Source organism: Thalassospira sp. NFXS8, from assembly GCF_040148805.1.
In the GTDB taxonomy this organism is placed as follows: Bacteria; Pseudomonadota; Alphaproteobacteria; order Rhodospirillales; family Thalassospiraceae; genus Thalassospira.
The window spans coordinates 1,268,775-1,326,445 of record NZ_JAGEMF010000002.1 but is presented as its reverse complement, the minus strand read 5'-3'; the positions used below and the strand labels follow the sequence as shown (position 1 = coordinate 1,326,445).

Below are 57,671 nucleotides of genomic sequence, written 5' to 3'. Positions count from 1 at the left end.
ATCGAACCGCGGGTCTGTTCGCTGGCGCGATAACAGTTCCAACGCGCTGGCCAAATTAATCCGATGTTCAATGTCAAAGGTTTCGCCGGCTTCTTCCAGCAAGGTTTTCACCAGAAATGCATCACCGGGATTATCCTCGACCAGCAATATGCGAAAACGGTTCTCGTTCATCTGTTCTGGCACCCAACCAACGAATATGCACAACCGGCACCCCGGTTTGCCAATAACAAAAGACCTGCCCGGTCAAACCGGCGGCAGGCCATATTAATTCATTTTAATTTTCTTGCCACAAAAGACAACTCAACCCAACCGGGTAGAACCACACATACAACAACACCATCGTCAAAAATCCACGACCCGGTTTCAGGTTTATTTAGCCCCAAAACACCCCGGATATCGATGATCGGACCAGATCATGTTTCCGCACGATCCTGTGCGGAAACAACAATATTGATCATGGCATTAAGTCTGCCTGGCGGATGGTGCCCCAATGGAGCCCCAACGGATGCGATAAAACTTCCAGCCGGGCATTATCCTTCAACCCTAGCAGGCTTTGACATCAATCACCAGACGCCCGCGCACTTCGCCTTTCAGGATTTTTTCGCCGTAAGGTAGAATATCGGCGAGTGCTACGATCTGTGTGGCTTCGGTTAACCGCTCCTTTGGCAGGTCGGTTACCAGTCGCTGCCATGCACGTACCCGCTTTTCATAGGGGCACAGAACCGAATCAATCCCGATCAGGCGAACACCGCGTAATAAAAACGGAATAACAGTGGCAGGCAAATCCGCCCCCCCGGCCAAGCCACATGCAGCGACAGCCCCGTGATATTTCATTTCAGCCAATATATGTGCCAATGTTGTGCTGCCAACACTGTCAATCGCGCCCTGCCAGCGTTCGCTTAACAATGGACGCGAAGAGGGCTCTGCCAGTTCGGCACGATCAACAACACCACTGGCCCCAAGATGTTTTAAATAATCGCTATTTTCCGGTCGCCCGGTCGAAGCCACAACCCGGTATCCCAAATGGGCAAGAATGGAAATTGCAACCGAGCCAACACCTCCTGCTGCGCCGGTTACCAGTATTTCGCCATCCTGTTGTGGTGAAATACCCTGTTCTTCAAGGGCCATGACCGCCAGCATCGATGTAAAGCCAGCTGTGCCAATTGCCATTGCCTGTGCTGTGGTCAATCCCTCGGGTAAAGGCACCAGCCAGTCGGCCTTGACCCGCGCCATTTGCGCATAACCACCCCAATGGCTTTCACCGACCCGCCACCCCGTCAGGATCACCTGGTCACCTGCTGAATATCGATCATCGGACGATTCAACAACTTCACCGGCAAAATCCACACCGGGAATATGCGGATACTGCCGCACCAACCGCCCCAATCCGTTAAGGATCATGCCGTCCTTATAGTTCAGGGTGCTGTGGGAAACACGGATCAGAACCTCACCCTCAGGCAAGTCATCAACCGATAATGTTCGAAATTCCGGGGTGACTTTTTTGCCGTCATCTGACGCATTTAACATCAAGGCACGAAAATCGCTGCTCATTGTCGCCTCCCGGAATGAATAACCAATCGGGCAAGGTAGGAAGCATGAACAAGGTTTGTCAAACACGAACCCCGTCAATACGACTTGTTACTAAGACACCGATGAAACCGGCACAACAGATGCAGCCCGCACCGCGATCCCGTCGCACATACTGCGGTAAAATGACAAAATTTAAAAATCAGACGGGTAAAGAATGGATATTGCGAGGGCAAAGCACGCTGAACGTCACGGAAGATTAGTCTTTTTTCATGTCGTTTTGAACAACAGGTGGCAAAACCCTCCAGGAAAACCAGCCCAGCAACGGTACAATCACCAAATCGTCAATCCAGCCCGCACCGACAATAAAATCCGGTATCAAATCAACGGGACTGACCAGATAAACCAACCCGGCCAATAACAGGGCTTTGCTACGCATCGGCACATCCCGACGCACCAACCCTTTAATCAGATTTGGAACAATTGCTAATCCGCTTCGCGCCAAAATCGGCCCCTGTTGTTAAACCTGATCTGGCAAAACACCACCACAAAACCGCGAACCAGGCTTTCTGCACGGATCTTTTATTTAACCTGAAAATCGGCCTTCACAAGATCTGACGACATTGACAGGGCCGTTTCTGTGCCATCCTGCTGCGCACGGCGTACCACCATCATCTCACAACCCGCAAGACACGCCTGCGTCGAACTTCTGTGCAGCTTGTCAAAGTTATACATGCTAACGCCGCTGGCGTGTGCCATCGACGGTGCCAAATTCGGGTCTTGCATCATATTGCTGGCTGCCAGCAGGGAAACAGTAGCGGCAAAAACCAGAATGCCGCCCAAGGCGAAATGCTCTATCCACGACATTATTGTATCCTCCGGCCACGTTCTTTAACAAAACATTACCAGATAAACATTTGGGAATTAGAAAGGTTCCCAAACAGATGCCACATAGGTTTTATTTTAAAAACAACACCCTGGATCGCAATACCTACGCCTATACAATCATATCCCTACGGATAAGAATGCATTATTTTCCCGGAAAAAATCTATACGACACACCTTCATCACCTTCCTTTGGTGACACATTCCTATTTGGGAATAAGGTTGATAAAAGCCTGCGCCGCATCTTCCCAGCCCCAATTGCGCTGCCGTGACAGGGCGGCCTTATGCTGCTGCAACCACAAACTGTCATCATTCAAAAGTTCTGCGGTCCGTGCCGCAAAAATATCGTCCGTACTGGCAACAAACCCTGTTTCACCATCGACGATACGCTCCGCAACGCAGCCAACATCCTGAATAACACAAGGAATGCCCATTGCCTGCGCTTCGCCCAGGGCCAGGCAAAATGTTTCGCCCACGTCTCCGCGATAAGGCATCACACGTGCGGCCTGCATTTCATCAAGCAACCGGGCCTTTGGCACCGGGCCGCGCAACACAACACCGCGATCCGCCAACGTTGCCGCATGGTCCAGAATTTTCTTCATCACCATTGCCTTGCGGTCGCCCGCGGCACCATATGTTTGTGGCCCGGCAAACACGTGCAATTCCGCATCGGGTGCCAGCGGGTGAATTTTTTCTGCCCACAAATCCACTAGCCAATCAAGTGATCGCAACGGGTTGGATGTGAAGATTGCCCGTTTGGGGCGTATGTCGTCCTTCACGTCGGCATGAAGAAACCGGTTTTCGATACCGCACGGTATGATCACTTTTTCACCAGATGGCACCCACCCGGGCATTGTTGCCATATGATGCTGTCCTGAAAAAACAATTGCCGGGCGCTTAACCAGAAGGCGGCGAAAAAAACGCCATTTTTTTAGAAATCCGGCCGGGTTATGAATCCAGAAAACCGTCCGTCGCGCCCCTGGCATTCTGGTAATCAGCTTGTCGCCACGATTGGCGATATACAAATCTGCCGTTGCCGGAAAATCATGGTCCAGCGGCTGCCAGTTGACACCATTACGATGATGCGGCGCATCGCATCGATTACATATCGTCACGTCATGGCCAAGGGCCGCCATACTTTCGGCAAGTGAAATAACCGCTGTTTCCGCCCCGCCAAGTGCCTTTTGATCCAGCGTATAGGCGTCGAACTTTATGCCGTCATCGGCCAGTACAATTTTCGCCATGTCGTTATTTGTCCTCGTACCTGGCCTTAAGATAGGAAATCATGGGAAACAGTGCGGCGCAAATCGCCACCAAAAACCCCATTCCCCCTTCCCTGTATCCTTTGCGTCGGACATAACATTTAAAAAACCGCGAAAACATACGGCGCAAATTATTTGAAAAACTGCCGATATTTCCACTCTCTCGCAAATCGGCGGCACGGGCTGTGCTATAACTGTCTAACCGGCGAATCATATCGGAAATATTGCGATCAACGTAATGACGCACCCGATATTTCAACTCAAAGCCTTTGCGACCCTGGAATTTAACGGCCGGATGAACCCGTTGAGGCCCCCAATGTTTCGCCCCCCGGCGAAACAACCCGGCATAGCCCGGCTTGCCAAAGGACGCGCCCCAGCCATATCGCACCAAACGATCCCCGATATAATTATCCACCAGCAACTGGTGATAATCATAGTTGGTAGTGGCAATTACCTGACGAATTTCATCAGCCAGTTCCGCCGAAACATGTTCGTCGGCATCCACTTCCAATATCCAGTCACCGCTGGCCTGGGCCAGGGCAAAATTGCGCCGTTCACCTTCGATATGCCAGCTTCCGGCAAATGTCTTTGCCCCGGCATCAATGGCAATCTGTTCGGTTTGATCATTGCATTTATCGCAAACAACAATGATTTCATCGGCAAAAGCAACATGCGCCAAACACGATGCCAGCCGATCTTCCTCATTATGGGCGACAATAACGGCGGACAATTTTACCGCTGGGGCAGAAATAACGGTTTTGACAGCTTCGGTCTGTACCATGCAATCAGCCCCTTTCCCGGCGCAGCAGTTCGGATGCAGCGGAAATAACCTTTTCAACAGCCAGGTCGTACATTTCGCTATCCCGGGCCCGATAATTCGCTGTTGACCATATTTCGTCGTAACTGCGATCTGTGCTTACATAAGCCGTCATTTCGCCAAACGGGCCATAATTTTCCACCCGCGACGGCCCAAACAGGCCCAATGTTGGTACGGCTGCCGCGGCGGCCATATGCATCAAACCGGAATCATTGCCGACATACAAACTGGCGCGCGCCAAACAGGCCTGTACGGTTAACAACGAATGTTCACCAAACAAAACCGTTCTTTCCGTTTCTGCCACACACTCAATCACCGGCATAGCCGCCTCACGTTCGTTCGGGGCCCCGGCAATCAGCACATGTGCATTGGGCAACACCCCATCGGGTGCACGTAGTTGTTTCACCAGGTCAACAAACCGCTCAACCGGCCACATCTTCCCCGGCCAGTTGGCCGTCGGCCCAATGGCAAGAACCGGGTGGGGTGCCGCTGGCAACAAGGTGTTTGCCCTGGCAATATTATCCGGTCCTACCCAGATATGCGGCTTTAACGGCGGTGTAACACCAATCAGCCGTCCCAGTTGTTCAACCCGATGAATGCTGTCATCGTTGCCTGAAAGAACAATGCGTTTACGCCCGGGCAAGACAAATGCCGTGGCACTGCCGCGCAAATCGATAATCACGTCCCACCAGGTCGTCACCACCGATTTCCATAAACGCCACCAATGCCCGCCGCGTTTTTGCTTGGGCATTGTAATAATACGTTCCAGGTTGGGCACGGCTTCAAATATCGGGGCGGCAACCGGGCCACAGGCCACGGTAATGCGTAATTCGGGGCGAGTTTCAACAAAGTAACGCAAAACCGATGTGGAAAGCACCGCATCGCCCAGCCGGTTTGACGTAATGAACAGCAAACGCACGATTAGATCTTCTCCAGATCAGCGGCAACATTTAGCCATTCGCGCCGCCCGTTTCGCGCCGCTTCCGATTGTGTTGCGAAAAACGCATCATCGCCGAGCATTTGCGCCACCAGGTTACCATAGGCCGCATCATCGGGCACGATATAGCCATTGCGACCATTCTCAATCCGCGCTTCGGCAACCCCGCCAAAGGACACAACCGGTGTCCCGGCAGCCAGGGCATCACATAGCCAGGTCCCCGCATGGTCCCGTGTGGTTTTTGTTGTGCCGTGGTGCATAAACACCCGCGCCGTGGCAATTTTTTCTGCCATTTCATTTTCGGCCAGCGGCATGCACACACGAACACCGTCAGATAATGCATCGCGCACCAAACTCACCAGCACATCGGGCACCGGGCTATCCAGACCGGCCAGTGCATTGGACAGGGCGGCTGAATATATTTCAAACCGGGCATTAGCCGGTTTAACGGGCATTTCTTCACACCACACCCGGATCAACTGGTCGATGCCATCTTTCCAGCCCGCCACACTGATCGCCAGCGGCTCACGGGTATCCACCGCGATATGATCATTCCCTGCTGCAACAAAGGCCGGACACGCCCCCGGTGCAATCATGCGCGGGATAAAACCCAGATCATTATGATAATGCTCGCGCTGGCGGGGGTCGGTAAAAACCAGTCGGGCAAGGCTGCTCAGCAATGCCATACGGGCATCGTTCTGGTCCAGTCGCAACACATCACCGTCATACCACAACCAGCGCAGCCCATCCTCGGCCACGGGACGATCATCAAGCAATAACGGATCGCGCCATGCCAAAATCCGGTCTGGCAACGCATCGCCAAAGGCGGGTGCGCTATCATCAAGCCGGCCCCAGCGAACGCCATTATGCGTAACATACGCGCCGCTGCTGCGCCGTGCGACCACATCATGGCCACGCGCAACAAAGGCTTCTGCCAGGGCAATAAAGCCCCTTTGGCGCGCCCCAAGCGGGCGTGCGATAATATCGTCGGGTTCAAACCCGATAGAACGATCAAGCATTAATATTTTCATAGCTGGGTTTTATCGCGTTGTTTCGGGTTAATGAAGGGTTTTCTATAAAGGCACGGTTAAGGTGATATGCCCCAATCAAGTTTTGAACCTGTCAGAATAGCAGACCCGCAAAACACCTCGGACCTTGCTAAACCATCGCACTTGCCCCACATTCCGGCAATGAATTCCGACATTACGGAGCCACCCTGGAAATGAGTGAAACTTTATACACCCCCCTGCCCAATCGCGCCGTGATCCGCGTTAGTGGTGCAGACCGCATCGATTTTTTACAAGGGCTTGTTTCAAACAACGTCGAAAAAATCAGCCCGGATCACTCGGGCTATGGGGCTTTGCTAACCCCGCAGGGCAAATTCCTGTTTGATTTTTTCATGTATCATCAGGATGACAACAGCTTGCTGATCGACTGCGAAGGCGGGGATCGCGCTGAAAACCTTTTTAAAAAACTGCGCATGTATAAATTACGCGCCAAGGTCGAGCTAACAGACGTTAGTGCCGAATACGACGTGTTTGCGATTTTTGGCGATAACGCCCTGGCGTCCCTTTCCCTGCCGCAACAATCGGGCGCGACGGCGCCCTTTGGCAATGGCATCAAAGCCGTTGATCCGCGTCTGGCGGCTATGGGCGCACGGGTATTGTTACCACACGGCGAGGAATCCACTCTGGCGGGCATCGGTGCAACCCAAAGCACGCCAGACGCCTATCACGCGTTGCGCGTCCGCCTGGGTCTGCCCAATGGCAGCGAGGAGCTTGAGGTCGACAAAGCCATTCTACTGGAAAACGGGTTCGAGGAGTTGAACGGCGTTGATTTCAAGAAAGGCTGCTATATGGGCCAGGAATTAACCGCACGAACCAAATATCGCGGACTGGTGCGTAAACGCCTGCTGCCCATCGAAATTGACGGCCCCACACCGGAAATTGGCAGCATCATCATGAATGATGACCGCGAAGCAGGCACCATCAAAAGCATCCACGGCACGGCCGGGCTGGCGATGATCCGCCTCGAACGCATTTCAGACGGTGCCAGCTTAAAAGCCGGGGATGCAACCATCACCGTCAAAGTACCCGATTGGGTCCAGTTGCCCGCCGCTGAGTAAATTATAGAACCCGCAAAAAACGGCGGCCTTTGCAGGTCGCCGTTTTTGTTATGATGCAAATTTTATTGTTGTTTCGCAGGGCGTTATTTCTTCAAAGCGGCCTGTGCTGCGGCCAATCGCGCAATTGGCACCCGGTAAGGCGAGCAGGAAACATAATCAAGGCCCTGTGCTTCACAGAACGCAATTGATGACGGGTCGCCGCCATGTTCGCCGCAAATGCCCAGTTTGATGTCAGCCCGGGTTTTGCGGCCGCGTTCTGCCGCCAGCGCAATCAACTCGCCCACCCCTTCCTGATCAAGCGATACAAACGGGTCGCCTGCGAAAATGTCCTTGGCGATATAAGTATCAAGGAAGCGCGAAGCATCGTCACGCGACAGACCAAAGGTGGTTTGGGTCAAATCGTTGGTGCCAAAGCTGAAAAATTCGGCTTCCTCGGCAATATCGCCAGCACGAAGGGCCGCACGCGGCAATTCGATCATGGTGCCAACCAGATAAGTCAGCTTCGCCGATTGTTCGGTTTCGACTTCACCGGCAACCTTAATGATCGCGGCCTTCAGGATTTCGAGTTCCTTTTTGCCAACCACCAGCGGAATCATGATTTCGGGAATAACAGGATCACCCCCGTCCTTTGAAACCTCGATTGCAGCTTCAAAAATAGCGCGAGCCTGCATTTCATAGATTTCAGGATAGCTAATACCAAGGCGGCATCCACGATGACCCAGCATCGGGTTTGCTTCGGCCAGATCCAGCAACCGGCGGCGAACAATGCTTTCCGATACGTCCGCAGCCTTGGCGACCTCCGCAATTTCATTGTCGCCATGCGGCAAAAATTCATGAAGGGGCGGGTCGAGCAACCGAATGGTAACCGGCAGGCCCTTCATGATGCGAAACAGGTCGATAAAGTCCTGACGCTGATAAGGCAGAAGTTTGGCCAGCGCGGTGCGACGCCCGGCTTCGGTTTCCGCCAAAATCATTTCGCGCATAGAAATAATACGCGCCGGATCAAAGAACATATGTTCGGTCCGACACAGGCCAATACCTTCGGCACCAAATCCGCGTGCGGTTTCGGCATCGTCCGGGGTTTCGGCATTGGTGCGGACTTTTAAGCGGCGCACATCATCGGCCCATTCCATCAATTGCGAAAAATCGCCTGACAGATCAGGTTTCAGAGTGGCAACCTCGCCCAGCATCACTTCGCCAGTGCCGCCATCAATGGTGATGACGTCGCCTTCTTTCAGCATTACCCCGCCGGCATTCATGGTGCCGCCGCGATAATCAATCTTGATCGCGCCGGCCCCGCAAACACAGGGTTTCCCCATACCGCGGGCAACCACGGCTGCATGGCTGGTCATACCGCCGCGCGCGGTTAGAATGCCTTCAGCCGCGTGCATACCGGCAATATCTTCGGGGCTGGTTTCAATACGCACCAGCACAACCTTGCGGCCCTTGTTATGCGCCCAGTCTTCGGCGACCTCGGCGGAAAACACGATCTGGCCCGAAGCAGCGCCCGGCGATGCCGGAAGCCCCATGCCAATCACCTGCTTTTCCGCATCCGGGTCCAGCGTCGGGTGCAACATCTGGTCAAGCTGGGCCGGGTCAACGCGCATCAGGGCATCGTCACGGCTAATCACACCGTCCTGGCACATTTCAACGGCAATGCGCAAAGCAGCCTTGGCCGTACGTTTACCCGACCGGGTTTGCAGCATGTATAAACGGTTGGATTCCACCGTAAATTCCATGTCCTGCATATCGCGATAATGCGCTTCCAGCTTGTCGCGCACCGCCACCAGATCGGCAAAAACCGCCGGCATAGCTTCTTCCATCGACAGAAGGTCCGATCCCGATTCTTCACGTTCAATTTTGGTCAGCGGGGCTGGGGTGCGAATACCGGCAACCACATCTTCGCCCTGCGCATTGATCAGATATTCGCCGTAAAAACGGTTTTCCCCGGTCGAAGGATTGCGCGAGAAGCAAACACCGGTGGCGCATTCATCGCCCATATTGCCAAAGACCATCGCCTGAACATTCACCGCCGTGCCCCAGCTTGCCGGGATGTTGTGAAGACGGCGATAAGTATTGGCACGCGCGTTCATCCAGCTGCCAAAAACGGCACCAATGGCACCCCACAACTGTTCACGCGGGTCTTGCGGAAACGGGCGGCCCAGTTCTTCGGCAACCTTGGCCTTGAAACCTTTGACAATATCCTGCCAGTCATCGGCCGACATTTCAGTATCAAGGACATAGCCCTTGTCTTCCTTGTGGATCTCAAGGATTTCTTCAAAATTGTAATGATCGACACCCAAAACGACGTCGCCATACATCTGAATGAACCGACGATAGCTGTCATACGCAAAACGGCGATCCCCAGAGACCGCCGCCAAACCTTCTACCGTGTCATCATTAAGGCCCAGATTAAGAACCGTGTCCATCATGCCCGGCATCGAGGCACGCGCGCCCGAACGGACAGAAACCAGCAAGGGGTCGGCACTATTCCCAAATTTGCGCCCGACCAGGTTCTCAACCGCCTTTAAGGCGGTTTCAACTTCATCATTCAAATCCGCCGGATAATTACGGTCGTTGTCATAAAACGCCGTGCAAACCTCGGTTGTGATGGTAAATCCTGGTGGAACCGGAAGCCCGAGATTGGACATTTCGGCAAGGTTTGCCCCCTTGCCCCCCAACAATTCGCGCATATCCGAACGTCCCTCGGCGCTACCGCCACCGAAGCCGTACACCCATTTGGTCATCTTGCCTGTTCCTCATCTGGCATTGGTATTTCAGTCCGCAGCCTTATTCACGATTCGATCTTTGAAAAATCCGCAATGTCATGCAAAGCAGCACGGATCTGCGCAAGAAGCTTCAAACGGTTGGCCCGTTCATCGGCATTGTCGCTATTGACCGTTACTTTTTCAAAGAATGCGTCAACCGGTCCGCGTAACTCTGCAAAACCGGCCATCGCCGCGGCATAGTTCTCGGCCCGCATCAGCGGCAAAGCCTTATGCCGGACGTCGATGAGCGCCTCATACAAACGGCGTTCCTCGTCTTGCGAAAGAAGCGCGACATCCACTGTCGCGTCATAGGAAACATTGTCCTTTTTCTCTTCGATCCGCAAAATATTGGAAGCCCGCTTATAGCCAGCCATAAGGTTGACGCCGCTTTCGCCCGATACAAAATCGGCAAGCGCGTCAACCCGGGCCAGCAGGCGTACAAGATCGTCCTCGCCATCCAGCGCAAATACGGCAGACACCAGATCATGGCGCACGCCCTGTTCACGCAGATGAACTTTCAAACGGTCAGCAAAGAAGGCAAGAAGTTCTTCAACTGCCGCATCCCGGCGAATAGACGCCGGGTATTGGGACACCGCATAGGCAAACAAACGCCGCAACGGTAAACGCAGGCCGTTCTCCAGCACCAGGCGAATAACGCCCAATGCCGCACGACGCAGCGCAAACGGGTCTTTCGACCCGGTAGGTTTTTCATCAATGGTAAAGAAACCCGCCAAAGTGTCGAGTTTCTCGGCCAACGCCACGGCCACCGAAACCGGGGCCGTCGGGCAAGTGTCAGACGGCCCGGCCGGGGCATAATGCTCGGCAATGGCCTGGGCCACTTCGGGTTTTTCGCCGTCATTTTCGGCGTAATATTTCCCCATCAGGCCCTGAAGCTCGGTAAATTCAAACACCATGTTTGACACCAGGTCCGCCTTGGCAATTTCTGCCGCGCGGTCAGCCAGCTTCACGTCACAATCGGGAATGGAGGACGACACTTCACGTGCCAGTCCACGCATGCGCAAAACACGTTCGGCAACCGTGCCAAGTTTGGCATGGAACACAATGGTTTCCAGCTTCGGCAGGCGCGATTCCAGCGTAACCTTGCGGTCCTGATCCCAGAAAAACTTGGCATCATGCAAACGGGCGCGCAAAACGCGTTCGTTCCCGGCAATGATTTGCGCATTGCGGTCCATCGTTACCATATTGGAAATGGTAATAAAGCGGGCCGCCAGCTTGCCACTGCTATCTTCGAGAACAAAATATTTCTGGTGTTCGCGCATCGAGGTTTCCAGAACCTCGCGTGGGACATCCATAAAATGATCGTCAATTTTGCCCATGACCGGCACCGGCCATTCCACCAGCCCGCAAACTTCATCAAGCAAGCCCTGATCATCGACCAGTTTTAGCCCCGCATCACTTGCCAGTTTTTCGCAACCTTCGGCGATCACACGTTTGCGTTGTTCGCGATCCAGCATCACTTTGGCAAAGTTCAGCTTGGCTTTGTATTCACTGGCATTTTTAACCGCGAAAACAGCCGGGGCCAAAAAACGATGGCCACTGGTCACATCGCCTGCCGTCACCACACCGTAGCTTGCCGGGATGACTTCGCCGTCAAACAGGCACAAAATGCGATCAAGCTGGCGCACCCAACGCACCTTGTGATCCGCCCAGCGCATGGATTTCGGCCAGGGCAGCTTGTTCATCGCATCTTCAATGATGTCTTTTAACACGACTGAAGCCGCACGCCCTTTCTGTTCGACAATCGCAAAAAGGAAAACACCTTTGGGTGTTTCGCGCTTTTCACACTGTTCCAGCATCACGCCATTGCCTGCCAAAAAGCCGTTAATCGCCTTTTCCGGCGCATCGGCGCGCGGACCACGGCGCTCTTCGCGCAGGTCAGGCTGTTTATCGGGCAGGCCATCAATAATCAAAGTCAGACGACGCGGGGTGACCAGGCTTTCAACCTTATCGAAGCCAAGATCAGCAGCCTTCAAGCCATCGGTGACCAGTTTTTCAAGGTCAGCACTGGCGCGGGCCTGCATCCGGGCCGGAATTTCTTCGGAAAACAGTTCAAGCAGTAATTCGGCCATGTCTTATGCCTCCTCTTTCAGATGTCCGCGCGAACGAAGCCACGCCTCGCAGCAGGATTTGGACATCTCGCGCACACGGCCGATATAAGCGGCACGTTCGGTAACAGAAATTACACCGCGCGCATCAAGCAGGTTAAAGATATGGCTGGCCTTCATCGCCTGCTCGTAAGCAGGCAGTGCCAATCCGCGTTCAATATTCACCAAACATTCCGCCTGGGCATCCTTGAAATGGCGGAACAGCATTTCGGTATTGGCAACCTCGAAATTATAGGTCGACTGTTCCTTTTCATTTTGCAGGAACACATCGCCATAGGAAACGCCATTACCGTTGTAATCAAGGTCGTAAACATTTTCGACACCCTGAATATACATCGCCAGACGTTCCAGCCCATAGGTCAGCTCGACCGGGACCGGGTCACATTCAAACCCGCCAACCTGCTGGAAATAGGTAAACTGCGTGACTTCCATGCCATCGAGCCACACTTCCCAGCCCAGGCCCCAGGCCCCCAAAGTCGGGCTTTCCCAGTCATCCTCGACAAAGCGGATGTCATGTTCCATCGGGTCGATACCCAGATGCGCCAGCGACCCCAGATACAGATCCTGGGCATTGGGCGGCGAGGGCTTCATCAAAACCTGAAACTGGTAATAATGCTGCAACCGGTTGGGATTTTCCCCATAGCGACCATCGGTCGGGCGGCGCGATGGCTGCACATAGGCAGCATTCCAGCTTTCCGGGCCTAACGCGCGCAAGGTGGTTGCGGTATGAAACGTACCGGCGCCAACTTCAAGGTCATAAGGCTGAAGAATGACACATCCCTGATCAGCCCAATAGCTTTGCAGACGAAGGATAATTTCCTGGAATGATGGAGGACGTTGCGACCCGTCAAGCGCCATTGCGCATACTCTCTGCTTAAAATTGTTATCAAAAGAAATTTTAGTGCGGCAAGCTAACGCCCCGTCCGGCCCCGGTCAAGCAGGCAAAAGCCCTGAGCGGGCCTGAATTTAGCGCTTATTGTACCACCGTGGTAAATTTATACCGTGTCGCAGCATACCTCCTACCTGCAACAACCGGTTGTTCCAAGCGAAGCACGGCCTGTTGAGCGAAAGTCGGAGCTATCAGCAATGGAAAACATGCCGTCCCCGCAACTCAGCCTTTATAAACATGCGCGCTACCTTCTGCGTGATCCATGATACAATAAGTGGTCTTTCCAAATATCAGGAATAACCTAACCCTATGCGCGTTACACTAATCCCAATTTTTTGGATATAGTTGAGAGCATATTCATACCGAAGCTTTGCAACGACCTCTGCTTCAGCAGCTTCCAGCACGAGTTTCTGGTCAACGAATTTTGGAACGATCATCGACATCTTGTTTTGGGATATTAAACCGTTCTTTTCCGCTACAAATGTTCGCCACGTCGCCTTCCCATTTGGGACGATCTCAGATTTCTCAATTTTCTGAAAACCAAGACAAATTACAACTCCAAGTTGATCAACGGGTTCGACAAAACAGAAAAGCCCACTGTTCACATGCTGATCATCGACATCATCCATGTTCTTCACTTCAACAAGCTTTAGTGCAGTAAATGGACGCTGTTCCGAACTCTCCCCGACAAACCCAGTGGTGTTTTGACCAGGCTGTAAATCACAAGCTGGCGTTGCACAAACCCACCAATCGCCACCCCATTTGAATATATGGCCGCTATCTAACTGGTCATCGCCCTTCTTCAACGGTAATGTTGATACATAACTATTGTAGTGAGCACGAGCTTTCTTCGACTCCGCTGATTTCTCGTCTGAAAGATCAAGATTATAAAATCGCGCAAAATCCCCAGACTCCCCCCCATCAGCGAGTCTTATTCGCTCACCAAATCTCGCAACTTCGTCCTCAATGTGAAACGAAATTGCTTCTGACTTGCTGTACACATGGCTTTTAAGTTTCGCTGTTCTAAGACGCTCTGCTTCTGCATCACTTAGTTTAGGATTACCTTTAGAGCAGAAATCCTTATAAAAATGTGCGAATACATGCCTCTTAAGGAGAGTCCGGTCTTCTGCTTCTACACCGATACTACTTAGCTCATGCCGGTACTTGGCAGAAAGAAGACGAGACGGTGTGGGCTGCCATGCCTCCAGTGCTTTTTGTAATTCAGAAAGAAGATCCGTAGGCCCTTTGGAAACAAATGCAACGAAACCGCGAACAGTTCTGAACCACAAACGTTCTGGGTCTCTACTCCATGAAACCCCTTCAAACTCGCCTTCCGAGAAGAGTTTTTTATGCGGTTTCTCAAATTCTTGGACTGCCCAATAAAAGAAATCTTTCAGATCTTTGCCAGCCAAACCAGCTTGTTTTGCCCAAGCACTAACATCGGCCAAATAACCTTCAGCCTTCATAAATGATCGGATAGCATCACCTAAACTAACGTGAGCCCGCCTTAAGGAAAGATAATCGTCCATCGTCATTTTCTCGAAAAGTACTTTACGATCAAACAATCCCTCATCCACAAGCTCGTCTAACTTCTCTTCGAGTTTACTAATACCTGCATCGATGTCTCCATCAAATCTGGACGCACAACTTTGCATCAAAGATAGTAAACAGTCAGAGAATACCTCGTTCAGATCATGTTCACTGGTATGAACGACAATTAAATTGAAATGCTTGTTGGTAAGAACAGACTTTAGAATTTCTCTTGCCTTTAGCCCGCCCAAGCCAGATTCGGCCCCCTCAAGGTTGTAATCCAACACCAACAAATCGGACTGATGCAGATAGTCTGCCAACTCATCCTCGTCGGACTTATGAGTTTCTCCAGACACGGCATCGTGAATATCAATAACAAAGCCGGGTTTATGGCTGCGAAACTGCTTGATAACGTCAAGGGGGCCCGAAGGATTTCTTCGCCATTCTTTCTCACGGGAGCGCACAGCCAGATGTCTAGCTTGCTTGTCCGCGGGGAGCGCTTCGTTAAGAATCTCCTCCCAAGTCGGATACTGATCATCAACAATCAGTACAGATCGAAGTGGCTGTATAAAAGCCTCCTCAACAAGATCTGCATAAGTTGCAATGATATCAGCCATGATTGCCCCTGTTGAAATCAATTACGAAGTTGGCTCCATCCAGGAGCTGTTCATTTTTATTTTTGACATATTGAATAGAGTGTCCACCTGCCAAGAGATTGACGCGACACAGATACAATCCAATACCTCGCCCACCACTCACTTTACGGGTGAAAAACATCTTGAACAGGCTTTCCTGATCAAGAGGATCGATGCCAGGACCATTATCGGAAACCGTTACTTTTTGATCTTGGCTGGAAATCAAAATCTTAGGATTTTCTGTTCGTGAATTGACAAGCCAATAGACGCTGTTATTGACCAGATTCACAAAAACGGGGAGCAAACGCGAAGGTTGCTCAACAATCTCGAACCGTTCAAAATCTGCAGTTACATCAAAGCTAATACCGCGTGATCGAAAGGCTGTATCAAAAAAGCCCCGCAGATATTCACCAATCTCAAACCCCGTGATTTTACGCCGCGTACGCGTACCAGATACTTTCAAAGGAGAAAGAAATTCTAACTGCTGGCTAAGTGCCTCAAAACCGGTTTCAATCAGTTCAGTTCCTGGATTTTCTGCTTGTGTTTTAACCTGCCGCAACCCTTCTCTGATCAGGCGCGCATTAGTGTTCAGTTCATGCCCTAGAATCTCTACAGTGATTCCAAGTTGCGCTATTTGATTAAGATTGTTCAAATCATCGCGCAAAGCAATGTTGTCGGCAATTCCCTGACTTGCGATAAGCTCGATATTGACATTTTCGCTCATCAGTTCGAGCGCTTCCAGATAAGATTGGAAAGTGTCTTCATTTTCCATATCCAGCACGGAATGAATTTCTGACATTCTTTCCAAAGCATCATTTAAATCCAGGCGCCCCAGCCTCACTTGCTCGACCAGCGGGGCCGCAAGACCGTGAAATGCCTTATTCCGCTCATTAAACAAGCTATCGACACGTCTTTGCTCAGACTGCTGGATGTCAGCAATTGACTTGCGCCAGACACGCAGCTTTGCCTGTAACCGACTGGCAAAGCTTTGCATTTGGCGCTCAGCAATTGCCTCTGGCTTCGCCGGTCTAATCCGCTCAAGAGCCTCTGTGTAGGCCTCATTTAAACCCCGGATCAATTCCTGTGCTTCTGAATATAACGACCTAAAGGTTCGATAATCCTCTTCACTTGAACCAAGATTGGCTGGCGCTGCTGTCAATCGGAGATCGCTAAGATTTTTATTTGCTTCATTGAGAGCATCAAGAACACTCTGAAGATCACCCTCATTCTCAATTTGAAGGTCCGACACTTCAACTGAAATATTTTTCTGGAATTCAGCAAGAAGAGGCAAATTTTTCTTAAGCCGACTACTAAATTTTTTCCTGTTTTTTTTCGCAAGTTCTTTGCGTTCTATCTCAGCTTTTTCTGCTCTATTTTTTTCTTGAATTCCTGGTAAAATATCTTTTCGCAAATCCGACGCTGAACCGAAGTAATCACGGGCCACTTGCTTGAGAATATTTATCACCAACGTACGCAGCGCTTTTGCACTGCGATTGTCGATAAACCCTTCTCTACCGGCTTTGTCGCGCAAATTCGGGTTCGCTTCGCGTGAAATAGCAACTCGCCCAAACATTCTGCGCGCGTTCCAAAACTCACGCCCTGCAGAAATACTACGTCTCGTTTCAACCTCGAAGAAATCGTTATCAATCCTGCCATATGGCAAAACGCGCAAACCATTTCGAAAAACAAGAAAACCGGAATATTTCTCCGCCAATTCATTATTTCGTGCATGCTGATCGTCAGTATGCGTTGAACTGACCCGCTCCCTTTCATAGGTCGCAAGATGCAATCCTACCGGCCCCAAATACGTTGTTGGGCCCTTCGGTGGTTTATAATCTTTCGGTGGATAAATTACGTAATCAGTCCCGATCTGTCGCCACTCACCAAACGCTTTTACCTGCCCCCTAAACACACCATCGGCGTCGATGTTACCGCTCAGGACATGCTCCATCTGCTCAGTAAGTAATCTGTTAAATGCATCACTATCATCTTCAATTACAGATCGACTGACGCCATTAACCCATATTCGAACTTCATAGGTGAAATCGGGATCAAAAGCATTGACCTCATTCGACGCACTATCGACATACGGGTCAGTAAATGCTGAAAGAGTAGCGAAGAAACTTTCTTGAATTCTTGCCACATCACCATCAGGTTCAATACTTGGTAATTGAGCACGCAAATCGTAATTGATGTCAGAAACAACCAATGCAGTGCCGTGTGCACGCTTGTCAGTCCAAACCGGCCAAGGCTCGAAATGACGATTATCAAAGCGCGCGTTTATGATCGTCCCTGCGATAAGTTCCGACGGCTTTGTTGCGTCGGAATCTGCATCAAGAACAATTCTGTCATATGCTTCCCAAGCAATTTTCAGTCGCTCTGAGCGTTTCGGATCATTTTCGTTACCCCAAATGTTATCCGTTAGACGATCAAACATCTCGGGAAGAAGATCAAACAATTCCTGCTGCTGGGTAAATGTCATCACTGGCAGTTCAATATCCGACAACACCAGAAAGGGGTTCTCGAAAATACGCCAATCAATCAAAGCAGCTATGAAGTCGTGGTCAACTCGCTTGGACACAATTAGCAGCAATGGCCCAAGGTTTGCTGAGGACAACCGCCCAATCCCCTTTTGCCCCTGTTTGGAGCGCTTGGGCAACCCGTCTCTATCGTCGATATTGTCTTTTGCTTCGTATTTCGATTCCGTTCCAACAACAAGCCAACGATTGACAAATTCGTCGAAACTCATGCCATGGCCATCGTCGAATATCGCCGCTATCGGCTCCGGGTCATCAAAGATATGCAGAGACACTGCTCGCGCGTATGCATCATAGGCATTCTTCCACAATTCAGAAATCGCTGTAGGGCAATCGGCGATCTGCTCTCGCCCGAGATGATCAACAGTTCTTGCTTGCGTCCGAAATGCCAGTGTTTCAATCATGCCAGTTCAAGCTCGGCTATTTCTCTGCACGGCCGCTCTCGCAAAGACAGCGGCGGTTCGGACACATTAATCAATGATTTCTTCAAATGGCAAATAAGCGCTCTACCCAACTCAATCGGGACGGCATTACCAACTTGCGCCCCTGCCGCGGTCAGACCACCTTTAAAAACAAAATCATCCGGAAACGTTTGAATACGGGCGGCCTGCCGAACGGTGATACCATGATGTTCGGTTGGATGCACGAAGCGCCCCTTTGAAGGATTGATACATGCTGTAGTCATAGTTGGCGCAGGTTCAAATGAATTAATCCGACCATATACGTCTTTATGCCCGTCATGATCTTTGTGGCAAGGCAATACGCGTCCGGAGTCCTTACGGCTCCCGCCGTTAGGTGGGGTCCTTTTAAAATACTTCACCAACTCTGATCCCGAAATCATATGGACATCATTCAAGTCACCCGCATAGGTTGCGCGAAACACAGTCTCACATGATTTCCAATATTCCAAGCCTTCAACAGGCTTCCGTGGATCACAATGCGTCGGTTTTGGTGGCCATACCAAGGCACTAGCATCAACATCTTGCCGAATACCCAAGACAAAAACCCGCTTGCGACGCTGTGGCACTCCAAAGTCTCTCGCATCCAGCACCACAGGATCAAGAAGCACGTACTTGATCCGGGAACCTTCTTCATAGAATTTCTTGAGATAGGCTTCATGACGCTTCCACAGTATTCCTGGAACATTCTCCATAAGAAATACACGGGGTTGCAACGCCTCTACAAACTTGAAATAAGCATGTATCAGTTCATTCCGAGGATCATTCACACCAGCATCGAGTATTCTGTGAGTGGAAAAACCTTGGCATGGCGGGCCCCCAAGCAGCAGATCGCATGTTTCTGTGCCAAATCTTTCCATACGCAACGTAGAGGGACTGTATTTCAGGATACTTTCGTCAAAAATCTTGGCGCCTTTTGCTCCCGGACGCTTAAGTATATTTGACTGGAATGTAGATACCGCGTGCGCGTTATTCTCTATCGCGAATTTAAGCTCAAAGCCTTCAAGGATAGCTGCAAGCGAAAACCCCCCTGCTCCAGCAAACAAATCAACGACAGTTGGCTTTTTCTTTGGGCTACCCGGCATATGACATCACGTTCATTTAAAGAGCATCGTTGCAGCTATTGACCTCATGGATCCAACCTGCTTTGGACAATATCACGTTGGAATAACAGGCCAACACCTAATATTGCGCTAACAGAGCAGACACCAAGTCCTATCGCCCCCTATCGTCACAGCGATGAGACAACCCTTCGGCATGGTAAACACCACAATGCGGGCATTTTTCCATGTCCTGTGCCACCGGGCGGCCCGGCTCGGCCCTGGCGCGCGGCTTCATCCGGTCGGCCCAATGGGCACGACCCTTTTCGCGGGTGTTCTGATTTGCGCCCTTGCGCCCCAAAAATCGCGAAACCTGCCACACCACAACAATAACAAGGGCGGTAAACAGGATTTGTGAAAAACTCAGCATGAACGTCCCCGGAGATGCTTTATGCCAGTCCGGGGCGGCCCCGTACCGGTTTCAGGCAGTGTTATAGTCAAAATTTGAAATTTTAGAAACCGGGCAATGATGCTGGCTGGCGCAATAATTGGTCTGTTTCCGGTAAATATTGCCCGGCCTCGTCATGCAAAACCAGCCCCCGGCGCATTTTAAGCGGCGATGAAACACCCTTGCGGGCCGAAACAATCACGCGAAGCGGGGCATCGGCACTGGCCTTGCTCCAGATCGGGTAAACCGTCATATCGCCCGCCCGTCCGTATAAAAGGCCAATAATACGGTCCAGATGGTCAGCCCGATGGACCAGGGTTATACGGCCTTTTTGCCGCACCATTTTAAGGCAGAAGCCAATCCAGACGGCCAAATCGGCACTGCCTTCCTGATGGGCCGTCGCCCGGCTTTCATTACTGGGGCGCGTTCCACCTGCATAATAAGGCGGGTTGGAAATAACCTGATCAAAACTTTCGGCCCCCAGTGGCAGATCCCGGTTATTGATATCACCCTGCACTGGCGTTACCCGGCCAACAAAACCGTTTTCAACCACATTGCGGCAAAACAGGGCATACAGGTCGTCTTGCAATTCCACCCCTGTAACCCGGGCGGCTTCAAGGCGCCGGGCCACACATAACCCGACAGACCCGACGGCCGAGCCGACATCAAGAATTTTACAATCGCGATGCCCCGCAACCGAAACTGCGGCTGCCAGCAACACCGCATCAACCGCCGCCCGATAACCATCAAGCGGTTGTTTCAAGGTTAAGGCACCGCCCAGCAAAAAATCGTGGCTGGTACGGTTTTCGGGGAAATCGGGCACAGATAAAACTGCGCCATCGGGTTGTGATGCCATCGCTGTATTAATCATTCGTCGTTATGCAAGATGGCAGGATAATATCGGCAAGTTACCCCCCGATGCCAGTACCAGATAATCGTCATCAGCCTTTAACATCGTCATATCCGGCAACATTACTGTCTGCTTCGTCATCTGTTTCAACATTGCCAGGTAAATCGCGGCGGGCAATTTCAAGAATATACCGCGCCCGGCTTTCGTCATCGGGCGTAACCATCAAACGCCGCGGCAATGCCCCGATAGATCCATCCAGAATGGATGCATGAAAATCAAAGATCAGGCAGTCAATGCCCTCATCGGCCAGCACCGCCTGAACCCAGCTTAACTCTACCGGGTCGTTGCTGCGGATCAGTTCAATCATATCGGATACAGTTCCCTTGCCGTCACATGCATTTTAAACCACCATACCATAGCATATTATTGTTCAATGCGGCAGAAAGCGGTATTGATTTGTCCACTTGACCGTCAACACCCGGCGTCATTATGTTGGGCGACGGTCAGGAACGACCATATTGGCTGTTCCTGACGTCATCATGAAACCAGCGTTGCTGGCCTGTCATCAGGTGGCAACGCAAGAATTGTTTCGGAAAATAGCGTGAATAACACTGCAACGCAGCATACCATACAGCCTAGCCTGGATTCCCTGGTCCACCTTGTCGATGCAGACATGAAACGGGTTAACCAGGTTATCATTGATAACATGCACAGCGATGTTGCCCTGATCCCGCAACTGGCCAGCCATTTGATTGCCGCCGGCGGCAAACGCATGCGCCCGATGCTGACTTTGGCATCGGCCCGGCTTTGCGGTTATGACGAAGGTGATTCTGCGGTCAACATGGCCGCCTGTGTCGAATTCATTCATACCGCCACCCTGCTGCATGACGATGTGGTTGATGAAAGCCTGCTGCGCCGGGGTCAGGAATCGGCCAATGCCATGTTCGGCAACGAGGCCAGCGTGCTGGTTGGCGATTTTCTGTTTGCCCGTTCATTCGTGCTGATGGTCAAGAACGGCTCGCTTAAGGTGCTTGATATTCTGGCGCGTGCATCGGCAGTCATTGCCGAAGGCGAGGTGATGCAGCTTGCCACCGCCAACGACATGGCAACAACCGAACAGGCCTATCTTGATGTCATCATGGCAAAAACGGCGGCTCTGTTTGGTGCGGCATCGCATATCGGCGCCGTTATTGCCGATCGCCCCGAGGCCGATGAATTTGCCTTGCGCGATTATGGCCTGCATCTGGGCACCGCCTTTCAGCTGATTGATGATGTGCTGGATTATTCGGCCCATCAGGCCACCCTGGGCAAAACCGTGGGCGATGATTTTCGTGATGGCAAGGTCACCCTGCCCGTCATCATTGCCTATGCCAAAGGCGATGAAGACGAAAAAGCCTTCTGGCGTCGCTGTATGGAAGACCAGAATTTCGAGGATGGCGACCTTGACCATGCCCAAATGCTGATCCGCAAATACAACACCCTTGAAGCCACCATGGACCGGGCACGCGAATATGGCCAACTTGCCATTAACGACCTTGCCACCTTCCCTGATGGTCAAATCAAGGATGCCATGATCGAAGCTGTCGAGTTTTGTATTTCGCGGCCTTATTGACGGGCTGCCATCCCCTTTGACAAGGGGGTGACGAAAAAATTCCTTGCGCGCCGGTTCAATTCCGATTAATACCCGGCTCGCAGAATGACGGAGCGTAGCTCAGCCTGGTAGAGCACTGTCTTCGGGAGGCAGGGGTCGGAGGTTCGAATCCTCTCGCTCCGACCATCATTCAAAGGCCCTGAAATGCTTTGGCATCTCAGGGCCTTTTTCATGCAAAACTGCCGTTTTTAATCTATGCCGTAATCACAACTGCCTAAAAACCTGAAGTAGCATCCGCAACAGCGCCATGCCGGGGGAGTTCGACCTGAACTTTCAGGGCGATCACAAATGCTGCCAGCAGCATCACGGCACCGGCCACAATAAAGACACCCGTTACACCGCCCAAACCGAAAACCACACCGCCCAATGCCGCCCCCGAGGCGATGGAAGATTGCACCGACGCAACGACCATGCCACCCGCCGCCTCGGCCTGATCAGGCACGGCGCGCGCAACCCAGCTGGACCATGCCACCGGAACACCGCCAAATGCCAGGCCCCACAAAGCCACCAGCAGCATCAAACCGGTTCCCTGTACGGGCAGCAGGATCATTGCCAACGCCGCACCACCAACCAAAGCCGGCATCACGACCAATGTCGCGCGCAAACTACGTTCCATCAACCAGCCCGACAGCAAGGTCCCCACAAAATTGGCGACCCCGAAGCCCAGCAACATTAACGACAAGCCCTGAACATCGACATGGGCAACACTTTCAAGAGCAGGCCGGATATAGGTAAACAACGCATACTGGCCAGTATGAGCAAGCACACAGCCCATCATCCCAAACCCGATACCGGGACGACGGAGCAGTTCCAGCACCGATGCAGTATGTGCCATCTTGCGCGGTGCCATACGGGGCAATGTGAACAATTGAAAGGCAAGCGTTAACCCGCCAACAGCGGCCGCTGCGACAAAGGCACTGCGCCAGCCATACAAGCCGCCCAGATAACTTCCCAAGGGCACAGACACCACCGTGCCAACGGCAATGCCGCTAAAAATAATCGACAATGCCCTTGGCACCAGCCAGGCTGGCACCAGACGCATGGCCACAGCTGCCGCCATGCTCCAGAACCCTCCCAGCGCAATGCCCAGCAAAATCCGCATCGTCAATAACACGGCCAGACTGGAGGAAAGCGCAACCAGCAAGTTGGACATGATCATTAATAGTGTGAAAGCAAGCAGGACAGCACGACGATCAAGCCTGCCTGTTAGTTTGGGCACCAGCAACCCGGCAAACAGGGCCACCACCGCCGTCACCGTCACCGCCTGACCCGCCAGCGCTTCAGATACGCCCAAATCAGTTGCCATTGGCGTTAAAAGGCTGGCAGGAAGGTATTCTGCCGTCAGAAGGCCAAACACCCCCATTGTCAGCGAAAACACGGCCATCCAGGCAGGTGCCGCGGACTCCGCAGCCGATCCGCTATCGCACGGGATAGCAGGCCCGGCCTTAAAAACATCATCACTCATCTTGAATATCCCTAGGAAACAACGATTGCCTAAAGACTAGATGCGAAATTCAGGATGATCTATGATGGGCGGTCTTGATATTTTGATCAAAACTCCAAAAAATGACCATGCAAAATCAGTTTGCCTTATCGTCCGAGTTTATCAGCGAGCTGCTCGCCGGCATGCGCCTGCGTGGTGTCAAGTATCGACGCATTCAAACCGGCCCATCCTTTGGCATGGGATTTGAAGCCAGGCCAGGGCATGTCTATTTCCACTTTCTGGCTGTCGGCAAAGCTGTGTTGCGGACTGAAGACGGCGCATTGCACGACCTGTCAGCAGGGAGTGCAGTCCTGATGCCACGGGGCCAGGCGCATCAGATTTTATCGGATCCAGATAACGCATTTGAAAATATCGACACATTTGATGTAGCCCCCCTTGGCGAAGCCGTAAGCGGCGTCAACACATGCCCCAGCACACACCCGACGCCAAGTGCCGTTCTCTTTTATGGCTGTATGGAATTCAATCTCGGCGGCATGCAAGGGCTTGGCAAGCTCATGCCAGACGTCATGACGACAAGTACGCAAGAACACCGCCACCCGGGATTACTCCCCATTCTTGAATCCATGAAACGTGAAATTTGTGCTGGCCGCATTGGTTTCGCCGGTATTCTGGCACGGCTTGCCGATGTGGCGGCCGCCCTGATCGTGCGTGGCTGGATAGAAGGAGGATGTGAAAACGCATCCGGTCTTGTTGCCGCACTGCGCGATCCCCGTCTGGCCCGTGCGATATTGGCGCTACACCGGCAGCCAGGCCGTGACTGGAACGTTACGGACATGGCAGCAGAGGCGCGCATTTCGCGCTCTGCCTTTGCACAGCGATTTCAATCCACGATCGGCATCCCGCCCCTAAAATATCTGACAGAACTGCGAATGAACCTCGCCCGCCTATGGCTGAGCGACGACAGACTATCTATCGAGGCAGCCGCTCAACGCCTCGGCTATACGTCTCAGGCAGCGTTCAGTCGCGCGTTTAAGCGTATCAACGGTCAGCCCCCTGGCATCAGCCGGAAGGCCTGAATGTGATAGATCATGTTTCTTTAACAAGTATCATTTTTACTGATTTTGACGCTGCCAATCACATGAAATTACGGCAACTGTCGAACAACCGGAAACACGATCAATTTGCGACATTTTCAACCCAGTGATCAAGATACCAAAAAATGCCGCGACATGCCGGAATTATACTTGAACTGCTTAATCATACAGGATAGATAATCGCGCACACTGACGGAGCGTAGCTCAGCCTGGTAGAGCACTGTCTTCGGGAGGCAGGGGTCGGAGGTTCGAATCCTCTCGCTCCGACCATCAGTTAGAAACCCTGGCGCCTGAAACATGGCGACGGGGTTTCTTTTTTTCACCGCTGAATTTCCCCTTCCTTTCTGCCCTTCATTACCAACCTGACCGCTCCTGAACAAAAACGCACCCGCCAGCATATGCGATGGGTGCGTTTTATAACAAAGGGGCAAATCCCGGGTTGCAACCCTAATGCAGGCTGCTTTCACTGGGCAATTGCAACATACGCCCCATCAGGTAATCAACATCGTCGGAATCAAATTCAACGCCAAGGTCGCCATACTGCGTCAAAATGCGTTCGATCATCCGGCGCGAATACCGTTCACGATCCTTTTCGCGACCATCAAGGTCTGTCTCATGGGCAACCTCGAGGGCGGCACGCACGCCGGGGAAAAAACTGGCGGGCATATCGGCCTTGTTATAAATCGCCTGCAATCCGTAAAGCCCGGAGTCGTGGATCAGGATACGGCTGTTGAGCAACGATACCGCTGCACGACGCGCGATACCGGCTTCAAAAAACGAAATATCGCCCATGCATAATGCACGCAGAATCAAACCGCCGGTCAGGCGATTGTTGGTATAAAGATGCTCGACCAGAATTTCGACATCGCGGCTTTCGCTGTCGTCGCCCAAAAGGCCAATGGTGGCACTTTCCTGCGACTGGGTCATCACGGCATTAACAATCCCCTCGGGCAAGTGCCCGCGTGACACCAGTTCGCCGCGCAACCGGTCTGAAACCAAGGTTACCATGCGTTCGGCAATGGTAATTGGCAAATGATTGCGCGAAATGATCGGCTTTTGAATCCGTTCATTATGGCCGAAATCATCGACAACCTTTTGCAGGGATTGTTCGCTGATTTCCGCCCCGTCATTGCCGATCAGATCAACCAGCACATCTTCGTGTCCCGCCTGGACCAGCGCGCTGGAAACAATCTCGGATACGTTGCCGCGTGTGGCAATCGCCCGCTGTTTTTCCACACTGTCAGGACCATCGCCAATAATATCGACCAGGTCACTGTCACTCAGAATTTCAGAGAACTGCAATATCGGCAGCGCCACCGCATCCACATCGCGCGCCAGCGTCAGGGCAACATCGTGGGGCAAAAGCGGCGTCTGTTTCAGATTGCGGGCCAGCGCCTTGCGCACCCGGACTTCCGCATCCTTTATCATGATGCGAAATATGTCTTCGGCCAGCGAACGTTCATTCTCGGATAGCTGGTCGTCACTGAATTGCTTGCTGATTTTATCCGCGGCTTCGGCGCGGTTGTTACCCGAAGGGTCATTAATCAGTTTTGCGACATCGTTTTTTGTAATCGGGGCCACGTAACCTCTCCTGCTACGGCTGGAAATTCCACCAACCGTTACACTTCTTACTATACACCCAAGAGCCCATTGATTGAACGCAATTTATTCACATGTAAATCAGGGTAAGATAACCTGTTCGTGATCATGGCTCGCGACTTATAATGATTCCACGGATTGTCGTGCTTTGATTGCGTTACCCGCCGGGGGCTGTCAGAAAGTTTCCGCGTTGCGTTCGGCGTGGGCACCACGCTACATGCCAAGAGAGAGGCCTTGTAAATGAATTCGATCAAAATGCTTGCTATTGCAATTTCCGCCACCGCAATGTTCAGCACTGCTGCATTTGCTGCGGGCGATGCTGCCAAGGGCGAGAAAGTCTTTAAAAAATGTGCCGCCTGCCATTCGATTGAAGAAGGCAAAAACAAGGTTGGCCCGTCCTTGCATAGTGTAATTGGTCGCGAATGTGGCGCGATTTCCGATTACAAATACAGCAAAGGTTATCAGGATGCGTGCGAGAAGGGCTTCACCATTGATGAAGCATTCCTTGACGAATACCTGAAAGATCCGTCAGCCAAAATCAGCGCGATTGCTGATACCAAAGAGCGTTCGAAAATGACGTTCAAGCTGAAAAAAGAAGAAGACATTCAGGATGTTACTGAATATCTGAAACAAAACTGATCTGTTTTTCCGCACAATTTTTGTGCCAAATTCAAGATCTGGCATCAAAAGGTCGACCGGCACAGGTCGGCCTTTTGGTTCTTCAGGCCAACATTCCGCGAAAAACCTGCCGGCAGGCAAAACATTCAATCACCGCACCAGACATCTGTGATCCGGCCCGGATATCGTGCCGTCAGGCCTGAATGTTTAGCGACGATTACCCAATTCCGTTGCAATGCTGCGCATTTGTTCCTCAACGCGGATCACACATTCTGACGTCACCTCAAGATCGCGATCTTCGTAAACATCGCTGTCCGGGTGTGTTTCAGCCCACGAGCAAATAGTTGCATCGCGCTGACGCACCAGAATTTCGATTTGTGGCCGGTAAAACGCAATCATGCCCGTTACCCACCGGTTTACCGGCCAGGATGGCTGGGCATGGTCAATAATGAAATTATCGAGCATCGACAAAACCGTTTCCGCATCATACCAGACCTCGCCGGTCACCCAGCGGTTGGTGGTAAACAAACGTTGGGCAAAACCATACTGGTCCATCGAAATTGCGACAAGATGCGACAGCGCCTCGTTCGGGCCGTCCGGCATTTCAAAGCCTTCAATCGGCAAAGGTCGTGCCGACTCGGGCATTCCACGCGGACGCATGAAGCTATGGAAATGACCATGTTCGTTCCAGTTGCGCTGCTCATCCTTGGGATGGGCATGATAATAAAACTGGGCATGGCTGGTGCGGTCATAAACGTCACCTTGCGGGTAATGCGTCCATTCATAAAACGCCCCCGTCGTGCGGATCAATTCACCAACAATGTTGTCACCTGTTGCCGACAGAACGCGATGGCATTCCATCACATCGCGCCCGGCAGCCATCATGGTTTTGAGCTGGCCGGTGGACAATTCCGACCAGTTTATTTCAAGTTCAGTCATGGTTGTATCACCACTTGATGTGTCAACCTTCCACTTCTGAGCAGGCCCGATCGGGCAGAATGGAAATGTCGATCCGGCGGAAAGCCGGTTTGCACACAGTCAGGCCTGTATCAAAAAACTACAAGTAAAAATACTTATCTGTTTGATGACGATACGCGCAAAACACGAAAACCGATCAATATATGCCGCAAATGTTCGGGGCGGCTGTGACGCGCCGCCGGGCGGCATACCCCGCACCCCCGATCATCCCACGAACCACCCTTTACAATGCGCGCGCCCGGCTGCTGCTGGGACATTGTCCATTCAAACACCTGTCCCGACCCGTCATAAAGACCATAAGGCCCCGGTGGATATGATTTGACAGGAACCGTGTCAAACGGCCCGCGATCAGCACTGTTTAACAAGGACGGATCATAAATATTACCCCACGGATAAAAGGTACCGTCTGGTCCGCGCACAGCCTTTTCCCATTCTGCCTCATTTGGCAGGCGCCATGTTTCGCCGGTTTTTTTACTTAGCCACTGGGTATAAGCCACCGCATCCTGCCACGACACCATCACAACCGGGTGATTTTCGCGTCCGGGCCGGGGCGCCCCGTTTTTCCATGCAAACGGGCGCGTGGCTTCATAACCATGCACCAGCCCATAGGTATCCCAGACTTCCCTGGTTACACCAGGGGCAGGGTAGCCACTATCCTTGATAAAGGCCGCATACTGGTGGTTGGTTACCGGCGTTGTCGAAATTTCAAATTCCGGTAAATAAATGCGCCATTTGGTAATTTCCGAATCATACCAGCGGTTACGATGGGCGACATCCTGGCCATAAATCTGTTCGTCAATCCGATAGGCATAATCTCGTTCGATGGCATCCGACCCCTGCCAGAACCAGCCGGCAGGAATAACCGTCAGATCGGGTTTTTCAATATCGGCAGCAAAAACCGTTGATGTCTGTAACGACAGCACCATCATTGTCGCCAGCCCGAAAGCGGTTTGGCATAAGCTGCGTCCGTTAGACAACATCATTGCAATACTGGTTCCCAAAAACAAAATCCCCAAATCCTGGCAGGCTCGCTTCTTTCCCTAACACCAAATTCCCTGGATCAAAACCAATCCCCGGGCCCCTCAATTGGCGAACGGGCTTTGAAAAACAAACCCAACCGTCCCCGACATTCGTCGGGCTGCGTCCTTATGCTCCGTCTGTTTTCCCTAAACTGATATTCTGAAAACCGGTTATAACGGGACTTTTAGAAGTTACATATTTGTAAAACCGCTACATCAATGTCAAGCAACCCCAGGCTGAACCAGATCACACTGCAAATATTCCTGCCATTTGCTTCGCGAAAAAATACTCACGAAAGCGTGAAAACACGTGACCCCACAAACCTGAAATTTTTGTCACTATAGCTTTGCTGATTGATTGCAAACACCCTGTGCCGGGCCGTTTGTACGGTAAATGTTTTTCTCCCCCCGAACATTTGCCACACCGGTCAGCACCTGGACGAAAAACGTCTTCTTCCGCGGGCTTCTCCCCCCGCAAAACGAAAAACCGGCATTGCCCCTTTCCCCAGGGCAATGCCGGTTTTGTATTTTGCACACAAAGCTGGCGTCAAAGGATACGATCAAACACCCCCTTTGCCTGTTTGATCGTACCCTTTTCCGTTTTATTATGCCGCCCTGCTGTTTCGCCTGGTGCCAAATGTCAGGCACAACAACGCTTTTCGTTAATAAAAAAATGCTGCCACCCTGCCATATTCAAGAAAAACCGGGCACGAACTGCGGGGAAAGTTTTTTGCAAAACTCAATTTAACTTTATCACCACGACAATTTCGGGCCTTAATCGTGCCATTCATACCCCAAACGATTACCGCGAAAGCAGCGCAAGATAACAAAATCATGGACTTATTGCGCAAAAACAGCAAAAATACCCGTTAACACTGTATAAAATATCAAACCTGAAAACAGAAACTCTTACAGTTACGGGACAAGGGCGCCGGTTTAACAAGGTGGCCTATGGAAAAGCAGATTCTAGATGCGCTCTCGCAATCGAATGCCGGGATCGCTCTGTTTGATGCCAATGAACGTCTTATTTTTGCAAATCCGGCATGGAATCAACTGATTACCGGTATTGCAGAAGACGACCTGGTATTTGACGAAACCAGTCTCGACAATGGCGGCATGCTTTCTGTGTGTCTTGTACGTCCGCATATCCATGCCAGCGAAATGCGCCCTTCCCTTACCGATGTTGACAACCAGAAACGCGGCACTGTTCTGGTTGCCGATGACAGTGCATCAAACCGTATGGTGGCACGCCGGATGTTACAGGCCGAAGGTTTCAGCGTAATGGAAGCGGGCGATGGCCAAAGCGTGCTGGATATTTTACGCCGCGGTATTCCGGTTGATATTGTGCTGATGGATGTTGAAATGCCCGACATGGACGGGCTGCATACCACCCGGCGCATTCGCCACATGAATGGTCCTTCGTCACGCATTCCAATTATTGCCTTTTCAGCACACCGCACCCGTGACTGGAACATGATTGCCCGGCAATCAGGTGTGAACGATTTTATTAGCAAACCAATTCAACGGGCCAGCCTGTTACGCGTTATCAGCGAAAACCTGCTGCGCAACGGCACCAACACCCGCAAGGGGAACCTCTCGGCACCGGCCCCCGTTGCCCGGATGAAACAAAATACCCGCGCTTTTAACAAACTCCCCTCTGACGATTTGCCTGCCAGCCCGGTTCTTGACGTTAATATTCTTGAAAAACTTTATCGCGATGCGGGTATGGACGGGGCAGCCAACGGCATTGACCTGTTTATTACCGAGACCGAATCTCGCCTGGTGCAAATTGATGATGCCCTGTCGCGCTGCGATTTTCACGCTGTTCGCAACGAAGTCCATGCCCTTAAAAGTACATCTGGAACTTTTGGCCTGCGACAATTAGCCGATTTATGCGATGCAGCGCATAACATGTTTGACAGTAACGACATTGAAGAACATCACATCGTCAAATTATCGCGCCGGGTGGTGCAATTGGCCCCAACGGCCCTGACCGCGTTAAACCTGTATCGTCGCAGTCGGTCGTGGGCGCTTAGTTAAGGATGCAAACCACACAAACCGGCAGCCCCCAGCCACAACAAACAAACACCCGTTCCGGTGCACCTTAACAACCGGCCATTCATTGTGCATCAGACTGTTTGTTTTCGCTTTTTTGTCCCGTTTCCCACACCTGCCACACCAACAGGTTCCAAACGGTCAGCGCGGCATCAAAATCGTTGGCGCAGGCCCGTCGCCATATTTTTCGCTGATCGGCCCGGGTTAGCTGCACGCGGCTGAAAATGTATTTTTGTGCTGTATTTTCATCCCCCCAGATCAACATCGAAACATCGCGTATCCAGTTCCCAACCGGGGGATTAAACCCCGCCTTTGCCCCATCAAAATATCTGGCGGGCACCATGGGCCGCACCACCGCGCGCCAAATCGCCTTACCCTGCCCTGCCAAATGGTCTTGAACCGGAATTAAACGGGCCAGTTTGCGCACCGCCGGGTCCAGCAGCGGCGGGCGATATTCAACGCCAAACGCCATACCCATGCGATCGCTCATTGCAAGCTGATTACCAGGCAGTGTGACAGATTGATCAAACTGCATCATTGCCGCGGCAATATCATGATCCAGCCCTGTCATGTCATTTTGCAACCGGCCATACCGGGCGAGAACACAACGATTGTTCCAGCCGGTTAAAACATCATCACGGCTCCCGGTCGTCATCTGTAAAAACTTGTACATTCCTGAAAAATGCCGGTTTAGCGCGGGGGGCAAATACGGTTCGCCAAACGTTAAACATGCGGCCAAACTACGACGTGCCAAACGTGGCATTGCCAGCCATTTCTGCGCAAGTTGCGCCATCCGATAACGACGATAACCACCAAAAATTTCGTCGCCCCCATCGCCCGTCAGGCATACCGGGGCAATATCGGCAACAGCCTGACTTAACCTGTGTGTTAAAATCATCGCCGGGTTGGCAAATGGCCCGCCAAATGCCAATAACCCCACCTGTAATCTTTGCAAAATGTCATCGGCCCGGTGCGGTGCCGCGACAATTTGCAACGTTAATCCCAAATGGTCGGCCAAATGTTGCGCGCGCCTGGTTTCATCAAGCCGCCGATCACGAAACCCCATCACAATGGCCGTTGGCCGCTTTGTTTTATCGCTGCGATGCTGGCCCATATGGCTGGCCATGGCGGCAATGCCTGCGCTATCCATCCCGCCTGATAACAGGCAGGCAACAGATCGGTCACATGTCATTGCTTCGGCAACAGCCCGGTAAACCCTGCGACGCATATCCGACACAACCTGCCCGGCTGTCGGCATGCTGCTGCCAGCCCCTTTCATACGGGCGGCCTTTGTGTGTTCTGCATCCGGGTTTAAAACATCAGACCGAGTAAATAACTTCCGTTGGTTTTGCCTGGCACTTCTGGCACTTTGGCCGGCCAATGGCTGCGATCTGCGACTGGATTTATCATAACATTCCAGCTTGCCATTCTTCCAACGAGCAATTTCGCCGGGTTGCAGTTGCAAAACCTGACCAAAAACCGTTTTTGGGGCCGGTACAAACAAATGCGCCAGCGCGGCATCAAACGCTGTTTCATGAAGGGCAGCAGTAACGCCTGGCACTGTCAAAAGCGGGGATAATTCGGATGCAAAAAAAAGATGTCCATCGTCGCGATGGGTGAAAAACAATGGTTTTTGGCCCATATCATCCACGGCCATCCATAAGGTGGCCGTATGGCAATCCCACAAGGCAAAGGAAAAGGCCCCGGCCAGGTCCGCCAACACAGCACCTAATGCCGCAACCTGTGCCGCGTAATCGCCCCCTGCTGCCCTTATTGTTTTTATAAGCAGGCGTAACAAAACATCAGTATCGGCAAGGTTTTGGCACGGTTCCCGCGCAACATGCGCCGGGTTGGGGCCATTCACATCGCGATATGACATACGGGCCGATAATTGCCGATATCCGCCAATATAACCGTTAAACACCAATACAAAACGGCCATCACGGCTGGTCATGGGTTGGGCAGCACGCGCTGTCAGGTCCGTTGTGGCAAGACGACGATGTACAAAAACCGGCCCATCGATATCGGCCGGAACGGCACCATCGGCAGTTAAAACAACATCCGTTTCAGGCCATATACCGGCACCATCCGGCCCCCGATGTGCCAGCGCATCGGACGTTGCCATCGCCCAAGGGCGGGCATCTTGGTCGGTTGCTCCGGCAAAACCACACATATACTGGTGGCCGCTAGTCGGTTTTTCGGGGCTGGGCAAACCATGCGCCAACCCGGCGCAACCCCTCGCGGGCCTCGACCGGTGGCAACCAGTGTAAATCGCGGCGAATGGCACGATTATCAATTTGCAACGAACTGGTTAAGCGCTGCACCTGCGCCGTTTTGCCGGTAACCCGGCCAATAAAGCCCAACACACCGGTTGGAACCGACAGCAAAATCGCTTTTTTGCCCATGCCTTCGGCCAAAAGGGAAATCATTTCACCAATCGAAAAATCCTCGCCATCCGATACCATATAGGTTTTATAACAGGCACTTGGGTGCTGCGCGACCACCACACAGGCATCGGCGAGGTTATCAACATGAATTAAACTGCGATAATTATGAATGGCCCCGAACGGCAAGGGAATGCCCCGGGATGTCAACTTTGCCAAAGCCGCAAAATTGGCCTTTACCCCCGGCCCGTAAACCAGTGGGGGCCGTAATATGGTTAGTCCCAGCCCCGATTCTTCCGAAAACTGACGCAAGGCATTCTCGGCTTCGGCCTTGGATTGTCCATATGGGTCTTGCGGGTTAACCGGGCTATGTTCGTTGAAGGCCGAAAACAGGGTTTCTTCGCCATTCACCTTGATCGAACTTACAAAAACCATACGCTTTACATTTTGCGCCGCAGCGGCCCGCGCCAAATGAAGGCTGCCCGCCACATTAACCGCGCGAAACGCCGCCAGCGGATCAGACGATACATCATTCATCACATGGACGCGTGCGGCCAGATGTACAACACAGTCAACACCCTGCAAATGCCCGGTCCAGTCGGTATTGCCATCAATATCGCCAATGATCCGGGCATCCCGCGCCAGATCGGCCGGCAACTGTGCCAGGGCAGCTTTAGTGCGCACCAGGGGGCGTACAGTAAAACCGTCGGCAAGGGCCGCCTTGCATACGGCCTGGCCGACAAAACCATTTGCCCCGGTAATCGCCATTGTTTTCTGGTCGGTCATTTATTCAGGCTCGCCTTGATCGGGGTTAAGGGCTGGTATTTCATCCGGTCGTGCCATATTCAGGCGTTGTTGCAAATCACCCAAAACATACAATCGCAACGCGCTGGACAAATTTCCCTCGCGTCCTTCATCAATCAGCACCACCATTTCTGCAATGCTGCGCCCTTCTCGCATGGCAATGCGTTGCAATTCCTGCCAAAACGCATCTTCCAGCGAAAAACTGGTCCGGTGTCCGGCAATGGTGATGGATCGCTTGCGAACTTCGGTATTCATCAAAAATTCCATTGAACACACAAATAAAACAACACGATATAGTCTTAGCAGCAAGCGCGTATACAGTCAGGAACAAACGGGGCCAATGATGAAACTTATCCACCTTAGCGATTGCCATTTCACCGACCCTGTCCCCGACACCCCGCCTGGCAGTAAACCACACCCGCAAAAAACCCTGCAAGCCGTCATTGCCGATATTTGCCAATGGCATAGTGATGCCGAACTATGTGTGATTTCCGGTGATTTAACCCACCATGGCACCCTCGCCCAATATGCGCTGTTTCTCGATACCATCGCGGCCCTGCCGATGCCGGTGCATGTTATTCCTGGCAATCATGATGTACGCAACACCATGCTTGCAACCCTGCCCGACACCCCGTGCGATGAAAACGGTTTCATCAATTATTCATTTACCTGCAATGGCATACGTATCGTGATGCTTGACACCCTGTCCGACGGTGAAGATAGCGGCGTTTTATGCCCCATGCGCCTTGCATGGCTGAAAACCGAACTGCACCATTCACGCAACCTGCCCTGCCTGGTTTTCATGCACCATCCGCCTGTTGCAATGGGTTTACCATTTATGGACAGCATAAATTTGCAAAACGCCGATGCCTTTGGCGACGTTTTGCAAGCCCACCCGGCCATTCGCCACATCTTTTTCGGGCATCTGCATCGCCCCTGCCACGGCATTTGGCGCGGTATTCCCTTTACCGGGGGTGCCAGCAGTTTTACCGGGCAACCGCTGGCAATGCAGCCGGGTGCGGGGCTGCCCGATAAACCCTGGCTGGAACCGGGATATGGCATTGCGCTGATCAATAAAAATGACGCCTCAGTGCGCTATCATTTTGAAACAGTGCCAAACCCGAAAAATTAAGCCCGAAATTCAGGCAGCATTGTTCCATTCCGCCAAAACCGTTTCATCGGTTTCCATTGCCAACTGATGGCGTCGCACATCGTTAAACGATGCCGGATCCATTAATTGTGCCATTGCCCATACCGCGCTGGCACGAATAAGGGCGGATGGATCCTCTAACAGGGTGCGCACCGGTGTAAGAATACTGGCATCCGCACCCTTGTTATCATTGCCAATCGCAATCAGCACATTGCGCAAAAACTTTGCCCGGCCAATCCGTTTGATTGGCGATCCGGCAAAAAAGGCGCGAAAGGCTTCGTCATCCATTTCCAAAAAATCGGCCAGCCGTGGCGCGGTAAGCTCGGCACGCGGCATAAAGGCCAATTCTTCAGTGCGGCTGGCAAATTTGTTCCACGGGCAAACCGACAAACAATCATCACACCCATAAATGCGATTGCCCATCGCCCGGCGAAATTCATGCGGAATGACGCCGTCATGCTCGATCGTCAGGTATGAAATGCATCGCCTGGCATCAAGTTTATAGGGTTCGGGAAACGCATTGGTCGGGCAGGCATCCAGACAATTGCGACACGACCCGCAATGGTCAATCTCGGGTTTTTGCGGGGCATCGTCAAATTGCAGGGTGGTAAAAACCTCGCCCAGAAACAACCACGACCCATATTCGCGCGACACCACATTGGTATGCTTGCCCTGCCAGCCAATGCCGCCGGCCTGGGCCAGCGGTTTTTCCAGAACCGGGGCCGTATCGACAAACACCTTTACCTGTTCTGCCCCGCCGGTTTGCTCCACCAGCCAGCGGGCCAGTTGTTTCAAACGTTTTTTGATCAGGTCATGATAATCGCGGTTTTGGGCATAAACCGAAATCATTGCCCGGTCGGGATGGTCCAGCAAGGCAAGCGGGTTTTCGGCTGGGCCATAATTGGTGCCCAGCACAATTACGCTTTTTACATCTTCCCACAAAACACGCGGGTCACGGCGACGCGGTAGCCGTTCGGGGTCCGCCATCCAGGCCATGCTGCCAAATTCCTGCCCGGCAACAAATTCATCCAGCCGCTGCTGGTTGCGGGCATCAATTTCGGGGCGCGCAATACCGCAAACGTCAAAGCCAATTTCCCTGGCTTTGGCGCGAAGCATATCAAGGCTGACGATGTTCGCCGTTTTGGCTGTCATGGCAACGGACTTGGCTTATCTGTGTTATTTGTGTTTTCTATCTCTCGGTGCCGCCTTATATCGTTTTTCACACAAAAAACAAAAGGCCGCAGCATTACACCACGGCCTTTATCGCCAAAAATCAAACAGCAGATCACCTGTTACAGGTCAAAAAGGCCATAAAACCCGGCATTGCCGCCGCAAAATATTGATGGGTGAATTACAGTCCGGAGGCGAAAGCCGGGCTGACCACCTCATGCAATGACACCACCATCAACAGGAAGATTAAGACCTGTGATGTAGCGCGCGGCGTTACAGAATTGGCTAAAAAATCAGGGTGCAGCACCGAACGGGCCGCCCCCCTCTTTTCATGTCACGTCGTGCATGGCGCGACGTCACGCATTTTGCCTTCTAGAAACGATACCGCAAGGTCGCCAACATGGTGCGTTCCTGACCGACGTAACAGTTCGCAAGGTTATAACAGGACGCAATGTAATCCTTGTCGAACAGGTTATTGATGTTAAAGCGCATATCGGCATTTTCCACACCAATGCGCGACAGGTCGTAATCAAACGACAGATCAACAATGGTGTAATCGGGTACGCGCTGGGTATTGTCCGCCGTCGCCCAGGTTTCGCCGACATAGCGCGCCCCGGCCCCGACATCCAGCCCGGCCAACACCCCGGCATCAAAGCTGTATTTACCCCATAAGGACGCCGTGTGCTCAGGTACCTGCATCGGTGTTTTACCGTCCTTGGCATCGCCCGGCGCATCATAGCTGGCATCGGTATAGGCATATCCGGCTGTCATGCTGAAATGATCGGTCAGTTTTGCCCGTGCCTCCAGTTCGATCCCTTGCGATTTAATTGTACCTGCGGGCGAATACACAAAGGTCACCGGGTCGGCAATCGCGACATTTTCCTGTTCAATATGAAAAACCGATGCGGTGAACAACATATCGCGCCCTTTGGGCTGATATTTGATCCCGGCTTCATATTGCGTGCCTTCGGTCGGGGCCAGCGGGTCACCATTGGCATCGGCATACAGGTTAGGGTTAAACGATTCCGAATAGTTGAAATAAGGTGCAATGCCGTTATCGAACAAATACAGTAACCCGGCACGGGTGGTCAGTTTGCTGCGGTCTTCGCCGGTGCGCTTTTCTGTCAAACGGTTCAGGTTATCGGTTTCCACCCAATCCTCGCGCGCGCCCAACGACAACCGCCAGTTTTCATAGGCAAGCTGGTCCTGCACATACACCCCGGTTTGTTCCAGCGTTTTGGTGGCCAGCGCATATGGCGTGCCAAATGTGACATTGGCATTGCCATAGGACGGGTTCCACGGGTTGATGCCTGACACAGCAGTGTACCAATAATTGGTCCGTGATCGGCGATGCTGATAATCCAGCCCGCCTATAACGGTATGGTCCACACTGCCCGTACTGAAATTGCCTGTTAGCTGGTTATCAACCGTAAAGGCCCGCAGGCTTTCATAACCGCCATAATAGGCACGTTTCAAATTGTTGGTACTACCATCCCAGCCTGTTTGGTAAATCTGGTCAATATCAACATCTGAATCCAGAAACCGGAAATTCTGTTTGAATGTCAGATCGTCGTCAAAATCATGCTCGAACTGATAGCCAACCATGTTTTGTGTGCGATCAAACTTTTCCAGAGACGGTTCACCGTCAAAAAAATCACTTGGAAGATACTGCCCGTTATGAGGGTAAAGCGTGCCTTCGGCGGGCACACCATTATGGGTGCCACCTTCGGGGTCACGCTGAAAATATCCCATCAGGGTCAGCCGGGTATCATCGGTGAAATGCGCTGTTAACGATGGCGCAATGACATAACGTTCTTCCCTGGCGTAATCAAACTGGGTGTCCGATGCATCGGCTTTGCCAACCAGCCGATAAGCCAGTTTACTGCCTTTGGCAACCGGCCCGGTCACATCAAAGGCAACGCCGCGTTGCTGGCGCGTACCGTATGAAACCTCGACTTCGCCCTTTTGTTCAAATTCGGGTTTTTTACTGCTAAGGGCGACCAGCCCGCCCGGCGACGACCGACCATATAAAACCGATGCCGGGCCTTTTACAGTATCAATACGGTCAACGAAATACGGGTCAATCTGCATTGAGCTATAGGTCGAATCTTCGCTCATGGTTTTCATGCCATCGAGATAGATATTATCGATGCTGCGATCGACCAGCCCGCGCAAAATCACGTAATCGTAACGGTTCGATGCCCCGACCTGCCCGGTAAAAGCCCCGGGGGTATAGCGCATCGCCTGCATCACTGTTTGCGATCCCTGATCTTCGATTTCGTCCGATGTCACCACCGAAATGCTTTGCGGCGTTTCCAGAATTGACGTGTCAGTTTTGGTCGCCGACAATGACCGTTTGGCGACATATCCCTGTACCGGGCCGTCTGCACGTTCAAATTCCTTGTCGGCTTCCACCCGTACCGGGTCCAGCACCACATCCCCGTCGGCCGCACCGTTGATCGTTACCTTTTCAATCGTGATGGTGTCGCCACTGGTCACGCGCCAGCTGTAACCTGATCCGGCCAGTAAACGGTGCAACGCCTGGTCACGGGTAAAACTGCCAATAACAGCAGGCGATTGCGCACTGGCGACACCGTCGCTGGGGAAAAACAGTTTCACATTGGCCTGATCGGCAAAAAGGGTTAGTGCGCGGTCCATGTTCTGGGCGGGAATGCTGAAATTAATTGCCGCATCATTGGCAACCGGCCCACTTTGTGCCCACGAAGATGTTGCCGGTATCATGCCCCCGGCCAGAACTGCGCCCGATATCATGGTCGTCATCATCAACCGGCCCGCCCAGCGGGTGGCAGCGCACCCGGAAATACGATGTGAAGAAGCGGCAAAAAAGGGTGTGGCCTGCCGTTTGGCACGGTTGGAACCCAGCGTCATATTGTTTAACCCTTAAATTTAATCATCCCAATGCAAATGATTTTGATAACCGTTATCACTTGCTGTTGGTCATATGACGAAACCGGCATTCGAAACTTGCAGCAAAAATTTCAAAAAATTTTGCCAGTTTTCGACTTCATCTTATTTCAGGGTTTTAAATCAATAGATTACAGTTGCGACCATGGTAGAAAAAACATGTGCATCCGTGGTATCGTCAATCGATTTCAACAGATCATCAAGGTCATTCAAATCGAAAACACCACTGACTTTAAGGTCTGCCAGTTGCTGATTTGCCAAAATGATCCGGCCTTTACGATAACGTTGAATTTCCGCAATCACTGCTGACAATGGCTGACGATTAAAAATCAGCTTGCCGCGCATCCATGCGGTTTGGGCATCTACCCCGTCTGACAAAACGTCCGATAGTTTCCCTGACCCGTCATAGGAAACCCGTTGTCCTGCCGTAATATTAACCGGCAGGGTTGTCTTTTGCCCGGTTGAAACGGCGACAATGCCTTCGCGAACGCCAACATGCACGCCATCGTCGGCCAGCTGCACGTCATAAACGGTGCCCACCGCACGCGCCTGCCCATTTTGTGCCATCACAACAAAGGGGCGGGCCGGGTTTTTGGCCACTTCAAACAGGGCTTCGCCCGCTTCCAAATGCACTTCGCGCCGGGAAGGCGAATAATTAATCGACAATGCCGATGCGGTGTTTAAATGCACCAACGTGCCATCAGGCAACGAAACCGTGCGATGTTCACCAATACCCGTTGCGTAATCGGCAAACAGACCGGCCACCGGGCCAACCATGCCCGGCACAATCGCGCCAGCCGTTAAACAAACCAGCACGCCCAATGATGCCAGCAACGCCGCCGCGCCCCGCCCTATCGGCCAAACCGGTTTGCGTATTTTCGCATGACCATTACGGTGCAGGTGCATGGCAAGGCCATGTTGTGCCTCGCGATCCGCCGATATTGATCCACGGCGACCCTGGCCAAACCCTGGTGTAGCCATCGGCATAGTATGGCGTGGTTTTGCTTTCGAGATTATGTGGCGATGCCCACCCTCGTTTCCGGCCTGCCAGTTCTGCGCTGCACCGGTTTGCCCTATGCCATGTAACAGCAACCGGGCCTCGTCCATTGCGACAGCATGATCGGGCGATTGCGACAACCAATCGTAATAATCCTGTTGCATATCGTCACTGACATGCCCGGACGACAGCGTTACCAGCCAATTAATGGCCGTATCGCTGATATCCCGGTTGTCGTGGTTTTGATCGTGGTCCTGCCCGTCTGTATCCTTGGTCACCGGCGCATTCCTGTTGTTTGGCCATCCACCTGGCAAAGGGAAAATTGTCCCCCTGATTTATAGACGTTCAGGCACCGCCAAACCGGCAATTCAAATGTCATTATTTTTGGTCCGCCCGCCAAAGTTCATCGCGGCATTGTTGCAAGGCACGGGCAATATATTTAGCAACCATGCTTTCCGAAACCCCCAATTTCCGCGCGATTTCGGCATGGGGCAAGCCATCAACCCGAAACATCAACAGGGCACGGCGCGGGTTCTCCGGCAATCGGTCCAATGCACAATCTAGCAAAGCCAGTTGTTCACGGCCCATCGCCGTGGCCTCGGGCGATGGTTTTGGGTCGGCCACCAGTGCGGCGGCACCTGCGGTATCGGCGGCATTGGCATTGTGGCGCTTTTCACGGCGCAACCAGTCAATCGCCAGGTTACCGGCAACCCGGTAAATATAGGCACGCGGGTTATCAATTGGCACATCGCCCGGCGGCGATGATGCCAGGCGCAAATAGGTATCCTGGGCAATATCGGCAGCCCGTTGGGAATCCCCGCCCATACGACGGGTTAAAAACCGCACCAGATGGTCGTAATTTTCCTGAAAACTGCTGATTAAAATCGACGCTGTATCGCGACGCATCTATGTGGCCCATCTTGCGCAAACATCTGCTGTACAAACCTGCCGTTCCTTCCGACAGCGCACAACACCCCTTGCATAACAAGAACGCCCCACTCTCGCAATGAGAATAATTATCAATATTACCAAGCGGTCAATAAAAAACAGGGCACCCCAAAGATGCCCTGCCTATATGCCGTTCAAAAACATATCATTCTGATACATTTTTCAACAACCGGTCACACCCGCTCACACAGCGATAATGGTTTTTCAGCCACGCCCGCGATACGGCGCAACCCCCTGATCAGGGATCCAAACGCCTTCAGGTGCCGGGCCGGTCTGATAAAACACATCAATCGGTATCCCGCCACGCGGATACCAATAACCACCAATCCGCAACCATTTGGGGTTCAGCGTTTCGGCAATACGCTTGCCAATGCTCACCGTGCAATCTTCGTGAAAGGCACCGTGATTGCGAAACGAGGTTAAAAACAGCTTTAACGACTTGCTTTCAACCAGCCAGCCATCGGGGATGTAATCAATTACGATATGGGCAAAATCGGGCTGGCCGGTGATCGGGCACAAAGATGTAAATTCCGGGGCGACAAACCGCACGCAATAATCCGTACCTTCCTGCGGGTTTTTCACCTTTTCCAGCACGGCTTCTTCGGGGCTGGCGGGCTGTTTGGTATCACCACCCAGCATGGTCAGGTTTTGATAAATGCTTTGGTCTGACATGGTATCTATCCCTTGGCCTTAATCCTCGATCATTGGCACAGGATCAATATCCCCGCCTTCCTGATCGGCATAAAATTGCTTTGCAAAGGCTTCCATTTGGCCTTCGGCAATGGCATCACGCATGCCCTTCATCAAATCCTGATAATATTGCAAATTATGCCAGGTCAGCAGCATCGCCCCCAAAATTTCGTTCGCCTTGATCAGGTGATGCAAATAGGCGCGTGAATATTGCGAACAGGCCGGGCACGAACATTGATCATCAAGCGGGCGGTCATCATCACGGTGACGGCCATTTTTAAGGTTCACCGTGCCCCGGCGGGTAAAGGCCTGAGCGTTGCGGCCCGAACGGGTGGGTAACACACAATCGAACTGGTCAATCCCGCGCATCACAGCGCCCACCAGATCAGACGGTTTGCCAACGCCCATCAGATAACGCGGCTTGTTGGCCGGCAGCATATCCACGCAAAAATCCAGCGTATCAAACATCACCTGCTGGCCTTCGCCCACGGCAAGCCCGCCCACCGAATGGCCCGGCAGGTCCAGCTCCGCCAGCTTTTCCGAGCTTTCCCGGCGCAGGTTTTCAAACACACTGCCTTGCTGAATGCCATAAAGGGCATAGCCTTCACGCTCGACAAAGGCATCGCGCGACCGTTTGGCCCAGCGCATCGACATGCGCATGCTTTCGGCGGCAACATCCTCGGTCGCGGGGAAAGGCGTGCATTCGTCAAACGCCATTGTGATGGTGGACCCCAGCAAATGCTGAATTTCCATCGAGCGTTCCGGGGATAGCGAGAATTTACGCCCGTCAATATGGCTTTTGAACGTCACACCTTCTTCGGTGATTTTGCGCAAACCTGCCAGCGACATCACCTGATACCCGCCACTATCGGTCAGGATCGGTTTGTCCCAGTTCATGAATTTGTGCAAACCACCCAGCCGTGCAATGCGTTCGGCCCCCGGGCGCAACATCAAATGATAGGTATTGCCCAGCAAAATCTGTGCGCCGGTGGCGGCAACACTTTCGGGCATCATGCCCTTCACGGTGGCAGCCGTACCAACGGGCATAAAGGCCGGCGTTTCAATCACGCCATGCGCGGTATGAATGCGGCCGCGCCGCGCCTTGCCATCTTTTGCCAGCAGTTCGTAACGAAATTCGGTCATGACTTTTTCAGTGCTTCAACTTTGTTGGCGCATTCCAGAAGCGAACAATCGCCATAGGAATAAAAACGGTATTTTTGCGCAATGGCATGTTCATATGCCGCCTTCATGCGGTCAAACCCGGCAAAGGCCGATACCAGCATAAACAACGTTGATCGCGGCAAATGGAAATTGGTCAGCAACAAATCAACACCGCGAAATTTATAACCCGGCGTGATGAAAATGCTGGTTTCATTTTCAAACGGTTCAACAATGCCGTCTTCATTGGCCGCACTTTCCAACAGGCGCAGCGAGGTTGTCCCCACCGCTACAATACGCCCGCCCTTGGCCCGGGTTTCATTCACCAACGCGGCAATTTCGGGCGAAATACTGCCCCATTCGGCGTGCATTTTATGGTCTTCGGTATCATCCACCTTTACCGGTAAAAATGTGCCTGCCCCGACATGCAAGGTGATGGTGCGGCGCGCAATACCGCGCGCATCCAGATTTGCCAAAAGCTCCGGGGTGAAATGCAGGCCCGCTGTCGGGGCCGCCACCGCACCGTCATGCCGGGCGAAAATAGTTTGATAATCGTGGCGGTCCTGATCATCGCCCCCGGCTTCACGCCGGATATAGGGTGGCAGCGGCATCACACCATATTTTTCAAGGGCGGCGATCAAATCAGCCCCGGCAACGTTAAACCGCAGCAAAACTTCGCCGCCGTCCTTTTTGTCCATCACCTCGGCTTCAAAGCTGTCATTCACCTTGAAAATCTCGCCAATGCGCAGCTTTTTGGCCGGTTTGGCAAAGGCGCGCCATTGCGCCAGCCCTTCCTGCTTGTGCAGGGTGACTTCAATTTTGGCCTCCCCGCGCTTGCCGAACAGGCGCGCCGGGATCACGCGGGTATCATTGGAAATCAGCAAATCGCCGGGGCGCAAAATATCGGGCAATTCACGCACGATACGGTCATTCATCGCACCGGCTGTTAAATCCAGCATCCGGGCAGAATCGCGCGGGTCAGCCGGATGTTCGGCAATACAGTCACGGGGCAGGTCAAAATCGAACAGATCGACTTTCATTTTTTTTCCATTTTGGCAGCGTCAGAACACCGCAATAGCAAGGCGTACTTGGGATCACATCGAAAACAGATCAGGCGCTTGCCGATTGTGCGGCAGTTGCATCATTTCGGGTTGCCGGACGAATAACTGTCATCAATATGCGGAACGGGGCCAGACACGTCATCGCCATAATCATTTTGGCCGAAAAATCGCCCAGTGCCCATGTATGCCACGGAAGGCCGGTGCCCGCAAAGGCGATGGAGAAAAACAATACGGTATCAAGCATCGACCCAATGGTCGAGGAAACCAGCGGCGCCTTCCACCAGCTTGCCTGGCGCAGACGGTTAAACACGGTAACGTCCATTAATTGCGCCACCAGAAACGCCGTGCCCGAGGCAATGGCAATGCGGGTATCGGCAAACATCAGCGACAGCACAACGGCAATGGCAAAGCCCGACAGCACCACAAACCGTGCGGCACCGGCCCCGCGTGCGCGGTTGGTAAGATCGGTTACCAGAAACGCGACCGGATAGGTAAAGGCCCCAAACGTCAGCCAGTCGGCCAGAACACCAGGCAACGGATATTCGACCAGAATGTTTGAGGCGACAACCGTGGCGGCCATTGCCAGAATGCCTGCAATGATGGCTTTCATGTTTCTAGAACCTTGTTGGTAAAACCCGCGCATAGCAAATCTCGCGGTGCCGGTATCCGGAACGACGATGCGCAAAATGGGTCGCAAAAATAGTGCGCGTTGTTTACGCGCCGCACCTTTACCGGTCAAGCACAAAAAACAATGGCCGAAACACCCAAAGGGCATTCCGGCCATTGCCGCAGATCGCGCATTGCTCCGGGGATTATGGAGAAACGCTGCGAACCTGTGCCATCATCACAGCATCATGCCACGGATGGTAAAGAATAGAAGGGCACCCAAAAATGCCCCTGCAGGCACCGTTACAATCCATGCTGTGGCAATGGTCAGGGCATAACGGCGGCGCACCAAAAGGCGTTTGTGCAATTTGCGTTCGGCCCGGTCGGCCAGGGCCGGGTCCATCTGGCGCAGGGCTTCGATATCCTGCTTTTGCGCGCTAAGGCCGCTGCCCTCACCAATCAGCATTGGCGCATCCTGCAACCGGCGACGATGGCTTAGGGTTTCCCGCAGGAAGCCGACACCAAACACCGCACCGACCGCAATGTGGGTTGAACTGACCGGCAGGCCAAAGGCCGATGCGACAATAACGGTTAATGCCGCCGACAGGGCCACCGTATAGGCGCGGATCGGGTCCAGCTTGGTAATTTTGCTGCCAACGGTTTTGATCAGTTTTGGTCCGAACAAAATCAACCCCGCCGAAATACCCAGCGCCCCGATCACCATCACCCAGATCGGAATGGGTGCCGAGGTCACAATTTGGCCCTGATCAACACCGGATACGATTGCCGCAAGCGGCCCAATCGCATTGGCAACATCGTTTGAGCCATGGGCAAAAGACAACAAGGCCGCCGACACAATAAGGGGAATACGAAACAGCGAAGCGATTTCCTTGCGCCGTCCGGTCATATCGGCCGAGGCGCGAAAGACCGCCTTGCGCACCGGCCACAAGGTCAGGGCAAAAGCAGCAACACCAATTAAAATGATGGTGAATGTATCGGCCTTCCAGATCTTTTTAATGCCCTTCATCATCAGATACATGGTGAAAGCAGACACCATGATACTCACCAGAAGCGGCACCCATTTACGCGCCGCCGTTACCCGGTCAGGCACATATAAAACCTTGAATTTGATAAAGGCCAAAAACCCGGCGGCAATCACCCCGCCCAGTACCGGCGAAATTACCCAGCTTGCCGCGATGGCCCCCATATTGGACCAGTTCACCGCGTGGGTGCCCACAGCGGCCATACCGGCCCCCATCACCCCGCCGACAATGGAATGGGTGGTGGAAACAGGTGCGCCAAGATATGTCGCAAGATTAAGCCACAGGGCCGCTGCCAGCAGGGCTGCCATCATCACCCAGATAAAGGTTTGGGCATCGGGCATTTGGGCAGGGTCGATAATACCGTTTTTAATGGTACTGACCACATCACCGCCGGCCAGAATCGCCCCGGCCGCCTCGAACACCGCTGCCACCAGCAACGCCCCCAGCATGGTAAGCGCACGCGAACCGACAGCAGGACCAACATTGTTGGCAACATCGTTGGCACCAATGTTAAGCGCCATGTAACCGCCAATAACAGCGGCAGCAATCAGGAAGCCACTTCGCGGCAGCCCGCCCATGTGAAAGGCAACAAATGCGCTGCACGCCAGCAGAAAAACAAGCGATAAACCCAGTTTTGCACTGAGCGAGGCTGTTTCACCAACACCGGCGTCCATTCGCCGCTGCCATTTCAGGTCTTTATCGAGCGCCGTCTTTTTCGCGACCATAGCAACCATAACCTTTGCAGGGGAATCGACGGGCGGATCATGTCGAAGCAATCACCATTTGTTAAGGTTTTTTTGCAGATTTATGAACATGCCGGCATTGCAAGCCCGCCCCAAATACAAAAACAGCCCCGAAACCGGAGCTGTTTTTGCTGTTTCAATCATTTTCGGCCCGAAAATTTAGCGGCCAAACTGGTTCAATAATCCCTTGAGAACACCTTTGGCGGCATCCTTGGCCTTGTCCCCGTCAGACTGGCTTTCGCCGCTATCGGACTTTTTGTTGCCCAATGCCTTGCCCAGCAGGTTTTCCAGGGTTTTAACCGCCACCTTGTCCATACGGCCACTAATTGCGGGATCGTCGATTTTACCTTTGGCATAAACACTGAATGGCGGCAGATCGTTGATTTTTTCGGAAAAATCAAAATCAGCCTCGGTATCCATAATCCATTTTGGCAAATCAAGCGTCGCGTTGGCATCGGCGGTGCCCACACGTGATGTCGCATCGACACGGGTGGTTTTGGCAATACCGTTGGTAATTTGCAAATCGGCATCCAGCGTCCGCAACAGGTCGTTATTACCAACGCCTTCCACCACCATGGCTGCCGGCCCCTGACGCAGCAAGGCACGCAGGTCCAGCTTGGGATCGGTTGATCGTTTGCCCGCATTGCTAAAGCGAATGTCTTTAAGCATGAAATTCGCTGTGCCGTTTAATGCCTTAACCAGCGCACGCGAGGTATTGCCGGTTGCCGTTACCGTAAATTTGGCCCCTGCCGTACCTGTCACATCATCATTGGCAACCCGGATCGGGAAAACCCTGGCAACATTTGCGTTATCCAGCGTCCCGGTCAAATCCAGCTTGGGGGTGTCCTTGCGGGCATCAAACGTCCCCGAAACATCCAGCGGACCATCACCAAGTTTGCCGGTCAGCTTGTCGATCGTCACCAGTCCCTGATCCATCTTTACCGACAGGTCCGGGTTCACCAGCGAGAAATGATCGTAGTCCAGCTGGTTCAGCGCAATGGCAATGGTACCGTCAATCAGACGCAAGGCTGAAACGTCGATCACGTTATCATCCCATGGGGTGCCATCGCGGGCATCAACACGGGTTAACAATTCATTGTCAAATGCGGGCAATGCCGCCCGGCGCATCCCGGTACGCGGCACATCAAGTGCCGCCCGTTTCGATGCCGGTAAAAACGGATCAACCTTTAACGTGCCGCCCTTCAGACTGACATCAAGTTTGGTCCGCTCGCCCGTTGCATCCATTTTAACTGTGCCACTGGTTTCAAATGCCCCAATGGCCAGTTTGGCAATATTAACGGCAACGTTTTTGGCATTCCCATCGACTGTGCCTTGCAACGCCAAACGGCCCAGATCACCCGACGGCTCATATGTAGGGGCCACCAGCGGCAAGGCCCGGTTAAGGCTGCCTGCCTGTGCGGTAATATTGCCTTTAAGGCCAGGCGCATCCCCTAACAGGTCTTGTAACTGGCCTTTCAGGGCCACCTGCATGGTCGAATTTGACAGGCTGGCATCCAGGTTTGGCCCGGTAATGGCACCGTTAAGGGCGACATCAACCTTCATCGACTTATAATTTGCCGCCGGGGCGGGCAAGGTGATGCCGGTTAATTTAACAAACGGTTCCAGGTTTTTAGCGGTCACACCCAGTTTCAGGTTTTTAAATTCCGGTACATCCTTTTGCCCCAGAAAGCCGCCACTCCCCTGAAGCGACATCCCTGCCGCATCGGCCACGGAAAGATTTTTAAGGGTGATGTCAGGGCCGTTAAGGCTACCTTCCAATGCAATACCCCGAATGGCGACACCCGATGATATGACTTCATCCGCACCAATCCGGTAATTGGCGGCAAGGCCGTTTAAGGGTGCCAATGCATCGTGGATGGTTTTAACCAGATCCTGCTTTGCACCTTTTTGTGCCCCTTCACTTGCCGCCTCGTCGGGGCTGGCCGTTGTGCCATTGGCAGCCGCATCACCCGTGGCGGGTTTCGCCGCCGAGGACGCGCCCATATATTGATCAAGATTGATTTTATCAAGCTTAAGCCCGATACCAAGGGCGGGCAGACCTTCACTGTCAAGATTGGCAACAATCGCCCCGCGAACTGCGGTATCGTCCAGACGCATATCGACATTATTGATATTAATCTGGTCCGGTGTGCCTTTTAACCCGCCGGTCAACGAGAAGCGACGCAAGCGGTCGGCGCGAACACCATCCACATCCACACCCAGCCAGCGCATCACCGCCCGGATATTTTCCGAGGCAATTTCATAACGCAAATCAGCACTGACTTGCGGTTTCGCCCCGGAAATAGAGCCAAATACCTGCAAATCCGTTCCGCCGGGCAAGCCCGCCGATACTTCGTTCAGGGTAATTTTACTGTTCGCAATGCCCGCATTGATCCGCGCATTGTGAATGGGGGTCTGATTATAAATCAGACTTTCCACTTCCAGATCAATCGATCCGGTCAGATCTGCGGGAATAAGCGGTGCCGTGCCCGCATCGGCAACGCCGTTTTTACGCCCCTGCGCAGGGATGGACTGCCCGTTGGGTTTAGTCGCATCAGGCACATCCGCCGCTGCTTTTTCGGGGGTGGATGCGCTATCGGCGGATGCGTCCTTATGCCCGCCAGATGCATTGGCCAGCGCAATGATCGCATCAAGGTCAAGCTGGTTAAAACGCAGGGCCAAATCGGCCTTCATTTTGGGATCGGTCGCCACTGAAAGCGCGCCGGAACCCCGGGTTTCGCCAAAGCGAACCGCAAGGTCATTCACCGTTACCGCCTTGGCGTTGGCGGCCAGTTTGCCCGACAGGTCAAATTCCTTGGCGGCAATATCGGGAATATCGGCATCATCACCGGCAATGCGCTGGGCTGCCTTGCGCAAATCGTCAAACTTGCCGTTAATTTCACCGTTAAAATCCGGGGCATCGCCCGAAAGGTCAACCTGCCCGCCAACATCAATGCCGCCGTCAACTTCATCAATACCCAAACGAACCGAAACCGGGAACGGTTTGTTCTGGCTGATTTCGCCCAGGTTCAGCTTGAAGGTCATCGGGATGCCCCGATAAAAAACATAGCCTTCACCGGTTGCCGGGCCGTTCAGGCTGTCGGCTTCAACACTTAGGGTCAGGCCTTCAATTTTTTCTTCTGTGCCCGGGGCACGGTAAATAATGGTGGCATTTTCGATCGACAGGCTATCGACGCGAACCGAACTGGCAAGCGAGCTTTCACCCGTATTCTTTGCCGGTGCCGTGTCGCTTCCGGCATCACCACCCGTCGGGGCGTTCTGGTCTTTAGGGGAATTGATTGTACCTGCTTCCGGGCCGTGCCCTTCGGCATTTTTGGGGTCAAACACCAGGTTGCTGGTGCCATCGGCAAAGGTTTCAATCGACACGACCGGGTCAATCAGGCGCACCTGTGTGACCCGAATATTGCCGGTCAGAAGCGGCATCAGCGCAACTGAAACTTCAACTTCCTTGACGGTCACCATGTTTTTATCGGTGGCACCATCGACATTGCCCAGCACGGCATCTTCAACCGAAAGTGCGGGAAACGGCAATAATGACAAGGACAAATCGCCGCGCAATTCAAGATTGCGTCCTGTGGCTTCGTTTACGGCCGTTGTGACCTCGGATTTATAGCTGTTCCAGTCAATCAGCGACGGAATAACCAGCAAGGCAACAATGACCACCACCACAAGGGCGCCAATTACAGCGAGTATCTTTTTCAACGCTTCAGCTCCGCTTTCTTTTTGCGCGCGATCTGCCGGGTCGGCCCCAACAAAATTTTCCCCATAGAAACCATTATCATACAGGCCCTGATTTGCATTGCAGCAGAAAATGGCAATCTTTTGGTTGTTACCCTTTCAAGCCCCCCTGAAACAAGGGCAGCACCGCATTTGTTCCGGCTCAGTGCAGTTTTAACCCTCAAACATTCGTGATGCACAGCGATTACGATCACTGGTTCATAACGCTATGCTGGAAAAACAATTAATAGGTGCTAATATAAACCTCAAATAAAAAACAAAATACCCACCCGGATCATCACCCGCGATGATCTGGCAGGACAAAGAGGGTTGTATCTGCTGAAACGATCATCGCTTCAGCGCAGGGAGGATATATGATGACGGATACCACAGCCTCGCATGTAACGACCCCAACGGCGTCGCACAGCAACGGGGATGCAACCGCACCGGCGGGCTTCACCCGGCACGGCATTGCCATTCGTGCCGTTACCAGCGACCAGTCTGGCAAATGGCTGGAAGCAGGCTGGCGCGATTTCAAACGCACACCTGCCATTGGGCTTGCCTATGGTGCATTCTGTGTTTTAGCAGGTTATATCATTTTACTTAGTCTGTTTCAGTCGGGCCTGCCCTATCTGACCTTGCCTTTGGGGGCCGGCTTTATGCTGATTGCACCGCTTTTGGCGGTGGGCCTGTATGAAACCAGCCGCCGCCTTGAAATGGGCGAAAACGTTACCCTGTGGCACAGCCTGAACGGCTTTCGCCGCAATCCCGGCCAGTTAGGTGCCATCGGCATAATTTTAATGCTGTTCTTTCTGGTCTGGTTTCAGGTGGCAATGTTTCTGTTTGCCCTGTTTTACAACGGCAATGTTCCCCCGCTTGATACCCTGATCTGGCAAACATTTTTTACCCGCGATGCAATGGTGTTTCTGATTACCGGGTCCATCCTTGGTGGCGTTTTTGCCATTACGGTGTTTGCCATCTCGCTGGTCACGATACCGCTTCTGGTGGATCGCGATATCGATGTCATTACGGCCCTTACCCTTAGCCTTCGCGCCTTTCGTGCCAACTGGCGCGTTTTAACCGGCTGGGCAGCGGCCCTTGCCGTGCTGGCTGCCTGTGGCATGGTGGTGTTCTTGCTGGGCCTGGCCGTTGTCATGCCGCTTTTGGGCCATGCCAGCTGGCACGCCTATCGCGGTTTAATCGACACCACAAACGCCGATGCCCCGCGTTTGCGCCGGGTTGTGCCATAAAATATAAAAACACGGGAAGCCCGGTAACAAAGGGCCTTCCCGTGTTAAAAACCCTGGCCGACACCAAAAACGCCCCGTTATAACGGGAAAAGTTCACATGGCCGGCGCACGCGTTTTTTGACAAATTACGGGTGCGTTAAACCTGCGCCATGCCACCATCCACACATAATTCCGCCCCGACAATAAAACCGGCCTCGTCGCTTGCCAAAAACAGCGCCGCACTGGCGACCTCTTCGGGGCGACCAAGACGGCCGGCAGGGATCAAATCGGTCAGGGTTTTTCGCACATCATCCGATACCGCATCAAACATGGCCGTATCAATCGGCCCGGGGCTGACAACATTCACCCGAATGCCCTTTGGGGCCAGTTCGTTTGCCCAACTGCGTGCAAATGCACGAATGGCCGCCTTGCTGGCCCCATAAGTGCCATATCCTACCGTGCCAATCATCCCGGCAATGGAACCGATCAGGACAATCGAACTGCCCGGTGGCATGAACCACACTGCCGCCTGCGCGGCAAATACCGGCGACCTCACGTTCAAGCCAAAAATCTGGTCGAAATGCTCCGGCGTAACAGTTTCAAGTTCTGAATATGCCGATGTTCCGGCGTTGATTACCAAAACATCCAGTTTTCCATATTGTTTACCAATAACAGAAATCTGTTGAGCAATTTCATCCTGGTTAGCAGCATCGGCAACAATGCCAACAGCATTATGACCTATCCCGAGAATAGCAGCATCAAGCGCATCCTGCCGACGACCGGTTATAATAACGCGCGCGCCCTCGCTCGCAAAACGTTCGGCTATTTTAAGGCCAATCCCACTGGCTCCTCCAATGATCAGGGCTGTTTTCTGGGTCAATCTTTCCATCGGAAAACTCCTTTAGTGATGATTGACGCCACGATATATAATGTATATCTAAGGTCAATAATGCACTTAATATAGCGTAGATATATAGGAGTATATCGCCGTGCCCGATGATATCGACGCCCCCTTGATTAACGTCTATCAAACCCGCCCGATACTGGAACAAATCGCCAATAAATGGTCTGTGCTGATTTTAACGGTTTTATGCCCGCGCCCGGCCCGTTTTAACCAGCTCATGCGCCGTCTTGACGGCATTACGCACAAGGCCCTGGCCGAGGCCCTGAAACGGCTGGAACGCAACGGACTTGTGAAACGCGAAGTTCTGCCGACAACACCCGTTGGTGTCGAATATTCGATCACCCCGCTTGGTCTGTCGTTGAAAAAACCGTTCGAGGCCCTTTATGACTGGGCCTTAACCCATGGCAGTGAACTTGAACAGGCACAAGCAGGCTATGATAAAAGAACACAATAATTGTGCCGTGCCCCAAACACTGACAGAGTGAAATTCCGATCATAAATTCAATCTGCCACCCCCCTGATACTCAACCAGCTTTTAAAAGGTAATTCTATGACCGGGCGTCGATTTTCAGCCTTCCTGTTCGATATGGACGGTACAATTATCAACAGTATCGAGGTTGCCATTGACGCCTGGAGCCAATGGGCCGTTCGCCATGGCCTTGATGCTGCCGAAGTAACAAAAGCCATGCATGGCGTGCGCGCGGCTGAAACCATTGCCCGGTTTGGCCCGGCAGGCATTGACATCGACCACGAGGTTGCCTTGCTGACCGATGCCGAATTTAATGCCGTTGATAAAGTAAAACCCATTGCCGGTGCGGCCAGGTTTTTAACAGCCCTGCCCCGGGATCGCTGGGCAATTGTCACGTCATCGCCGCGCCGTCTTGCCTTGCAACGCATTACGGCGGCGGGTCTGCCCATGCCCGATATTTTGATCACCGCTGAAGATGTAAATGCAGGAAAACCGGCACCGGACTGTTTTATCGCCGCTGCCGAAAAACTGAACGTTGAAATTTCGAACTGCCTGGTGTGGGAAGATGCCCCGGCAGGTATCGCTGCTGGCAAAGCCGCGGGTGCCGACGTCATGATTGTCACAGCAACCCATGACAGCCCTGATGACAAGGCGGGTGAAACCATTATTGATTATCAAAACCTTGCCTGCGATATCGCCCCTGACGGGACCTTAACGCTTAAGGTGATTGCGTAACCGCGCAGCCAAAAAACTGACACAGGGAAATAACAATGTCCTCAGCTTCATTTCTGGGTCTTCCGGGGCACCTTGCCGGTGGAATCAACCCGCGCGCCGTGATTTTTGGCGCAGGGCACGGCAGCACCTATCCGGGCAAGGATAGCAGCGGTTATGCCATGGCGGCCGATGCCATCCGCGCAGCCAGCCAGGGCGACGCCCCCCTGATTGACCATTGGGATTTTGACCTCGGCGGGCCCCTGTTTGACGGCAAACCGGTAAGCTGCATTGATGCAGGTAACATTCCGACCATAATGCACGAAAATGCAAATAACTGCCGCCTGGTGGAAGCAAAAACCCGCGAAATACTGGCAATGTCTGCCGTGCCAATTTTAATGGGAGGGGACGATTCCCTGCCCATACCTTTTTTCAACGGTTTTGCCGACCACGGACCGATCTGGATTTTGCAAATCGACGCCCATATTGACTGGCGCGACGAATTACACGGCGAACGACACGGTTATTCAAGTCCCATGCGCCGGGCCAGTGAAATGCAACATGTCGCGGGCATGGTGCAGGTTGGCCTTCGCAGTGTTGGCAGCGCACGTCAAACCGAAATTGACGCCGCCCGAAATTACGGCAGCCATTTTGTCACCGCACGCGACATACACGCACATGGCGTGGAAGCCGCCCTGCGCCACATCCCCCAGGGTGCGCAAGTGGTAATCACCCTCGATTGTGACGGGCTTGACCCTGCCATCATGCCCGGGGTGGCGGCCCGCACGCCAGGCGGCCTTGGTTATACACAGGTTATTGATCTGATCGCTGGTGCGGGTACCCGCGCGCGCATTGCGGGGTTCGACCTGGTAGAACTTTATCCACCCGCCGATATTGATGGCATGTCAGCCCTGGTTGCTGCACGCCTGCTGGTTAATGCAATTGGCACGATCGTGCGGCAACGCTAGGTGCCTGTGCCTTTTGCCTGCCCGGCCATCAGAAAATACAGCTCGCACGCGGCGGCAGATATTGCCAACAACATTACAGGATTTTCACACATCCACCGCGTGCGATGTGGCCTTTTTGCCGCCGGGACGCACAAGAAACGTCCCTAACACCACACAGCCCAGCGTAATCAACAATTCAGGGCGTAATTCTTCGTTAAACAGGGCGACACCACCGATCAGGGTCGTCAATGCCATCACATACCCAATCTGGCTAAGATAAACCGGGCCTGCAACACGTTGCAGTTCGAAATGGCACATATACATCAGGGCAGCGACAACAATTTGAACCATGATAATCCCCCAAAGATAGCTCTGATCAATCGATGGAACCATCAGGGTGGCGCGCAGGGTTTCAAACCCAAGGCAATATAGCGCACTTGCCAGCATCATACCTGCCGCCAGCGGCACCGGGTTGGCCCCAACCGGCCAATCAGCCGTGCGATAAACATTGCCCATTGCCAGGCTAAGAGGAATGATCGCTGCAATCAGCAAATAAACCAGCAAAGTGCTATCGGGGGCCGATAATTGTGGCACATATAAAACCAATACGCCCGCAAACCCCGCCATGAGGCCCACCATCCGGCCAAGGCGGGCACGCTCCAGCCCGATACACATGGATAACAGATACGTTATCAATGGCGGCATTGCGGTAAAAACCCCTGCCAGTGCCGCGCCCAAATGCGGCACCATAAAATACCCCACCCCCATTGGCAGAGCCAGACTGACCAGCCCGGCAATAAAATAATAGCGCAAATAACGCGGCGCAAATGACGGCATATCCCGGCGCAAGGTCGAAATAACCAGCAGCACGCCCCCCGCACCAAGACACTGCCAGAATAAATAGGACAGGGGCGAAATACCCGCCCCAACTGCCAGCTTGGCAAGAAGAATGGATGCCCCGCCCAGCATCCCTGCCCCTAACAGCAACAATAGTGCTTTCATTATCCACTCTTTCATTTCGGCCCCTGCCCCAGACACGCGACACGCCACTTTATTTTTTCACGCGATCGCAGTGTTTTTCGGGAACCAAAGCCTTTGGTAATCCTTTTGATAACAGGCAGGTTACCACAGCGTTTTTTAATGATCGTGCCGTGTTTTTGCCCCAATTTATTTCCATTATGGAAATAATAACGGGGACTTTAGGGACAAAATGGACAGATTACGCGGACTGGAATGTTTTCGCAAAATTGCCGAACGCGGCAGCTTTGCTGCTGCTGCACGCGATTTAAACATGTCGCCCGGCGCCATTACCAAACAGATCAATGCACTGGAAGACATGCTGGGCATTCAGCTTATTGCGCGTACCACCCGACGCCTGAGCCTGACCGAAGCGGGCGAAACATACCTGTCGCGTATTTCCCTTATCCTGGATGACATGGATGATGCCAACGAAACCGTACGCGATCTGGGCCATGGCCCGCGCGGCTGTGTGCGCATTGCCGCCCCCACATCATTCGGGGTGATCAAACTGGCTCCGGCCATTGCCCGCCTGCTTAACACCCACCCGGACCTGTCGGTTGACCTGATGCTGGATGACCGTCTTACCGATATTATCGATGAGGGTTTTGACATCGCCTTACGCGTTAGCGAAACACTGGCCGATTCATCCCTGATCGCACGGCGCATTGGCAGTTATTCACGTGTTTTGGTCGCAAGCCCGGCATATCTGGCAAAAAACAACCCCATTACCCACCCCCATGACCTGTTAGGCCACGACTGCATTTTATTTAGCAGTGCGCAGCGTACCGGCCTGTGGCATTTTACCAATCCCGCCAATGGCAAGGAAATGGCTATCGAGGTTGGCGGTCGTTACCGCGTCAATAGCAGCCTTGCAATGCGCGATGTGCTAAAAGAAGGTTGCGGCATTACCTTGACACCGCGTCTGGTTGTGGAAGACCTTATCGCGCGGGGGGATCTTTCCTGTGTGCTGGCGGAATATCTGCCGCGCAACCTTAATCTTTTTGCGTTAAGTGCGCCGCATCGGCACAAACTTCGTAAAATTCGCACTGTTACCGATTTTCTGGCAAAAGAACTTCGTATGGAAAACCGCGATTATGCCCCAAATGACTAACCTGCGTGCCCGATCGCCGCTGGCGGCTCTGTTTTGTGCCACAGCCATCGCCACCTGTGTTACCGCCGTTCCGGCGCTGGCACAGGAAAACACCGCCAAAGGCCCCCAGTCCCAGCGCACCCCGGACGATAAATGGGGCATATCATTATCGGTAGAAAACGACCTGTTTGTTGAAAACAATCAGGACCGGCATTTTACCAATGGTGTAAGGCTGGCCTTTATATCGCCCGAAGACAGCGCCCCTGCCGACTTTTTAAATGTCGCCAAGGAAATTCCGTTTTTTGCTTCGAACGGGCGCATCCGCACCAGCTATGCGCTAGGGCAAAGCATGTATACCCCCAGCGACATCACCATTGCCGAAAACCAGCCCAACGACCGCCCGTGGGCCGGGTATCTCTATGGCAGCCTGGGCTTGCTGTCCGATACCGGCCTTGGCTATGAAGGGCACGAGGATTACGCCCGGATTGATACCCTGGAACTGACATTGGGTGTTGTTGGCCCGGCGTCGCTGACCGAACAAAGCCAGAAATTTGTTCATAAACTGATCGACAGCCCCGAACCCAAAGGCTGG

At 52.8% G+C, this 57,671-nt stretch carries 48 protein-coding genes and 2 tRNA genes (2 of these 50 cut by a window edge); 14 read left to right on the top strand and 36 right to left on the bottom strand.

The features are described 5' to 3' along the window. The 8 genes from J4E05_RS15110 to J4E05_RS15075 all read right to left on the bottom strand — a co-directional run. On the bottom strand, positions 1-171 hold the start of the coding sequence (locus J4E05_RS15110) for a response regulator (RefSeq protein ID WP_085591751.1). Its footprint begins 1,800 nt before the window's first position; only the first 171 of its 1,971 coding nucleotides appear in the window; the start codon lies at positions 169-171; the stop codon falls past the left edge of the window. A 372-nt stretch (positions 172-543) separates the two neighbouring features. Further along, positions 544-1,551: an acrylyl-CoA reductase (NADPH) gene (acuI, locus tag J4E05_RS15105; RefSeq protein WP_349597067.1), complete on the bottom strand. Its 1,008-nt coding sequence runs from the start codon at positions 1,549-1,551 to the stop codon at positions 544-546. Positions 1,552-1,786: 235 nt separating this feature from the next. Further along, positions 1,787-1,966, bottom strand: a complete 180-nt coding sequence (locus J4E05_RS15100) for a YkvA family protein (RefSeq protein WP_246832959.1) — start codon at positions 1,964-1,966, stop codon at positions 1,787-1,789. A 143-nt stretch (positions 1,967-2,109) separates the two neighbouring features. Further along, positions 2,110-2,394: a hypothetical protein gene (locus J4E05_RS15095; RefSeq protein WP_349597064.1), complete on the bottom strand. Its 285-nt coding sequence runs from the start codon at positions 2,392-2,394 to the stop codon at positions 2,110-2,112. A 224-nt stretch (positions 2,395-2,618) separates the two neighbouring features. Then, on the bottom strand, positions 2,619-3,656 hold the full coding sequence (locus J4E05_RS15090) for a glycosyltransferase family 4 protein (protein WP_349597061.1): 1,038 nt from the start codon (positions 3,654-3,656) through the stop codon (positions 2,619-2,621). 4 nt (positions 3,657-3,660) lie between these two features. Then, on the bottom strand, positions 3,661-4,455 hold the full coding sequence (locus tag J4E05_RS15085) for a glycosyltransferase family 2 protein (protein ID WP_349597058.1): 795 nt from the start codon (positions 4,453-4,455) through the stop codon (positions 3,661-3,663). A 4-nt stretch (positions 4,456-4,459) separates the two neighbouring features. After that, on the bottom strand, positions 4,460-5,410 hold the full coding sequence (locus J4E05_RS15080) for a glycosyltransferase family 9 protein (RefSeq protein WP_349597055.1): 951 nt from the start codon (positions 5,408-5,410) through the stop codon (positions 4,460-4,462). 2 nt (positions 5,411-5,412) lie between these two features. Further along, the gene (locus J4E05_RS15075; protein WP_349597052.1) at positions 5,413-6,447 is read right to left on the bottom strand and encodes a glycosyltransferase; all 1,035 of its coding nucleotides are present in this window, start codon (positions 6,445-6,447) and stop codon (positions 5,413-5,415) included. Between the two features lie 203 nt (positions 6,448-6,650). On the opposite strand from J4E05_RS15075, the gene ygfZ reads away from it, so the two are divergent. Beyond that, entirely contained in the window at positions 6,651-7,553 is a 903-nt protein-coding gene (gene ygfZ, locus J4E05_RS15070) for a CAF17-like 4Fe-4S cluster assembly/insertion protein YgfZ (RefSeq protein WP_349597049.1), read from the top strand. 83 nt (positions 7,554-7,636) lie between these two features. Here the strand turns inward: ygfZ and ppdK are convergent, their stop codons facing one another. The 9 genes from ppdK to J4E05_RS15025 all read right to left on the bottom strand — a co-directional run bounded on the left by ppdK (position 7,637) and on the right by J4E05_RS15025 (position 21,201). Beyond that, positions 7,637-10,300: a pyruvate, phosphate dikinase gene (gene ppdK, locus J4E05_RS15065; RefSeq protein ID WP_085591732.1), complete on the bottom strand. Its 2,664-nt coding sequence runs from the start codon at positions 10,298-10,300 to the stop codon at positions 7,637-7,639. Positions 10,301-10,347: 47 nt separating this feature from the next. Continuing rightward, complete coding sequence (glyS, locus tag J4E05_RS15060) at positions 10,348-12,411, bottom strand: glycine--tRNA ligase subunit beta (RefSeq protein WP_349597046.1); 2,064 nt, start codon at positions 12,409-12,411, stop codon at positions 10,348-10,350. Positions 12,412-12,414: 3 nt separating this feature from the next. Further along, a complete protein-coding gene (locus tag J4E05_RS15055) occupies positions 12,415-13,305 on the bottom strand; it encodes a glycine--tRNA ligase subunit alpha (RefSeq protein ID WP_085591728.1) in 891 nt (296 codons plus the stop codon). Between the two features lie 321 nt (positions 13,306-13,626). Continuing rightward, a complete protein-coding gene (locus tag J4E05_RS15050; protein WP_349597043.1) occupies positions 13,627-15,483 on the bottom strand; it encodes a response regulator receiver domain in 1,857 nt (618 codons plus the stop codon). Further along, on the bottom strand, positions 15,476-18,442 hold the full coding sequence (locus tag J4E05_RS15045) for an ATP-binding protein (protein ID WP_349597040.1): 2,967 nt from the start codon (positions 18,440-18,442) through the stop codon (positions 15,476-15,478). Before J4E05_RS15045 ends, J4E05_RS15050 begins: the two co-directional genes overlap by 8 nt. Further along, on the bottom strand, positions 18,439-19,581 hold the full coding sequence (locus tag J4E05_RS15040) for a DNA cytosine methyltransferase (protein ID WP_349597037.1): 1,143 nt from the start codon (positions 19,579-19,581) through the stop codon (positions 18,439-18,441). The genes J4E05_RS15045 and J4E05_RS15040 overlap by 4 nt, the downstream gene beginning before the upstream one ends. Before the next feature lie 130 nt (positions 19,582-19,711). Then, a complete protein-coding gene (locus tag J4E05_RS15035) occupies positions 19,712-19,966 on the bottom strand; it encodes a hypothetical protein (protein ID WP_349597034.1) in 255 nt (84 codons plus the stop codon). An 82-nt stretch (positions 19,967-20,048) separates the two neighbouring features. Beyond that, complete coding sequence (locus tag J4E05_RS15030) at positions 20,049-20,855, bottom strand: tRNA1(Val) (adenine(37)-N6)-methyltransferase (RefSeq protein WP_349597031.1); 807 nt, start codon at positions 20,853-20,855, stop codon at positions 20,049-20,051. Positions 20,856-20,925: 70 nt separating this feature from the next. Further along, positions 20,926-21,201 carry a putative signal transducing protein gene (locus tag J4E05_RS15025; protein WP_085595794.1) on the bottom strand — a complete coding sequence of 92 codons (276 nt, stop codon included), beginning with the start codon at positions 21,199-21,201 and terminating at the stop codon, positions 20,926-20,928. 234 nt (positions 21,202-21,435) lie between these two features. On the opposite strand from J4E05_RS15025, the gene J4E05_RS15020 reads away from it, so the two are divergent. Then, positions 21,436-22,446 (top strand): polyprenyl synthetase family protein, encoded by a 1,011-nt coding sequence (locus J4E05_RS15020; protein WP_349597027.1) that lies wholly within the window; start codon positions 21,436-21,438, stop codon positions 22,444-22,446. An 88-nt stretch (positions 22,447-22,534) separates the two neighbouring features. Continuing rightward, positions 22,535-22,611: transfer RNA gene (locus tag J4E05_RS15015), tRNA-Pro, on the top strand. A gap of 88 nt (positions 22,612-22,699) precedes the next feature. Here the strand turns inward: J4E05_RS15015 and J4E05_RS15010 are convergent. Further along, positions 22,700-23,950 carry an MFS transporter gene (locus tag J4E05_RS15010; RefSeq protein ID WP_349597024.1) on the bottom strand — a complete coding sequence of 417 codons (1,251 nt, stop codon included), beginning with the start codon at positions 23,948-23,950 and terminating at the stop codon, positions 22,700-22,702. Between the two features lie 107 nt (positions 23,951-24,057). Here J4E05_RS15010 and J4E05_RS15005 point away from each other — a divergent pair, with 107 nt between their 5' ends. Further along, a complete protein-coding gene (locus J4E05_RS15005) occupies positions 24,058-25,005 on the top strand; it encodes an AraC family transcriptional regulator (RefSeq protein WP_349597021.1) in 948 nt (315 codons plus the stop codon). 211 nt (positions 25,006-25,216) lie between these two features. Then, positions 25,217-25,293, top strand: a tRNA-Pro gene (locus J4E05_RS15000). Positions 25,294-25,470: 177 nt separating this feature from the next. Here the strand turns inward: J4E05_RS15000 and spbR are convergent. Beyond that, complete coding sequence (gene spbR, locus J4E05_RS14995) at positions 25,471-26,604, bottom strand: SpbR family protein (RefSeq protein WP_085587766.1); 1,134 nt, start codon at positions 26,602-26,604, stop codon at positions 25,471-25,473. 258 nt (positions 26,605-26,862) lie between these two features. Between spbR and J4E05_RS14990 the strand changes: the two genes are divergently transcribed. Continuing rightward, positions 26,863-27,261 carry a c-type cytochrome gene (locus J4E05_RS14990; RefSeq protein WP_085587768.1) on the top strand — a complete coding sequence of 133 codons (399 nt, stop codon included), beginning with the start codon at positions 26,863-26,865 and terminating at the stop codon, positions 27,259-27,261. Between the two features lie 186 nt (positions 27,262-27,447). Here J4E05_RS14990 and J4E05_RS14985 read toward each other — a convergent pair whose 3' ends face one another. Both J4E05_RS14985 and J4E05_RS14980 read right to left on the bottom strand, forming a co-directional pair. Next, a complete protein-coding gene (locus J4E05_RS14985; RefSeq protein ID WP_085587770.1) occupies positions 27,448-28,179 on the bottom strand; it encodes a DUF6969 family protein in 732 nt (243 codons plus the stop codon). A 134-nt stretch (positions 28,180-28,313) separates the two neighbouring features. Beyond that, the gene (locus tag J4E05_RS14980; protein WP_246832820.1) at positions 28,314-29,201 is read right to left on the bottom strand and encodes a formylglycine-generating enzyme family protein; all 888 of its coding nucleotides are present in this window, start codon (positions 29,199-29,201) and stop codon (positions 28,314-28,316) included. A gap of 987 nt (positions 29,202-30,188) precedes the next feature. Between J4E05_RS14980 and J4E05_RS14975 the strand changes: the two genes are divergently transcribed. Beyond that, positions 30,189-31,277 (top strand): response regulator, encoded by a 1,089-nt coding sequence (locus tag J4E05_RS14975; protein ID WP_349597015.1) that lies wholly within the window; start codon positions 30,189-30,191, stop codon positions 31,275-31,277. 79 nt (positions 31,278-31,356) lie between these two features. Here the strand turns inward: J4E05_RS14975 and J4E05_RS14970 are convergent, their stop codons facing one another. Genes J4E05_RS14970 through J4E05_RS14960 form a run of 3 tightly spaced genes read right to left on the bottom strand, consistent with a single transcriptional unit; the run spans position 31,357 to position 34,735 of the window. Beyond that, complete coding sequence (locus tag J4E05_RS14970) at positions 31,357-33,516, bottom strand: asparagine synthetase B family protein (RefSeq protein ID WP_349597012.1); 2,160 nt, start codon at positions 33,514-33,516, stop codon at positions 31,357-31,359. Then, entirely contained in the window at positions 33,479-34,462 is a 984-nt protein-coding gene (locus J4E05_RS14965; protein WP_349597009.1) for a UDP-glucose 4-epimerase family protein, read from the bottom strand. Before J4E05_RS14965 ends, J4E05_RS14970 begins: the two co-directional genes overlap by 38 nt. Next, positions 34,463-34,735: a ribbon-helix-helix domain-containing protein gene (locus J4E05_RS14960; protein ID WP_349597006.1), complete on the bottom strand. Its 273-nt coding sequence runs from the start codon at positions 34,733-34,735 to the stop codon at positions 34,463-34,465. 85 nt (positions 34,736-34,820) lie between these two features. Here J4E05_RS14960 and J4E05_RS14955 point away from each other — a divergent pair, with 85 nt between their 5' ends. Beyond that, positions 34,821-35,612 (top strand): phosphodiesterase, encoded by a 792-nt coding sequence (locus tag J4E05_RS14955; protein WP_349597003.1) that lies wholly within the window; start codon positions 34,821-34,823, stop codon positions 35,610-35,612. A gap of 9 nt (positions 35,613-35,621) precedes the next feature. Here J4E05_RS14955 and queG read toward each other — a convergent pair whose 3' ends face one another. The 10 genes from queG to J4E05_RS14905 all read right to left on the bottom strand — a co-directional run bounded on the left by queG (position 35,622) and on the right by J4E05_RS14905 (position 50,694). Then, a complete protein-coding gene (queG, locus tag J4E05_RS14950) occupies positions 35,622-36,782 on the bottom strand; it encodes a tRNA epoxyqueuosine(34) reductase QueG (protein WP_349597000.1) in 1,161 nt (386 codons plus the stop codon). A gap of 390 nt (positions 36,783-37,172) precedes the next feature. Beyond that, positions 37,173-39,689 (bottom strand): TonB-dependent siderophore receptor, encoded by a 2,517-nt coding sequence (locus tag J4E05_RS14945; RefSeq protein WP_349596997.1) that lies wholly within the window; start codon positions 39,687-39,689, stop codon positions 37,173-37,175. Between the two features lie 159 nt (positions 39,690-39,848). Next, a complete protein-coding gene (locus J4E05_RS14940; RefSeq protein WP_349596994.1) occupies positions 39,849-41,000 on the bottom strand; it encodes a FecR family protein in 1,152 nt (383 codons plus the stop codon). A gap of 100 nt (positions 41,001-41,100) precedes the next feature. After that, positions 41,101-41,628, bottom strand: coding sequence for an RNA polymerase sigma factor (locus J4E05_RS14935; protein WP_085587783.1), 528 nt, complete (start codon positions 41,626-41,628; stop codon positions 41,101-41,103). 246 nt (positions 41,629-41,874) lie between these two features. Further along, complete coding sequence (gene queF / locus J4E05_RS14930) at positions 41,875-42,342, bottom strand: preQ(1) synthase (protein WP_085587785.1); 468 nt, start codon at positions 42,340-42,342, stop codon at positions 41,875-41,877. 18 nt (positions 42,343-42,360) lie between these two features. Further along, complete coding sequence (tgt, locus tag J4E05_RS14925) at positions 42,361-43,503, bottom strand: tRNA guanosine(34) transglycosylase Tgt (RefSeq protein WP_349596990.1); 1,143 nt, start codon at positions 43,501-43,503, stop codon at positions 42,361-42,363. Beyond that, the gene (queA, locus tag J4E05_RS14920) at positions 43,500-44,558 is read right to left on the bottom strand and encodes a tRNA preQ1(34) S-adenosylmethionine ribosyltransferase-isomerase QueA (protein WP_349596987.1); all 1,059 of its coding nucleotides are present in this window, start codon (positions 44,556-44,558) and stop codon (positions 43,500-43,502) included. The genes tgt and queA overlap by 4 nt, the downstream gene beginning before the upstream one ends. Before the next feature lie 70 nt (positions 44,559-44,628). Further along, positions 44,629-45,189, bottom strand: coding sequence for a queuosine precursor transporter (locus J4E05_RS14915; RefSeq protein WP_349596984.1), 561 nt, complete (start codon positions 45,187-45,189; stop codon positions 44,629-44,631). Positions 45,190-45,423: 234 nt separating this feature from the next. Next, entirely contained in the window at positions 45,424-46,953 is a 1,530-nt protein-coding gene (locus tag J4E05_RS14910; protein WP_085587791.1) for an inorganic phosphate transporter, read from the bottom strand. A 177-nt stretch (positions 46,954-47,130) separates the two neighbouring features. Then, positions 47,131-50,694 (bottom strand): AsmA family protein, encoded by a 3,564-nt coding sequence (locus J4E05_RS14905; RefSeq protein ID WP_349596981.1) that lies wholly within the window; start codon positions 50,692-50,694, stop codon positions 47,131-47,133. Between the two features lie 389 nt (positions 50,695-51,083). Here J4E05_RS14905 and J4E05_RS14900 point away from each other — a divergent pair, with 389 nt between their 5' ends. Further along, positions 51,084-51,959: a DUF2189 domain-containing protein gene (locus tag J4E05_RS14900; protein ID WP_246832821.1), complete on the top strand. Its 876-nt coding sequence runs from the start codon at positions 51,084-51,086 to the stop codon at positions 51,957-51,959. Positions 51,960-52,095: 136 nt separating this feature from the next. Here the strand turns inward: J4E05_RS14900 and J4E05_RS14895 are convergent, their stop codons facing one another. Then, positions 52,096-52,827 carry an SDR family NAD(P)-dependent oxidoreductase gene (locus J4E05_RS14895; RefSeq protein ID WP_349596979.1) on the bottom strand — a complete coding sequence of 244 codons (732 nt, stop codon included), beginning with the start codon at positions 52,825-52,827 and terminating at the stop codon, positions 52,096-52,098. 100 nt (positions 52,828-52,927) lie between these two features. Here J4E05_RS14895 and J4E05_RS14890 point away from each other — a divergent pair, with 100 nt between their 5' ends. The 3 genes from J4E05_RS14890 (at position 52,928) to J4E05_RS14880 (ending at position 54,990) form a co-directional block, all read left to right on the top strand. Further along, complete coding sequence (locus J4E05_RS14890) at positions 52,928-53,296, top strand: winged helix-turn-helix transcriptional regulator (protein ID WP_246832822.1); 369 nt, start codon at positions 52,928-52,930, stop codon at positions 53,294-53,296. 96 nt (positions 53,297-53,392) lie between these two features. Beyond that, entirely contained in the window at positions 53,393-54,046 is a 654-nt protein-coding gene (locus J4E05_RS14885; RefSeq protein WP_349596976.1) for an HAD-IA family hydrolase, read from the top strand. A 35-nt stretch (positions 54,047-54,081) separates the two neighbouring features. Then, the gene (locus J4E05_RS14880) at positions 54,082-54,990 is read left to right on the top strand and encodes an agmatinase (protein WP_349596973.1); all 909 of its coding nucleotides are present in this window, start codon (positions 54,082-54,084) and stop codon (positions 54,988-54,990) included. An 84-nt stretch (positions 54,991-55,074) separates the two neighbouring features. Here the strand turns inward: J4E05_RS14880 and J4E05_RS14875 are convergent, their stop codons facing one another. Beyond that, positions 55,075-55,971: a DMT family transporter gene (locus J4E05_RS14875; RefSeq protein ID WP_349596970.1), complete on the bottom strand. Its 897-nt coding sequence runs from the start codon at positions 55,969-55,971 to the stop codon at positions 55,075-55,077. 208 nt (positions 55,972-56,179) lie between these two features. Here J4E05_RS14875 and J4E05_RS14870 point away from each other — a divergent pair, with 208 nt between their 5' ends. Then, positions 56,180-57,100 (top strand): LysR family transcriptional regulator, encoded by a 921-nt coding sequence (locus J4E05_RS14870; RefSeq protein WP_349596967.1) that lies wholly within the window; start codon positions 56,180-56,182, stop codon positions 57,098-57,100. Next, on the top strand, positions 57,084-57,671 hold the 5' portion of the coding sequence (locus tag J4E05_RS14865; RefSeq protein WP_349596964.1) for a lipid A deacylase LpxR family protein. The gene runs 510 nt beyond the window's last position; the window shows 588 of its 1,098 coding nt (coding positions 1-588); the start codon lies at positions 57,084-57,086; its stop codon lies beyond the right edge, outside the window. Before J4E05_RS14870 ends, J4E05_RS14865 begins: the two co-directional genes overlap by 17 nt.

What these genes read in the sequence shown, in the direction of transcription:
- acuI (WP_349597067.1), bottom strand. Translation starts at nt 1,551, where the DNA reads ATGAGCAGCGATTTTCGTGCCTTGATGTTAAATGCGTCAGATGACGGC.
- J4E05_RS15100 (WP_246832959.1), bottom strand. Translation starts at nt 1,966, where the DNA reads ATGCGTAGCAAAGCCCTGTTATTGGCCGGGTTGGTTTATCTGGTCAGT.
- J4E05_RS15095 (WP_349597064.1), bottom strand. Translation starts at nt 2,394, where the DNA reads ATGTCGTGGATAGAGCATTTCGCCTTGGGCGGCATTCTGGTTTTTGCC.
- J4E05_RS15090 (WP_349597061.1), bottom strand. Translation starts at nt 3,656, where the DNA reads ATGGCGAAAATTGTACTGGCCGATGACGGCATAAAGTTCGACGCCTAT.
- J4E05_RS15085 (WP_349597058.1), bottom strand. Translation starts at nt 4,455, where the DNA reads ATGGTACAGACCGAAGCTGTCAAAACCGTTATTTCTGCCCCAGCGGTA.
- J4E05_RS15075 (WP_349597052.1), bottom strand. Translation starts at nt 6,447, where the DNA reads ATGCTTGATCGTTCTATCGGGTTTGAACCCGACGATATTATCGCACGC.
- ygfZ (WP_349597049.1), top strand. Translation starts at nt 6,651, where the DNA reads ATGAGTGAAACTTTATACACCCCCCTGCCCAATCGCGCCGTGATCCGC.
- ppdK (WP_085591732.1), bottom strand. Translation starts at nt 10,300, where the DNA reads ATGACCAAATGGGTGTACGGCTTCGGTGGCGGTAGCGCCGAGGGACGT.
- glyS (WP_349597046.1), bottom strand. Translation starts at nt 12,411, where the DNA reads ATGGCCGAATTACTGCTTGAACTGTTTTCCGAAGAAATTCCGGCCCGG.
- J4E05_RS15055 (WP_085591728.1), bottom strand. Translation starts at nt 13,305, where the DNA reads ATGGCGCTTGACGGGTCGCAACGTCCTCCATCATTCCAGGAAATTATC.
- J4E05_RS15050 (WP_349597043.1), bottom strand. Translation starts at nt 15,483, where the DNA reads ATGGCTGATATCATTGCAACTTATGCAGATCTTGTTGAGGAGGCTTTT.
- J4E05_RS15045 (WP_349597040.1), bottom strand. Translation starts at nt 18,442, where the DNA reads ATGATTGAAACACTGGCATTTCGGACGCAAGCAAGAACTGTTGATCAT.
- J4E05_RS15040 (WP_349597037.1), bottom strand. Translation starts at nt 19,581, where the DNA reads ATGCCGGGTAGCCCAAAGAAAAAGCCAACTGTCGTTGATTTGTTTGCT.
- J4E05_RS15035 (WP_349597034.1), bottom strand. Translation starts at nt 19,966, where the DNA reads ATGCTGAGTTTTTCACAAATCCTGTTTACCGCCCTTGTTATTGTTGTG.
- J4E05_RS15030 (WP_349597031.1), bottom strand. Translation starts at nt 20,855, where the DNA reads ATGATTAATACAGCGATGGCATCACAACCCGATGGCGCAGTTTTATCT.
- J4E05_RS15025 (WP_085595794.1), bottom strand. Translation starts at nt 21,201, where the DNA reads ATGATTGAACTGATCCGCAGCAACGACCCGGTAGAGTTAAGCTGGGTT.
- J4E05_RS15010 (WP_349597024.1), bottom strand. Translation starts at nt 23,950, where the DNA reads ATGAGTGATGATGTTTTTAAGGCCGGGCCTGCTATCCCGTGCGATAGC.
- J4E05_RS15005 (WP_349597021.1), top strand. Translation starts at nt 24,058, where the DNA reads ATGCAAAATCAGTTTGCCTTATCGTCCGAGTTTATCAGCGAGCTGCTC.
- J4E05_RS14990 (WP_085587768.1), top strand. Translation starts at nt 26,863, where the DNA reads ATGAATTCGATCAAAATGCTTGCTATTGCAATTTCCGCCACCGCAATG.
- J4E05_RS14985 (WP_085587770.1), bottom strand. Translation starts at nt 28,179, where the DNA reads ATGACTGAACTTGAAATAAACTGGTCGGAATTGTCCACCGGCCAGCTC.
- J4E05_RS14980 (WP_246832820.1), bottom strand. Translation starts at nt 29,201, where the DNA reads ATGATGTTGTCTAACGGACGCAGCTTATGCCAAACCGCTTTCGGGCTG.
- J4E05_RS14975 (WP_349597015.1), top strand. Translation starts at nt 30,189, where the DNA reads ATGGAAAAGCAGATTCTAGATGCGCTCTCGCAATCGAATGCCGGGATC.
- J4E05_RS14965 (WP_349597009.1), bottom strand. Translation starts at nt 34,462, where the DNA reads ATGACCGACCAGAAAACAATGGCGATTACCGGGGCAAATGGTTTTGTC.
- J4E05_RS14960 (WP_349597006.1), bottom strand. Translation starts at nt 34,735, where the DNA reads ATGAATACCGAAGTTCGCAAGCGATCCATCACCATTGCCGGACACCGG.
- J4E05_RS14955 (WP_349597003.1), top strand. Translation starts at nt 34,821, where the DNA reads ATGATGAAACTTATCCACCTTAGCGATTGCCATTTCACCGACCCTGTC.
- queG (WP_349597000.1), bottom strand. Translation starts at nt 36,782, where the DNA reads ATGACAGCCAAAACGGCGAACATCGTCAGCCTTGATATGCTTCGCGCC.
- J4E05_RS14945 (WP_349596997.1), bottom strand. Translation starts at nt 39,689, where the DNA reads ATGACGCTGGGTTCCAACCGTGCCAAACGGCAGGCCACACCCTTTTTT.
- J4E05_RS14935 (WP_085587783.1), bottom strand. Translation starts at nt 41,628, where the DNA reads ATGCGTCGCGATACAGCGTCGATTTTAATCAGCAGTTTTCAGGAAAAT.
- queF (WP_085587785.1), bottom strand. Translation starts at nt 42,342, where the DNA reads ATGTCAGACCAAAGCATTTATCAAAACCTGACCATGCTGGGTGGTGAT.
- tgt (WP_349596990.1), bottom strand. Translation starts at nt 43,503, where the DNA reads ATGACCGAATTTCGTTACGAACTGCTGGCAAAAGATGGCAAGGCGCGG.
- queA (WP_349596987.1), bottom strand. Translation starts at nt 44,558, where the DNA reads ATGAAAGTCGATCTGTTCGATTTTGACCTGCCCCGTGACTGTATTGCC.
- J4E05_RS14915 (WP_349596984.1), bottom strand. Translation starts at nt 45,189, where the DNA reads ATGAAAGCCATCATTGCAGGCATTCTGGCAATGGCCGCCACGGTTGTC.
- J4E05_RS14910 (WP_085587791.1), bottom strand. Translation starts at nt 46,953, where the DNA reads ATGGTCGCGAAAAAGACGGCGCTCGATAAAGACCTGAAATGGCAGCGG.
- J4E05_RS14900 (WP_246832821.1), top strand. Translation starts at nt 51,084, where the DNA reads ATGATGACGGATACCACAGCCTCGCATGTAACGACCCCAACGGCGTCG.
- J4E05_RS14895 (WP_349596979.1), bottom strand. Translation starts at nt 52,827, where the DNA reads ATGGAAAGATTGACCCAGAAAACAGCCCTGATCATTGGAGGAGCCAGT.
- J4E05_RS14885 (WP_349596976.1), top strand. Translation starts at nt 53,393, where the DNA reads ATGACCGGGCGTCGATTTTCAGCCTTCCTGTTCGATATGGACGGTACA.
- J4E05_RS14880 (WP_349596973.1), top strand. Translation starts at nt 54,082, where the DNA reads ATGTCCTCAGCTTCATTTCTGGGTCTTCCGGGGCACCTTGCCGGTGGA.
- J4E05_RS14875 (WP_349596970.1), bottom strand. Translation starts at nt 55,971, where the DNA reads ATGAAAGCACTATTGTTGCTGTTAGGGGCAGGGATGCTGGGCGGGGCA.
- J4E05_RS14870 (WP_349596967.1), top strand. Translation starts at nt 56,180, where the DNA reads ATGGACAGATTACGCGGACTGGAATGTTTTCGCAAAATTGCCGAACGC.